This window comes from Aeromonas popoffii (assembly GCF_037818705.1).
Taxonomy (GTDB): Bacteria; Pseudomonadota; Gammaproteobacteria; order Enterobacterales; family Aeromonadaceae; genus Aeromonas; species Aeromonas popoffii.
In genome coordinates, this window is the sequence record NZ_CP149129.1 from 3,399,572 (window position 1) to 3,456,218 (window position 56,647).

The following is a 56,647-nucleotide window of genomic DNA, read 5'->3' on the forward strand; positions in this document are numbered from 1 at the left end:
CAGCACCAGACCCGCCTGGCAGCCCTGCTCCTTGATGAGGCCCAGGGTGCGATCCACGTGATCGGACGCTTCCGGGTGGAAGGTGATCAGATTGGCGCCCGCCTTGGCGAAGTCCGGGACGATGCGATCCACCGGCTTGACCATCAGGTGCACATCGATGAGCGCCTCGATGCCATAGTCGCGCAGGGCCTGACAGACCATGGGGCCTATGGTCAGGTTGGGGACATAGTGGTTGTCCATCACGTCGAAATGCACCACGTCGGCACCGGCGGTCAGCACTCTGGCAACATCATCGCCCAGACGGGCGAAATCGGCGGACAGGATCGAGGGGGCAATCAGAAAGTCTTTCATCAGCGTCATCCATTGGCTAGCGGGCAGAAAAAGCGGCGTAATTTTACCGCAAATATCCGATGAAAACGACCCGAACGCAGGAAGGTAAAAATGAGCCGCCAACGTTGCCGCACATGTCCGATGAAAACGACCCGAATGCGGGGAGAAGAGCAGCGAAACCTGGAAACAGCAGCGGCACCCGAGGGTGCCGCCAGAAGATCAGCCGAGTGAGACAAGCTCGGCATCGCTGGGGTAGTGACCCTGCTCCGGCTCGATACCGGGCGGGTAGAGCGCCAGCAGCTCGGCCACCTTGTTGCGGCTACCGCCGTTGCGGCTGATGGTGCGCTTGACCAGGATCTCGTCTAGTCGAGCGCCACGGTATAGCTCGCGAGTCAGCTCTATGTCGTGGTTGCTGATAAGCACCGGCACCCCCTTGTGGGCAGCCGTGTGACGGGCCAGCCGCGCCAGTATGGCCTGATCATCCAGCGTGAAACCGCCTGCGGAATAGGTGGTGAAGCTCGCCGTGGTGGAGAGCGGCGCATAGGGGGGATCGCAGTAGATCACCCAGTCCGGCTCGGCGCGCTTGATGGCATCGGCATAGCTTTCGCAGATGAAGGTCGCCTTCTGCGCCTTCTCGGCAAAAGCCCATAGCTCTTTCTCCGGGAAGTAGGGCTTCTTATAGGAACCAAACGGCACGTTAAAGCCGCCCTTCTTGTTATAGCGACACAAACCATTGAAACCGTGGCGGTTGAGAAACAGGAACAGCAGTGCCCGCTCAAAGGTGGTTTCGGTCTGATTGAACTGGGTACGCAGCCGATAGTAGGCCGCCTTGTGATTGTGCTCGGCCACAAACAACTTGCGCGCTTCGGCGATGAATCGGTCAGGCGTCAGCTTGAGATGGTTGTAAAGGCAGATCAGATCCGGATTGATGTCGTTGAGCACATAGGCATCGTAGTCGGTGTTGAGAAACACGGACCCGGCCCCGACGAAGGGCTCCAGCAACACACGCCCGGCCGGCAAGCGCTCGGCAATATCTTCAACCAGGGAGTATTTTCCCCCGGCCCATTTTAAAAAAGCGCGTGTTTTTTTCATGGAAATCCGGTGTTAAGAAGGCATCGACCAAAAAAGGGGGACGATTCTACCCCCTTACCGGGCGCAATGGCTATTGCTTCAACTCTTTTTGTACCTGAGCAAACGACTTGGGCCAGGGCTGCCCCTTGAGCAGGGCGGGTGAGAGCTTGCGAATGGCAGCCTTGGCTTGGGCGGAGTTGGCATAATCCCCTTGCAATACCACGTACCAGGGGCTGCCACGGAACTGGGTTTTGTAAACCCAGACATTGCCTGCCAGAGCGTGCTCGGCCACGAACTTGTCGACGGCCTTGGTGTTGCTCGCGCCCATCAGCTGGATGCTGTAATGACGCTTGGGCTTCTTGTTCAGGGTCGCAGCTGGTGTCAACGCCACCTTGGGTGACGGTGCCACCACGGGTTCAACCACGGCTTGCTTGGCGACCGGTTTGGTTGCAACTGGGGTGCTCTCGGCCTTAGGCGCAGTGGCCGGCTTGGCAAGCAGGCCCTGGGTCGATGTATTCTGAGCCTGGGCAACCTGAGTCGAAACGGCTTGGGAATCGGCACCGGTCAGCTCATCCACCACGACCATGGGCAAGGCACCGCTGACGTTGGGTTGGTTCATCAGTTTCTCGACCACTTCATCGGAGATCACCACCCGGCGCCCCTCGTAATTGGTCGATTCGGTGGTCATTGGCTCGCTCTCGACCACCTTGGGCAATACCTTGGCATCCGGCTGCCAATCGCGCACCACACCGCTCGGGTTATCACCACTGGCATTCGCACTGCCCTGACCACCGCTCCGGCCATCGCTACCGGTATCGGTGCCGCCTATGGTCAGGGGATCACCACCAGACACCGGAATGGGCAAAGCCGTGGTTTGCGCAGGTTCCAGCGCAGAACGCTTGCTCTCACCGTTAAACAGAGCTGGCAGCAGATAGCTCAGGGCCAGCAAGCCGGCGGCAACCACTGCCAGCACGGTCGCAATCTTCTTGACGGGCAACTCTGCCTGACGCTTCTTGGGCCTTCTGTCGGTCATGATATCCTCCAGTAACTGCATGATGATGGACGGATGTCCATTTGCCGCGTTCAGGATCTCTTCCACTTTCAACTTGGGCAAGAGGGCTGCCGGGATCTTGAGCTCTTTGGCTTTCTCATACAAGAAGATACGTTGCTCTGGCGCGCTCAGTGGCGCCACTTCCAGCTCCAATGCCGGCATTGCCCGCCCTTTCAGCAGGACTTTCTGGTTGCGACACCAGACGTCACTGCCGGAGAGTACGATGGCCAGTTGATGCGGCACGGAGAGGGTATCGTTGTGACGACAGAGGCTCCACAGCTCACCAACCAGCTCGGCGGGCAACTCGTCGGCACGTTCGATCAGCAGTAGCAAGGTGGCAGACTTGCCTTCCAGCATGCGAAAGAAGCTGTCGGCCAGCGCATCCTGTGGATTGAACAGCGGCCTTGCCACCACCTGCGGCAACAGCAACTGACGCACGTCCGCCATTTTCATGGCAGGACTGCCAATCAGGCTCACGACTCGCACTTTTTCGGGCAGGGCACCGAGCAGGGATTCACACAGGGTGCCGCGACCACTGCCTTGCTTGCCAGAGAGAAAAATAAAGGGGTGATTGAATTCAATCAGGTGCAGCAGCCGGTCAACCAGCTGCCGCTGGGAAGGAAGTTTAAGCAGTTTATTATTACTCACGACCAGACTCGATCACCGCCAACAATTCAGCATCGGAGACATCGGCCACCACCTGTGCATGGCCGATACCGACTGGCAATATCAGTCGCAGCTTGCCTTCCAGTACCTTCTTGTCACGCCGCATATGGCGAATGAAGGCATCGAAATCCATCTCGGCCGGCGCCTGGATGGGTAGATTGGCCGCCAGCAGCAGATCGCGGATACGGGCTACCTGCCGGTTATCCAGCTCGCCACGCACCTCGGCCGTGAATGCAGCCAGCATCATGCCTGCGGCAACGGCTTCGCCGTGCAGCCAGTTCCCATAGCCTTTTTCGGCCTCGATGGCGTGACCAAAGGTGTGGCCCAGGTTCAGCAGGGCACGCACACCGTGCTCTGTCTCGTCCTGCGCTACCACATCGGCCTTGATCTCGCAGCAGCGGCGAATGGCATACGCCAGGGCAGCCGGCTCCAGCGCCTGCAGACGGGACATGTTGGTTTCGAGCCAGGAGAAGAATTCGGCGTCCCAGATGATGCCGTACTTGATGACTTCGGCCATGCCGGCGGCAAATTCACGGGCAGGCAGGGTCTTGAGGCATTCGGTGTCGATAACCACATGTTTGGGCTGATAAAAGGCCCCAATCATGTTCTTGCCGAGGGGATGATTGACGGCGGTCTTGCCGCCGACGGAGGAATCAACCTGGGAGAGCAGTGTGGTAGGCACTTGAATAAAAGGAATGCCACGTTGGTAGCTTGCCGCAGCAAAGCCGACAACATCCCCAATCACACCGCCCCCCAGGGCGATCAGTGTAGTGTCCCGACCATGGTTGGTTTCCAGCAGAGCAGACATGATCCGCTCGAAGGTTGCCAGGGTCTTATAGGCCTCACCGTCCGGCAGGATCAGGTGTTCAACCTGAAAACCGGACAGCAACTGGATAATCCGCTCAAGATACAAGGGCGCAACAACGGTATTGGTCACTATCATGACCCGTTTACCCTTGATGGTTTGTATCAGCACCTCTGCATGCTGCAACAGACCCGCCGCTATCTCGATGGGATAACTGCGTTCACCCAGTTCGACCTTCAACCTTTCCATGGACGTCCTCTAGATTACATGCCAATCAACTTAACAATTTGATTAGCAACAATTTTAGCGCTCTGATCATCAGTCTGGATGACAAAGTCAGCCACTTCTTCATACAGCGCATTGCGCTCTTGTGCCAGACGCTCGAGTACTTCGCGCGGCGGCTCTTCGGTTTGCAGCAGTGGGCGACGCTTGTCTCTTTGTGTGCGTGCCAGCTGCTTCTCAATGGTTGTTTCGAGGTACACCACGATACCGCGAGCAGAGAGCTTGTTCCGTGTTTCACGGCTCTTGATGGCACCGCCACCCGTCGCCAGCACGATACCCTGCTGTTCTGAAAGGTCGCCTATGACCTTCTCTTCGCGGATCCGGAAACCCTCTTCGCCTTCAACATCGAACACCCAGCCGATATCGGCACCACTGCGGCGCTCAATCTCATGATCTGAGTCGAAAAACTCCATATGCAGTTGTTCTGCCAGATGTCTACCTATGGTGCTCTTGCCCGCACCCATGGGACCTATCAGGAAAATATTGCGTTTCTCAGCCATGTCTTTTCATTAGTAATTACAAACTGTACGACCCCGACAAACACTCGATCGGGGTACCTATGAACCTTGTCTTGCGATGGATCAGGAGGGGGATTATCTCAATAGAAATCGGGACTGGCAACCGCAGCCCTTACGCCCCAGCCTCATTGGGGCGTAAGGTTATATGTGTTTTACCCTCACATGTAAAGCATTCAGAAGGCGTCAGTGACTATCTTCGGCGTCACGAAAATTAGCAATTCCCGCTTTTTATTCTCGCTGGTTGTCTTGCGAAACAACAGGCCAAGACCCGGGATATCACCGAGTAGAGGCACTTTGCTGACATCGCTCTTGATGGTCTGTTGATAGATGCCGCCAAGCACCAAGGTCTCGCCATTGTTGACCAGCACCTGAGTGGTGATGGACTGGGCATTGATGGAGACCGCATCACCGGTACCGGTTGGTACCGTCTCACCCTTGGTGTCCTGGGTCACGGTCAGATCCAGAATAACCCGGTTGTCCGGCGTGATTTGCGGTGTGACCTTGAGGCTCAATACTGCCTTCTTGAAGGTGACGGAGGTGGCGCCACTGGAGGAGGACTCCACATAGGGGATCTCGGTCCCCTGCTCGATCAGCGCCGGTTTCTGGTTGGCAGTGGTGACACGGGGGCTGGCGATGATTTCAGCCTTGCTCTCTTTTTCCAGCGCTGACAGTTCGAGGTCCAGCAGGGTACCATTCGCCAGACGGGCCACCTGAAATGCCAGGGTGCCAGCGGCATTGGTGACCGGTAAATTGACGTTCAATCTGTCATCCACCCCGGGACGGGTGATGGTCGAACCGCCATTGTTATTGCCGGAGCCATCATTACCTTCGATGGAACCCGATGTGCTGTTGCCATGACCATCGTTTTTGGTCACGCCCCAACGCACCCCGAGCGCCTCGTCGAATCCATCATCTATGGTCACCATGCGCGCTTCGATCACCACCTGTTTGACCGGAATATCCAGAATATCCAGCATGCGCTTGATGTTGCTGATGACCTCTGCCGTATCCTTGACCACCAGCACGTTGGTCCGCTCATCGACACTCACGGCCCCCTTGGAAGAGAGCAATTTGGTACTCTTGGATGAAAGTAAATTCGCCACCTCGGATGCCTTGGCATAGTTGATCTGCAGGTACTCGGTATAGAGCGGCGCCAAATCGGCCACCTGATTGCGACTCTCCAGCTGCTGCTTCTCCCGAGCGGCGATCTCTTCTGCCGGTGCCACCAATAGAATGTTGTTATCCAGTCGTTTATCCAGCCCTTTCACCTTGAGGATAATGTCCAGCGCCTGCTCCCAGGGCACACCATCGAGCCGCAGTGTGATATTGCCTGACACTGAGTCCGTGGTGACCAGGTTGAGGTTGTTGAAATCAGCAATGAGCTGCAGCACGGTACGCACAGGAATATCCTGGAAGTTCAGCGAAATCGGTTTGCCCTGATACTGTTTCCCTGCGGTCACCGCGGTGCGCTTTTTCACCTCGACGATGAACATCTTGTCCGCCTGATCGTAGCGGTAATCAAACTGGCCATTGACGGAGAGCTCGAACAGGGTGTCATTGCCCTGGCGGAACACCTCTACCTGAGAGACAGGGGTGGCAAAGTCCTGCACATTGATCCGATTGAGCAGGTCGTCCGGTACGCGAGTACCATGGAACTTGGCCAGCACGGTCTGGCCACGGCTGCTGACATCCACAACCGCCGAGCTGTTGTCCAGCGTGACCAGAAACTCCCCATGCCCATCCTTGCCACGCCTGAAATCCACCCCCTTGACGGAGTTGAAATAGGCGTCGCTTGCCCCGGTCTGCGCCGCGGGCAAGACGGGTTTACTGGCTACCGGTACGGCCACCGGGGCAGATTGAGTCACAGGCGAAGGATTGACAAAGGCAGGGGAGGTCGTCGGTGCTGAGACCATGCCAGCTGACCGGGTCGACGCCGGAAGAGGCATGGTTGCCTTTTCTCCCAGAGCGACCAGCAGCTTGTTGCCCTGCTGATGCACCTGATAAGGGGTCAATTGATCGAGCGCTATCTTGATGTCGAGCCCGGCTCCCTTGCCCTCGACCTTGAGATTATCGACCCCCTGTTGCTTGATGGGCAGCGGATTGACATTGAGCGCCCCCACGGCTCCTGGCACATGCAGCAACAGCTGATTGGGCTCATAGGAGAGCCGGTCGGTAAAGCCGCTGACCGGTTCACTGAAGCTCAACTCCAGCAACAGCTGATCGGCCATCAGCGCATTCACTTTCACCTCTTGCAAAGTGGCCACTGCCCAGGCCTGGCTCCATGCCCCGGCGCAAAATAGCAGGGCAACTCTGGTTACAGTACCGATTGTTATTCTCATCGCAGTCATCCCTGATTATCGTTTTGCTTCAAGATTGGCCATGCCCAACTGGGTTTCTCTGGTGACCCAGCATCCTTTGCCATCCGGCATAGTCTCAATCAAATCCACGTAGGTATCAGTGATCCTGATCACTCGGCCCTGATCAAGTCCCATATGTTGGTTGAGGCCCACCCGCACAGACTGACCATCCGGCGTCCGGATCAAGGCCCACAACTGACCCTGCTTGCCGAGCGATCCCTGCATACTCAGGCTGGCCAGCGAGTAGCTCTCCAAGACTTCTTTCTCTCTGTTGACGACCATCTGGGCACAATCCGGTTTCATCTTGGCATCGACCTTGGCGCTGCTGGCCTCGGGCTGGGGGGCAATGAAAGGGCTGCGCTGATCGCTGAGATGATAAGCCATGGGCGAAAACGGTTTGATTTCAGGTAGCGGCTCGATAGGCACAGGCTGCCTGGCCTTGGTCTGAGCCACATAGTTATCCATCTCATCCTGCCCACCGCAGGCGGTCAACAGACACACGGGCAAGAGTACGCAGATCATCCTCATTTTTTCTGCTCCACTGTCTTGCCGTTGTACTTGTAGGTCTTGGCCAGCATCGACATGCTGATCATCTCGTCTGGCTCCTTGCTCTGCCCCAGGGTGAACGACTCCAGGATGACGATCCGCGGCAGCGCCGCCATATCAGCCGTGAACTTGCCAATCTCATGGTAGGTACCCACTACCTCGATCCGCATGGGCAGTTCAGTGGAAAACTCGTGTTTTATCTCGGACTCCCAGTTGATGCGATTTAATGTGAGGCCATTGTCGGTCGCAATGAAGCTGATATCGTCCAGCAAACCCGCCACCTCGTGAGTATTGGGTAACTGTTTGAGCTGGGTATCGACCAACTGCTCAAGTTGTACCATCTGTATCTTGTATGCCCCCAGATTGGCAGCAAGCATCGCCTTGCTCTCGAACTGCGCCTTCAGTTCAGCCTCCTTGTTGGTTTCCTGGGCCAGCAAGGCCAATGAATTCGCAATCACGTAGTAATAGATCGCGCCGCCCAGCAGCGCACAGAAAAACAGGATAAAAATGCCCTTGGCCAACTTGGGCCAGCTGGCAATGTTGTTGAGATCCAGTTCATTGAGCTGTTGTAGGTTCATTCTTGCCCCTTAACCACATCGACGGCGGTACCTTCCGCAGCGGCAACCTGGAAGGACATGGAAAACTGACTCAGTGAAACTGGCGCAACGTCGGTCGCAAAAATCGTGCTGAGCTGTGACTGCTCCAGCCAGCCGGAGCCATCAATGCGCCGCATCATGCTGGCAACGCGACCATAGGCTTCGGTCTTGCCGTTGACGTCGATCCGGTTGTCTTGCAAGGCAAGCGTGTTCAAATACACCCCGTTGGGTACCAGCGAGGGCAACTGGTTGAACAGCCGTACCGGAAGATTACGACGCATCTGCAGCTGTTCAATCAACTGCATGCGATCGATCAGCTCCTTGCGTCGCTCCTTGAGCAAGCGGATCTCGCCAAGTTGCGCATCGAGTATGGTCATCTCTTGCAGCAAACGTTGATTTCGCTGCTGTTGATAACTGATCTGCTGCTCCACCAGCCAGTCGGCGGCAAAGCCGAGGGCGGCGGTGATCGCCAGGAAAATTCCGAGCATGACACCGAACTGCTTCTTCTGCCGCAGGGCTCTGGCTTCACGCCAGGGGAGGAGGTTTATATTTGACATGGAGTGAAGCTCCTCATTGCCAGACCCAGCGCCGTCATGTATTTGGCACCATGAGCGAGTCCCCCCTCCCCTTTGGGTTTACCAAACAAAGCGAAAGGATCGGGATGCAATACTTCACAGTTGAGCTCATTGCGGACCTGAGCGACAAGCCCGGGTATCAGACTGCCACCGCCAGTCAGCACCAGCTTGGATAGCTCCCTGTGTCCGGAGGAGCTGCAAAACAGCTGAACGTTACGCCTGATTTGTTGCAACAAGGCATTGATATAGGGTAATAACACGTCCAGTTCATAGTCGGCAGGCAGAGTGTCCTTCATCTTGGCAAGCTCAGCCTCCTCCAGACTCATTTGATAGAAAGAGGACAATGCCTGGCTATATTGATCACCGCCAAAGTTCTGAATTCTTGAATACGTTGTCTGACCTTTGATTAACGCAACAAACGTCATTGCGCTGGCGCCAATATCGATAACACCGACCGGTTTTTCCCAGGTAAGCAAATCAGGCAGACAGGCGAGTACGGCACGGCCCAAAGCATGCGCTCCAACGTCCACCACCTTGGTGATCATCCCGGCTTCCGCCAAGGCGGTGACTCGACCACTCACGCTCTCGGTACGTGCCGCACTCAGCAGTACCTCCTGACGATCCTGATCATTGACCATGCCGATGATTTCAAAGTCCAGGCTCACTTCGTCGAGGGGAAAGGGAATTATCTGCTCTGCTTCCTGTTGGACCTGATTTTCCAACTCGTTTTCGCTGAGGCGCGTATCAACCTGAATGACCTTGGTGATCACATTGGAACCCGTGACGGCCGTTGCCGCATATTGGCTGTTGCCACTGATAAGACGCTTGAGGGTTTTGAGAGACTGGCTGACCCGTTCTATGTCCTGCAACTGATAATCGACCAGCGTCCCCTTGGGGGTCGCCACTTCGGCCACAGATTCGAACTGCAGCTTGCCAAGGCGCCCGGTGATAGTGACGGCCTTGATGGTCTGGCTCCCAAAATCAATGCCCGCCAAGGGCAACATGTAACCTTTACTGAATAGCCCAAACATATACACGTCCATGCGTTATTGGGTTTTAGAAGTGATTGCAAGACAGCCAATCAGCTGATGATGTCTTAACTCATCCTAAATACTATATCTATCAATATCATAAAGTTTACGCCAAAAAGTGATGCACTTCGCTTTCTTGTCGCGCCGGCCTCCTCTTGGTTATTGAGCCACAGAATGCTAACCTCCCGCCTCTTCTCGGGGAGCCTGACTGCTGACAGGAAAACCTCGAATTCCCTGAGGCAAAAGGGCTATACTCTGCGCCCGTTGGCTAATTTTAAGACGATTGGTAGTTCTTCCATGCTGAAATGGCTCGTACGCCTGTTTATTGTCATGATGCTGGGTGCTGTGCTGGGTGTTGCCAGCCTCATCGGTATCTACTTCTACATCAAGCCCCAGTTGCCCGATGTGACCGCGCTGCGCGACGTCAAGCTGGCCACCCCGATGAAGGTGTACAGCCGGGACGGGGAATTGATCTCCCAATTTGGCGAAATTCGTCGTATCCCGCTGCATTTGGATGAAATACCCCAGTCCATGATAGACGCAGTGCTCGCGACCGAGGATGCCCGCTTCTATGAGCACCCGGGCATAGATCCGATCGGTATCATTCGAGCGGCTACTGTCTGGGCCGTCTCCGGCCATGCCCGTCAGGGCGCCAGTACCATCACCCAGCAGGTCGCCCGTAACTTCTTCCTGAGCAATGAGAAGACCATAGTACGCAAGATCAAGGAGGTATTCCTGGCCTGGCGTATCGAGCAGAATCTTTCCAAGGACGAGATACTGCAGCTCTACCTCAACAAGATACCGCTCGGTTATCGCGCGTTTGGGGTAGGCGCAGCCGCTCAGGTCTACTTCGGCAAAGAGGTCAAAGACCTGACTCTGGACGAGATCGCCATCATAGCCGGCCTGCCAAAGGCACCGTCTATGTTGAACCCGATCCGCTCACCGGAGCGCGCCTTCGCCCGTCGCAACGTGGTGCTGGGTCGCATGCTGGAAACCGGCAAGATCACCAGGGCCCAATATGACGAGGCCTCCAAGATGCCGATCAAGGCCCGTTTTCACGGCGCCGAGATAACCCTCAATGCCCCTTATCTGGGGGAGATGGTGCGCCAAAAGATGGTGGAGCAGTTCGGTGAAGATGCCTACACCATGGGCCTTCACGTCTACACCACTGTCACTGCCAAGCGTCAGCGGGCCGCCCGCCAGGCCCTGCTGGATGGGGTGTTCGACTACGATACCCGTCATGGCTACCGTGGCACGACAGCCCAGCTCTGGAAAGCGGGAGAAGCCGACTGGGATTACGACCAGATCATGGCGCACCTGGCCAAGCAGCCCACTTACCAGCCCCTGATGGCCGCTGTGGTCACCCAAGTGGGTGACAAGAGTGCAACTCTGGTGCTGAAAAATGGCAAACAGGCAGAACTCGGCTGGAACGGCATCAAATGGGCTCGCGCCTTCATCACCGATGATCGCCAGGGCTTCGCCCCCCGCTCCGCCCACGATATGCTGAAAGTCGGCGCCCAAATCTGGGTACGGGAAAAGGGTGAAGAGCTGCTGCTCTCCCAGATCCCCGAAGTCAACGCCGCCTTGGTGGCCATGGACCCGCAGGATGGCGCCATCGAGGGGCTGGTTGGCGGCTTCAGCTTTGAGCTCTCCAAGTTCAACCGGGTCGATCAGGCACGCCGTCAGATAGGTTCCAACATCAAGCCCTTCCTCTATGCCACCGCGCTGGAACAGGGCTATACCCTGGCCTCCCTCATCAATGATGCGCCGATCAACCAGTGGGATCCCTCCAAGGGCCCCATGTGGCAGCCCAAGAACTCCCCGGCTATCTACGAAGGCCCCACCTCGCTGCGCCTCGGTCTTGCCAAGTCCAAGAACGTGATGTCAGTGCGGCTGATGCGCGCCATCGGTCTGGACACCTATATCGACGGCCTGACCCGCTTCGGGTTCGCGCGCGATACCATCTCCCGCAATGAATCCCTGGCGCTGGGTGCCGCCGAATTCACCCCGCTGGAAGTGGTGCGCGGTTATTCCGTCATGGCCAACGGTGGCTTCCAGGTCACCCCCTATTTCATCACAGACGTGATCGACAGCCTCGGACAACCCCTGTTCCAGGCCAACCCTGCCGCCGCCTGTCGTGATTGCGGCGTGCTGGCCGCGGCCGGTCTCGACAGTGCCGATGCCTATGCCAATACCAGCGGCGACTGGAAGGCCCAGTGCCCGATCGATCCTGTTGTGCCCAATAACCTGGCACCACAGACCGTCAGTGCCCAGAGCACTTTCCTGATCACGGATACCCTGACCAGCGCCATCTGGGGTGGCAACGGCTGGCGCGGAACTGGTTGGCGGGCGGCTCGTGACCTCAAGCGTCACGACATCTCCGGCAAGACGGGGACAACCAACGAATCCCGCGACGCCTGGTTCTCCGGTTACACACCGAACTTGGTCGCCACTTCCTGGATCGGTTTTGACAACCACCAGCGTGGTCTTGGCCGGGGCGAATTCGGCGGTGGCGCAGCCCAACCTATCTGGATCGACTTCATGAAGACGGCGCTCAAACAGGTGCCCGAACGCAAGATGCCGGTTCCCGAGGGGATCATCAGGGTACGGATCGATCGCGAAACAGGTCTGTTGACCAACCGCACCGATGACAGCAGCAAGGAGGAGTTCTTCAAGGAAGGAACTGAGCCGACCCGCTATGCGACCCACAGCTCGGACGGCAATCAAGTCTATGGCGGCGACGGCTCGCCCACTGACGGGCCCGTCTCTACCGACGATATCTTCTAAGCGAAAGCTCAAGATAAAAAAACCGGCGCCAGGCGCCGGTTTTTTTATGGCCACGGCTGCGTTGCCGCTAGCCGAGCTGGCTCTTCATCAGGCTGGAGATGCGGGCAGCCAGCTCGTTGAAGCAGGGCCTGCGTACCGAATAGTGGCGATAAAGCAACGAGATGGCACGACCCGGCACGGGGTTGATCACGGGGCGATAGCTGACGCCGCCTTCCTCCACATTGGCAGGCACAGCCAATTTGGGCACCAGCGTCATGCCGCTGCCCGCGGCGACCATGTTGCGCAGCGTCTCCAGGCTGGTGCCCTTGAAACGCTGATCCTCACCGATACCGGCGGCAAAGCAGAACCCCATCGCCTGATCCCTCAGACAGTGGCCATCGGCCAGCATCAGCAGCTTCTTGCCCTTGAGGTTACTGAGCGGCACCGACTTGGCCCTGGCTTCCGGGTGATGTTGCGGTACCGCCAGCCACATGGGCTCCTGATAGAGAGGAATAGCGCTAAACCCTTCCATGCCCTCAAGTTCGGCGAGGATGAGGCAATCCAGCGCCCCTTCTTCCAACCGCTTAAGCAGCACCTGGGTCTGCTCCTCATAGAGATAGAACTCCAGCTTGGGAAAATGCTCGCGCAGATCCTGGATGATGTGGGGCAGCAGATAGGGACCGACTGTGGGAATGAAACCGATATGGATCTCACCTGACATGGGCTCGGCAAAGTGCTGGCCTATGCTCTTGAGCTCCCGCACCTCTTTTAGCACCTTGCGGGCCTGATGGGCCATGGCGTCACCGGCCGGGGTAAACAGCACCTTGCGCGAGGTGCGCTCAATCAGGATCACCCCCAGTTCATCTTCCAGCTTGCGCAGCTGGCCGCTCAGGGTGGGTTGGCTGACGAAGCAACGCTCCGCTGCCTTGCGAAAATGCTTCTCCTCTTCCAAGGCAACCAAATACTCGAGATCGCGAAGGTTCATACATCCAGAATCCTGCCAACCAATTGGGCCATTAGCATGCCCAAGAAAGAGAGCAGGGACAAGATATGGCGACTGAATGGAAAAAGAGGGCTGGATGGAAAAACAAAGCGGGCCCGGATCCAGGATCCGGGCCCGCTCAAGCGGCGAGTATCAAACCATCATTACACCCGGAAGCGACGTACCATCTCCTGCAACTGAGTCGCCAGATGGTTGAGCTCGTTGCAGGCCTGTGCCATCTGGGTTGCCCCCGCCGCCACCTCTTCCGAGGCATGGCTGATGTTGACCACGTTGCGGTTGAGCTCTTCGCTCACCGCACCCTGCTCTTCGGTCGCGGTCGCGATCTGGATATTCATGTGGGAGATGCTCTCCACAGAGCCGCTGATCTCGGAAATGGACGCTCCCGCCTCCCGCGCCGTGCTCACGGTGGAGTTCATCATCTCCTGGCTCTGCTGCATTGTGGTGCCAGCCTGCTCGGCCCGCTGCTGCAGCTCGGCAATGATGGTGTTGATCTGGGAAGTGGAATCCTGAGTCCGCTTCGCCAGGGTACGTACCTCATCGGCCACCACGGCGAAACCACGGCCCTGTTCACCAGCCCGGGCAGCCTCGATGGCGGCGTTCAATGCCAGCAGGTTGGTCTGTTCGGCGATACCGCGGATGACCTCCAGTACCATACCGATGTTGCGGCTGTCATCACCGAGCTGACGGATAACCACAGCCGTGCTCTCAATAGCGCCGGCTACCTGCTCAATGCGCTTGATGGAGTCATTGACGGTGCGAGCTCCCAGCTCGGCCGTGCTGCTGGCCTGGGTCGCGGCACCGGCGGCATCACTGGTATTGCGAGACACCTCCTGCACGGTGGCCTGCATCTCGTTCATGGCGGTGGCCAGCTGATTCAGCTCATGCTGCTGATTGTTCATGTTGGTGGCGGATTGACGGGCCACGGCGCTGATCTGTTCGGCCGCCGAACTGAGCTGCACCACGGAACCGGACACCTCGCTGACCAGGTTGCGCAGACTGCCCTGCATCTCGCCAAAGCCCTTGGCCAGCTGGCCCAGCTCGTCGTTGTTGAACTGTTTCAAGTCGAGGTGAGCCGCCAGATCACCCGCCGATACCTTGCGAGTCTGCTCCAGCAGGGCCATGACGGGATTGCGGATCTGGCCGGTCAGCAACCAGGCCACGATGATGACAAACGCCAGCGTCACCACCCCTACCAGGATGCTCATGTTGCGCGAGTTGCTGTAAAGCTCGGCGACCGATTTGACCATGCCACTGGCAACCTCGTTGTTGATCTCGCGCATACGATAGGATTTGGAGCCCACCTCCTCCAGGGCAACACGGGTCTCGTTTTTACGCAACCCCTTGACCCGCTCGAGGTCCCCACTGGCAAAGGCCGCCATCAGCTCCTTATGCATAGAAAAATACTTGGCACCGGCAGCAATCAGCTGTTCATAGTTTTGTTTATCTTCATCTGATGCAAACGGCAGCGCGCCATAATGTTGTGCAGCCGAGTCAAACTCTTGCTTCGCCTGGTTAAAGGTGGCCGTGCGCTCACTCACTTCCTGCATGTCATTATTCAAACCACCAATCACTATTGCCAACTCAGAGCGACGGGCATCAAGAATGGCCACATGCATCTGGCTGGCATAACGGGTCGATGGCAACAAATTCTCTGAGATGGTGGCAGTATCTGCGTAGAGGCGGGACAACTGAGTGATGGAAAACCAGGCAAGCCCGACCACTAGCAGTGCCAATACGGCAAAGCCGGCACTCAACTTCTGAGCTATAGACATATTTTTGAACATGATTGATATCCTTGTCGGCTAGACGCAAACCCGTGGAGCCGAACTCCCGAGCTATCCCCGTAGAACGTAGCGTTATGATCGCAAGCGGATGATTTATAAACTCTCCGCTAGTCAATATATCGTCACGCCAGCAGATAACATGAGGAGCAAGAGGGGAGGAAACGTCGCCCCTCAGCCAGGGTTCACCTTTCATCCCGTTCGCCACTAGACGGGACACGGATTCAGCCTCCCATCACGGCCTGGATCTGACGGGCAAAGGCCGCCGGCTCCCCCAGGAAGGAAGAGGCGGACAGCGGCGTCACCTTGTCCCCTTGTACCAGACCCAGCGTGGGGTAGCCCTGCCCACCGAGGCGACGCATCCAGCGCTGGCTGTCTGCCAGATGACCAGCCAGATCCACGTTCTGATAAGCATCTGCAAATACCGCGGCATCAATACCCTGCTCTGCCGCCAGGCTGCTCAGGTGTTCGAGGGAACCGATCCAGATGCCATCACGATAGTGGGACTGCTGGATACGATGCAGCAGGGTCAAGCCCTTGCCGCCCAACGCCGGCATAGCCAGGATGGCGCGGATGGGTTGCTCCGAGTCGAGCAGCAAGCCATCGCGCAGCAGCAACTCGTTGAAATAGTGCTCGCCGAAGGGCTGGCCAGTCAGAGCCTGGATCCGCTCATCATGAGGGCGGACATAGTCACGCAGGGCCTGACCCATGGGCTGACGACGCTCGCCTAGCCAGAGGCCGCCAGCATGCAATTCGATGTGAAGACCAGAAATCCCGGCCGCCGCTTGCAGCAAGGGGGCTGCGCCATAGCACCAGCCACAGAGGGGGTCATAGACGTAATGCAGGCTTGTCTCGTTCATGTGATTCATTCTCGATTGTTTGGCTAAAAAAACCGGGCCCAAGGGCCCGGTAAAAAACACAGGGAAGCAGGCGTCAGGCAATTACCACTTCATTTCGCCGGTGTTGACCTTGGCTCCGATGGCCAGACCATCGTCGACCGGCAAGGACGGGAAGGCTTTCTTCAAGCCTTCAATCAGCTCACCAGAGTTTTTGGACTTGGCCAGCTCCTGCTCGAAGCGCTGGACATAGTCACGGGTAAAGGTCACGGCTTCAGTGCCCTTGGGCTCAGCACCCAGGAAGTGGCCAGGTACGACACGATCGGGTTTCATGGCCAGCAATTCGTTGAGGGTCTTCACCCAATGAGCGCGGGCTTCCTTGGTCTGGCTATCAGCCATCCAGACGTGGACGCCGTGATAAACCGGCACACCGCCCAATGCTGTCTTGATGGACGGCGCCCACAGGTAAGCAGTCGGCGTGTTCATCTCCTTGATCTCGATCTTCTCGCCTTCGAGGGTCAGATAAGAGGCAGTCATCACTTCCGGTACTATCAGGGTCTTGGGTGAGCCTGCGCCCAGGATAGGTCCCCAATAGGTCAGCTTGTCATCCTTGGTCTTGTTGATGTGGTCGACCACATGCTGGTCAGCCAGCACTTTGACATGCGGAAACGCCGCCATGATGGGCTCCAGACCGAAGTAGAAGTCAGGATCACCCGCGCTGATATAGACGGTGGTCAGCTGCTTGCCACTTTGCTTGATCATATCGACCAACGCCTGGCCATTTTTCACATCAAACTGGGCATCGATCAGAATGGCCTCTTTGTCACCGGCCACCAGGGAAGAGGAGACGGGGAAGATGGCCTTCTCGCCCGGGTTGTAGACAGTCACGCTCAGGGGGGCGGCCATGGCGGCACCACTCAGCAGGGTAGTGGCCAGGGTCAGGTTGCGGATCAGGGTGTTGTTCATCGGGTATTCCTCATCAAGTCATCAGGGGTTCATCAGATGGACACAGTTTATTGGATCATTAACGGTACAAATACAGCATAATAAGCGCATCACTGTTGCATTAATCGAGCATATAGAGGGCCTGCATATGGATCGACTGACCGCATTACGGGTCTTTGTCAGCGTAGTCGAGCAAGGTAGCCTGAGCGGCGCCGGGGAGAAGCTGGAGATGTCACGCGCCATGGTGACGCGCTACCTCGCAGAACTGGAGCAGTGGATGGGAGCCCGTCTGCTGCATCGCACCACGCGACGCCTGAGTCTGACCGGCCCGGGGGAAGAGGCATTGAACCGCGCCAGGGCCATGCTGGCATTGGGGGAAGAGATGGAGCAGATCGCCATTCGCGGCGATGAGGCGCCCAAGGGGCAACTGCGCATCACCAGCAGTTACTCTCTCTCCGAGGCCCTGCTGGTGGGGGCCGCCAACGACTATCTGGCCCAGTATGCCGGTACCGCTATCGATATCCTGCTGCTGGACCGCACCGTCAACCTGGTGGAGGAGCGGATCGATCTGGCCATTCGCATCACCAATGATCTGGATCCAAACCTGGTGGCCCGCCGGCTCGGCACCTGCCACTCCGTGGTCTGTGCCAGCCCGGCCTATCTGGCCAGACACCCGACCCCGCACAAGGTGCAGGATCTCGCCCTGCACAACTGCCTCACCTACACCTATTTCGGCAAGAGCCTGTGGGAGTTTCAGGGGCCCGCCGGGCCTGAATCCGTGCCGGTCAGCGGCAATCTCAGTGCCAACATTTCCAACCTGCTGCTGGAGGCGACCCTGGGTGGTGCCGGCATAAGTATGCAGCCCCGCTACTCGGTGCAATCCCACCTGGAGAGTGGCGCCCTGGTACCGCTGCTCGACGCGTGGCAACCCAAGCGACTCGGGGTCTACGGGGTCTATGGCACCCGCAAGCAGATGTCCCCCCTCTTGCGCAGCTTTCTCGATTTCCTGGTAGTGCGCATGGCGGCCGATCCCATGTGGCAGGAGTAACATCACCATGCACAAGGGGCCCGCAGGCCCCTTTTTAATCATGACATCCCGGTCACTTGCATCCGGATCAGGCTTCGAAGCCGGTGAGCGGCACCTCGGTGTGTACCTCCTGCGACACATCCAGATAGATATCCCGATACGCCACATAGATGGAGTAGTTGAGTGCCGGTATCACCACCAGCAGGCCGATCAACATCAGGGCGGCACCCAACAGCATCAGCCCGGCGCCGATCAGCCCCCACCAGAAGAAGGGCCACATGTTGATCAGACAGCCTTTGAAGCTGAGCCTGGCGGCCTGCAATATGCCGACATCATGGAAATAGATGAGGGCCGGTGCGAAGGTGATGGCCATCAGTACGGGGATCAGCAGTGCCAACCCCAGCAACAGGCAGAGCAGCAGCCCCTGCACCTGCGCCACGCTCGCCACCATGGATGCGGGATCCTGGGTCAGCAGGGGGGTCAACCCCCACATGGAGAGCAAGGCCAGGCAGATGAGTCCGATCAGGGTAAACAGAACCAGCACCAGCAGGCCACCCAGCATCAGCGGAGTCAGCTTGTTGCGAAACCCGGCGAAGAAGTCGGCAAACTTGAGCTGATTACCCTCGTAGCCGCGCTGGGCTACCACCATCCAGCCCGCGCCCCACACCATGTAGAGCAACTGAGAGATGAGGCCACCCGCCGGCAGGCGTTCCAGCAACAGACCGACCGCGAACCAGATCAGGACCATGGCGACACTGACGCCCATGCCCTTGTTGAAGACATCGAAGCCAGATCGCACCCAGACCCAGCCACGCCCGATGGGGTGACGGGCCGGCTCGGCGCGCAGGGGGGACAATCCATTCATAACGTTTCCTCAGATGATGACGGGCTGGCTGCTGATTCTAGAGCCATGGGACGGCTGACTCAATGGCGGACGATCATGGGTTGGCGCTTCGCACATCAAGGCTGCTTGTATCAGGCGTTACGGTTATCATAAGAGACCCCCGCACAAGGGGCATTTACTTATTCAAGAGAATCCAAGATGCGTACACTTCATCTGGCACCGATCCTGCTTGCTTCCCTGCTGCTCAACCTCTGGCAATGGCAGGCTCAACCCGCCACCAGAGCGTCTCACCCGCAACCCGACTCCGCTGAAAACGCCGCAGTGGCCCAGTGCGACACAGCGGCCAGCCAGAGCGCCAGTCAGAACCTGATGGCCAAGCTACCCGGCAAAGGCACGCAGGGGGAATCCGCCCCCGCGCAGGAGGCCATGGCCCCCAATCCGGAGCTGGAGGCCGCCATCAGCCAGTGGAGCCAGTCCAGCGATGGCTCTGTGCTGATAGAGCGGCTCTACGATGCCGAGCAGGGCAGCCAGCTCACTACCGTTTTCGATCGGCTGGACGTGGTGGAGGACGTGCGCGGTCAGGTGCAGGAGCAGTTGCGCGAACTCTATCGCCTTGGCTTCGATCACCCCGATGCCTACGAGCAGGAGAGCCAACGCATCTGGAGCAACATCAGCAACCTGCTGGGTGACGACACGCGTACCCGGTTGGAACAGGAGCTCTACTCGGGTGACATCAACCGCCTGCTGGAGATCCAGGGCCGACTGGCGGAGCGCGGCGAGCTGCTGGCCCCGACCCAGCGCCAATCCCTGACGCGTCTGCTGAGCGATGCCAACCAGCAACTGGCCCAGCAGGAGAGTGGCGATGCCGGCACCTATCTGGAGAACCAGAAGGCCTATACCCAGCGTGTGCTGGAGAGCAGCCGCGCCTTCCTCAACCCGAGCCAACTGAAAGTCGTGCAAGAGATGCTGGAGCTGGAGCTGGTTCGCCAGGAGGTATCGGTCCAGATGGAGGCCATCTATCAGCGCTTCCAGCCAGCCTCCTGATGCCCTTACCCTTGTTTGTTTGACCCAGCCCATAGCGTGGAACCGTCATGAGAGTTGTTTGTTGTATTTTGTTGCTGCTGGCCAGCCAATCTGCCCTCGCCGAGGGATTTATCAACCGTCTGCTCAACCATCCAGTGCCGGGCGGCGTTGCCGTGGTGCCGCTTGGCAATGCAGAGCAGGCCCCAGCCGCCCGTTATCAGGACAAGCCCGTGCTGGTGGTGCGGGAAGAGGATCGCCGCTGGATCGCCATCGTCGGCATTCCCCTCAACAGCCAGCCGGGGGCTCATACGCTGATGGTGAATGATGGCCGCACCCTCAGTTTCACAGTCGGCAGCAAGCACTACCGCGAGCAGCACATCAAGCTGAAGAACGGCCGCCAGGTCAATCCGCTGGCTGAGGATATGGTGCGCATCAACCGCGAACTGGCGGAGCAAACCCGTGCCTACCAAACCTTCAGCCCTACCCAGCCCAGCAACTTGCTGTTCGACAAGCCGGTACAGGGCCCGCTCTCCAGCCCGTTCGGCCTGCGCCGTTTCTTCAACGGTGAAGAGCGCAACCCCCACTCAGGCCTCGACTTCGCGGTCGGTTCCGGTACCCCGATCAAGGCCCCGGCCGCCGGCAAGGTGATCCTGATCGGCAACTACTTTTTCAATGGCAACACCGTCTTTGTCGACCACGGCCAGGGGCTGATCAGCATGTTCTGCCACATGTCGAAGATCGATGTGACCCTGGGACAGAGCCTGCCCCGTGGCGGCATCGTCGGCCGGGTTGGCGCCACAGGTCGCGCCACTGGCCCCCACATGCACTGGAACGTCAGTCTCAACGATGCCCGCGTCGATCCCGCCATCTTTATCGGGGCCTTCAAACCCTGACGCGACATAGCCAATCCAGGCCATCTGCAGTGATGAGCAGGCCGGATAAAACGAAAAAGGCAGCCTGGGCTGCCTTTTTCATGGAGGGATGGCGGTGTATCAGGTGGCGGCGGCGTGCAGGCGGGCCTCCTTGCGCATGGCCCGCCACATCACCAGCACCAGCACAGTGCTGCAAGTCGGCAACGCCAGCCAGACCCCGGCCACACCCCACAGGGAAGAGAAGCCCCACAGGAAGCCGCCAATCAGTACCAGCTTGCCGCCGGTGAGCAGGGAGGCGATGCGGGGCCGGTTGATGGCCTGGAAGTAGGTGGCCCCTACCAGCAATAGCCCTTCCATCGGCAGGCCCCAGAAGTAGAGCCAGATGCCGAGGCTCGCCACCGGCAAGAGGGCCGCGTTGTCGCCGACAAACAGATAGACAACCCCTTCCGGCCAGAGATAGAGCGGGATGATACCGCACAGCGCCACCAGCAGGGTGACTCCCAGCGCCAGGTTGCGCACCCGCAGTACCCGTTGCCAGTTGCCCGCACCGGCGTTGAAGCTGGCGATGGGCTGTATGCCCATGGCGATCCCCTCGAAGATGAGATAAAAGAAGGCCTCGCTGTAGCTGATGACGCCATAGGCGGCCACGTGCAGCGAGGTGCCCACCACCAGCAGCGCCTTGTTGTGCAGCGCCAGCACCACCGACAGGTAGAGGTACATCAGAAAGCTCGATACCCCGAGCCGCAGTGTCTCCCGCATAAGTCGCCAATCCGGCATGAGCGTATCCCAGCCAATACGCAACTGGCTGCGCGGAGTGAAGAAGTGCCACAGACAGAGGCCGCCGGTCACCGCCTGGGAGAGCATGGTGGCGATGGCCGCTCCTGCGAGGCCCCAGGGGAGGACAGCCATCAGCAGATAGTCGAGCAGCACGTTGAGCACGCCGCCGCCGACCAGGATCCAGGTGGCGAGACCGGGTCGTCCGTCATTGCGCAGCAGGGCAGTGAACGCCATGGAGAGTACGGCAAACACCCCGAGCCAGGCGTACCACTGCAGATAAGCGAGGCCGGCATCGAAAATTTCCCCCTCGGCCCCCATCCAGGCCAGCATGGACTCGCCATAACGGATGCCGATGAAGGCGAGCACGGCCGAAGCGATCAGCACCATCACCAGCGCATTGCCGACTATGTGACGCGCCTTCGCCTGCTCCCCCTTGCCGAGGTAGAAGGAGGCGAGGGACGAGGAGCCCATACCGATGAGCGCCCCCACCGCATAGAGCACGGCGCAGATGGGATACGCCAGCATCATGCCAGCCAGCCCGTTCTGGCCCAGAATATGGCCGACAAAGATGCCATCTATGGTGACATAGATGCCGGTGACCAGCATGGCGGCCACGGTCGGTGTGACGTAGCGCCAAAGCAGGCGGGAAAGGGGGGCTGTGCCCAGATCGACTGCAGACATGAGATACTCGAAGGAGGGAAAAACGGCCGAAATAATAGCCAAACATGGTCCGGATCGCCCGTTATTTATGTTACAAATCATTAATATGGAAAACTTTACCCGCCTCAGCCCCTGCTTTAGGCTAGGGCGACCTCTCATGAACGGAAACGTGCGCCATGTTGCAACGCCTGCTCTCCCTGCTGCTGATCTCCCTCTGCCTCTTCCCCGTATTCGCTCAGGCCAATGACGCTATCACCGAGGTGGAGGAGCTGCTGCAGAGCGTGCCCAAAACAGACACCCCGGAAAACCAGAAGCTGCGGGAAAGTTATCAGCAGGCGCTGCAATTTGCCCGGGAAGCCCAGCGCTATCGCGAGCAGGGCAAGGCCTATCAGCAGATCCTCATCGACTACCCCAAGGAGTCGGCCCGCCTCAAGGAGCGCCTGCACAACTATCAGCCCCTGCCCCGCCCGCAGCTCTCCTCCCTGAAGGAGGAGGCGCTGCGCCAGGCCATCGGCCTGAGCAGCAACCGCCAGCTCAACCTGCGCAAGGAGCGCCAGGCTGTGATGGACAGCCTCAACCAGCTGGAGAGCACGGGCCAGGAGTATCACCTGCGGGTCGACGAGCTGCGCAAACAGTTGCAGCAGACTCGCACCCTGCTCGATCGGCTCAGCTTCAGCAGTGAATCGGACCGCCAGCAGGAGGCCAAGCAGCTGGTCACCCACCTCAAGGAGCAGAGCCTGTCAGACCGGATCCAGATGCTGGAGCTGGAGCAGCTCTCTGCCCAGCAACGCAACGATCTCGGCAAGCTGAAGTTGCAGGATCTCAACCTCGCCATCACGGACGAGGACGAGTGGCAGACCAGCCTGCTCAACCAGCAAAACCAGCTGCGGCGCGAGAAAACGGAGCAGGCGCTGGCGGAGAGCGAGCGGATGCGCAAGCAGCTCACCTCCGACATGCCGCTGCTGCTGGAACAGCAACAGCAGAACCAGGCGCTCTCCATCCAGCTCGGCGCGCTGGAAGATCAGATAGAGCGGGTACAGGACGATCAAAGGGCCATCGACAAGAACCTCTCGGCCCTGAACGATCTGGCCAACTCGGTGCGCGAGCAGATGGAGTGGCTGCAGATCAGCAATGCCTACGGCGAGAACCTGCGCAGCAAGCTCTCCGATCTGCCGGCCTACTTCCCGCTCGACAAGCTGGAATCCGCCATCGTCAACGCGCGCATGGCCAAGTACCAGTACGAGACAGAGCAGGACGCACTCAAGGATCCGCGCCAGATGCGCGAGCAACTGATGGCCACCGGTGACATGGCCCTCGACCGATCCCAGCAGGCCGTGCTCGACAACCTGCTCAAGGCCAGGCGGCAGTTACTGACCCGCCTCAACGACGCCTCCGACAGCCTGATCCAGGAGCTGACCCGACTCAAGCTGCTCTACAGCCGCCAGAACAGCAAGATCGACGAGATCCGCGATCTCAGCGCCAGCCACCTGTTCTGGATGCCGGATGTGCGCCCGCTCACCCCGGCCGTGCTGCTCGGGGTACCGGCGGCCCTCGGCCTCGCCCTCAACCCGGTCAACTGGTTGCAACTGCCCCAGGCCATTGCCGATAACCACCCCATCACCCTCACCTTCGCCGGTATCGGTATCCTGGTGCTGGCATGGTGCTGGTTCAAGCTGGCCCGCCATCTGACCCAATTCAGCCAGCACATAGCGCCACGCATCGGCAAGGTGACCCAGGACAAGTTCAGCCTGACCAGCCGGCTGCTGATGCGCTCCCTGCTTGCCTCCCTGCCCCTGCCCGCTATGGTGCTGATGGTGCGCGGCCTGCTCGACGACGCCTGGCAATATCCGTTCGCAGTGGCGGTGGCCCGCGGCCTCGGCGAGATCTGGTTCCTGCTGCTGGCACTCTTGATGGCACGTCACCTGACGCTTGAGAAGGGGATCCTGATCCTGCATTTTCGCTGGCAAAAAGAGCGAGTACAGAAGGTGTGGGGCCAGTTTCGCACCCTGCTGCTGGTGATCATCCCAAGCTTCTTCGTGCAGGGGATGGCCAACAGCTATCAGGATCACGCCTTCTACGACTCCCTCGGCCGGATGGCCTTCATCCTCGGCGCACTCTGGCTGCTGCTGTTCTTCGCCCGTCTCAACCGGGAGCGGCTACCGCTAACCTGGGGCCAAGCCGACATGAGCAAGCCCCACCTGCTGCACCATTTCATCTGGAACAGCCTGATGATGGCCCCGCTGCTGGCGGTGATAGGCTCCCTGCTCGGCTATTTCTACACCTCGCGCATCCTGCTGCGCCAGCTGGAGCTGAGCCTGCTGATGGGGCTGGGCTGCCTGCTCATCTACTATCTGGCGCACCGCTGGATGTTGATCCAGCGCCGCCGTCTCGCTTTCGAACGGGCCAAGATCAAGCGCGCAGAGATAGTGGCCCAGCGTGGCCGGGAAGAGGGCCACGACGATCTCAGCTCGGAGATCCCTGACGTGGTGGAAGATACCGAGCTGGATCTCGAGACCATCAGTGCCCAGTCGCTGGGGCTGGTGCGCACCCTGCTGATGCTGGGCTTCACCATGCTGGTGGTGGTGCAGTGGTCCGAACTCAACTCGGCGTTCAGCTTCCTGCGCAGCATCGAGGTGTGGCAGGTCACCAACAAGATTGGCGGCATAGAACAACTTTCCGCCATCACCTTGCAGGATCTGATGCTGACCGCATTTACCTTCATCCTGACCGTGGTCACGGCCCGCAATCTGCCGGGCCTGATGGAGCTGACCCTGCTCCAGCACCTGAGCCTCTCCCCCGGCACCGGCTTTGCCATCACCACTGTCACCAAATACATAGTGTTGGTGGTGGGGGCGCTGAGCGGCTTCTCCATCCTCGGCATCGACTGGTCCAAGGCGCAGTGGATGGTAGCGGCACTCTCTCTTGGCCTCGGTTTCGGCCTGCAGGAGATCTTCGCCAACTTCGTCTCTGGTCTCATCATTCTGTTCGAGAAACCGATCCGGCTCGGCGATACCGTCACCATCCGCGAGCTGACCGGCACAGTGACCAAGATCAAGACCCGCGCCACCACCATAGTGGATTGGGATCGCAAGGAGATCATCGTCCCCAACAAGGCGTTCATCACGGAGCAGTTCATCAACTGGTCCCTGTCCGATGCCATCACCCGGGTACGGCTGCGCATCCGCATCGGCCTGACCCAGGAGCCAAGGCGAATACAGACCATTCTGGAAGAGTCGATCCGGGCCTCCACCCTGGTGCTGGAGACCCCCTCCCCCGAGGTATTTCTGATCGAATTTACCGACTCGGCGCTGATCTACGAGATCCGGATCTATGTGAACAGCATGGATCACCGCATGCCCATCACTCACGAGGTGCACTCGCTGGTGCTGGAGAAGCTGCAACAACAGGGGCTGGGGCTGCCGCACCAGCAGATCGACATTCGACTGAGCCGCGCCTGAGCAGGGTGCAACAGGAGCCATATCATGCAGATCATCGCCCATCGCGGAGCCAGCGGGCTGGCGCCGGAAAATACCCTCAAGGCCATTCGGCTGGCACTGGCTCTGGGAGCCCAGGCCATAGAGATAGACGTACAGCAGGCTGACGGCGAGCTGTGGGTATTTCACGACCGGCGACTGGAGCGTTGCACGAACGGCGGCGGCGTGCTGACGGCACAATCCCGTGCCTATCTGGCAGGCCTTGATGCAGGGGAAGGAGAGCCTATCCCTACTCTGTGGCAGGTGATGGAAGCCATTGCCGGTCGCGCCGAGCTGCATATCGAGCTGAAAGGGGTGCAAACAGCCGACGAGGTGGCCGTGCTGACCCGCCGCGCCGAGGCACAGCTGGGCTTCACGCCAGCGCACTGGGTCGTCTCCTCCTTCCACCACCCGGAACTGGCTCGTTTTGCCGCCTTGCGACCCGAGATCCGGCTTGGGGCACTGACCGCCACGATTCCGTTCACCCTGGCCGAGTTTGCTGCCGAGCTCGGAGCCTGGTCGATCAACTGCGACGTGGACTTTGTCGACGCAGCACTGGTCATGGATGCCCATCGACGGGGATTAAAGGTACTGGTCTATACGGTCGATCATACTGCCGATCTTGCTGCACTGGTCGCCATGGGGGTGGACGGGATATTTACCAACCGGCCAGATCGCTTCCTTCCGCCAGCCTGATCGGACGCCTTATTTCAGCAGGTGACCGATAAAGGCTGACTTAGGCTATACATTTATCGCACGTACCGGGATACAAAAAGTTCTACTTTGGCCGATAACAGTTGGCTCATAACAATAAAACCACACATCGCAGACTGACGCTCACAAGGATGTAAATATGAACTTATCCATCAAGAACAAGCTTGTCCTCGCCATCGGGGTCATTATCCTGGTCATCACAGGCCTGCAGGTCTGGTACAACACCACCCAACTGAGAAACGAAACCCAACGACTGATCTGGAGTTTTATCAACGACAGCTCGGCTGCCAATGTGAAAGGCATCTCCCGCTGGCTGGACGCCCGGATGAGCATAGTCACCGCCACCAAGGATGCCTTCACCAAGGAAGATGAACCTGTCAGCCATCTGGCCCAGGCTATGAACGCCGGCAATTTCAATCTCATCTATGTGGGCACGAAAGATGGCAAGATGATCCAGAGCAGGCCGACCAATTTGCCGGCCGGCTATGACCCCCGTCAACGTCCCTGGTACAGGGATGCCATCGCGGCAGGCAAGATGGTGGTGACAACCCCCTATGCTGACATCACCACGGGTCAACTCATCATCACCATCGCCGAGCCCTTCACCCGCGGCAATACCCAGGGGGTGATCGCCGGTGACGTCTCCATCGATGCGCTGATACGCGATGTACTGGCCATCAGCTCGGAGGGCACCTACGCCCTCCTGATGGACAGTAATGGCACCATCATTGCTCACCCGGACAAGGGGCTGACCCTCAAACAGGCCACCTCCCTCTCCCCTCTTCTGACTGCCGCCAAGGTCAACGAGCTGGCCCATGACAACACCATCTCCGAGATGGAGATCAGCGGTAAGCCAAGCGTGTTCGACCTGACCGAGATCCCTAATACCAACTGGTATTTCGGCATAGTGGTGGATGAGGCGGTTGCTTATCAGTCCGTGTCACGCATGGTCACCTCCGCCCTGCTGCAAGGCCTGCTGACCATTCTCATCGTGGCCGGCTTCTCCTATGTGGCCATCAACAGCTCCCTGGCCCCGCTGAAAACCCTGGGGGAGGCCATCGCCGACCTCTCTCGCGGCAACGGTGACCTGACTCGTCGTGTCAAGATCGAGCGTGAAGATGAGGTGGGGATTGTAGCCAAGCACCTCAACACCTTCATCGATCGCATCCACGTGATGGTGCAAGATATCTCCAACTCTTCCAGCCAGCTGAACCAGCAGGCCAACTCCTCCCACAACATGGCGGAGAAATCCAGCCAGGGTCTGGCACGTCAACAGAACGAGATCTCCCAGATCGCCACCGCAGTGCACGAGATGTCCGCCACCGCAGTGGAAGTGGCCAGCAACGCAGAGCAGACCGCAGATGCGGCCCGCAGCTCCGCCGGCAGCTGTGATCATGGCAAGCAGGTCATCGCCCGCAACCAGCGTTCCATCACGGATCTCGCCACCCAGGTCAAACAGGCTTCCGGCATCATTCAGGAACTGGAGAAGAACGCGCAGGAGATCAACACCATACTCTCCACCATTCAAGGCATAGCCGAGCAGACCAACCTGCTGGCGCTGAACGCCGCCATCGAGGCGGCGCGGGCCGGTGAACAGGGCCGTGGCTTTGCCGTGGTGGCCGACGAGGTGCGGGTGCTGTCACAGCGTACCCACAGCTCCACCGTCGAGATCCGCAGCATGATAGAGACACTGCAACGCAACACCCAGGGCGCGGTCAGCACCATGCACGAAGGCCAGCTGCTGGCCCAAAACAGCGTAGAAGATGCGAACGATGCGACTCAGGCGCTGGAGCAGATCACCGCCTCCATCAACCAGATCTCCGACATGGCCACCCAGATCTCCAGTGCCGCCGAGGAGCAACGCGCCGTGACCGACGAGGTCAGCCGCAACATCCAGGCAGTCAAGGATGTCTCGGACGAACTGGCGGTAGACGCCGACAGCTCTCGCCATCTGTCTGAGCAACTGAAAAATATTTCAGGTGAACTGAGCAATCAGGTCGGCATGTTCCGCATCTGATCAGCGCAAAGCAAAGGGGCCACACAGGCCCCTTTTTTATGAAAAAATGCTTTTATTTCAATAGTTATTACCACATCAACGATCAGGGTTATGGAAATGGAAATTCCCATACGATGCGGAAACTCGTCATAAAGCAACGCATCACCACCAACTTTATGATTAGTTTTTCTAACCATTTCGCGCCATTAGCCAATCAGTGAATAATTCTTATTAAATATTTTTGATAAAAAACTTAAAAACTTTATGGGTAATACCTAAAAAGAGAGGCATTTCTCATTTTTTTGAAAGAAAACTACATATAATCCTGAGCTTAAAATAACCATAGCAATAACAGCGGCTGATACCGATAACTGAAGGATGGCGATAATTACGGCGTTTTCATCCAGGGAATGGGGTGATTTTGATAAAAGTCACCATTGCCAAGCACTAAAACAAACCAGTTTGACTTGCATCAAGCCTGAATTTTTTTTATAGCGCAAAATCGTGCCCAGCAAATCTATCCCTTAAGGAGGCAGATGTGGATATTATCAAGACCGATGTTGCTATCATCGGTGCCGGTGGTACTGGCCTGCGTGCCGCTATCGCCATTGCAGAAGCCCATCCGGAACTCGAAATCGCCCTGATTTCCAAAGTCTATCCGATGCGTAGCCACACAGTGGCTGCGGAAGGCGGTGCGGCAGGCGTAGTACGCGATGACGACTCCCTCGAAAACCATTTCAATGACACCGTTTCCGGTGGTGACTGGTTGTGCGAGCAAGACGTGGTCGACTACTTCGTCAACAACGCCACCAAAGAGATGGTCCAACTTGAGCACTGGGGTTGCCCCTGGAGCCGTAAGCCGGATGGCAAAGCCAACGTGCGTCCTTTTGGTGGAATGAAGATCCCCCGCACCTGGTTTGCAGCAGACAAGTCCGGTTTCCACATTCTGCATACCCTGTTCCAGACCTCTATCAAATACCCGACCATCAAGCGCTTCGATGAGCATTTCTGTCTCGATTTGATCGTGGATGATGGCCGTGTACAAGGTGTTCTGACCTTTGACATCCAGAACGGCATTACCCGTTTCATCCAGGCCAAATCCGTGATTATGGCTACCGGTGGTGCGGGTCGTGTTTACCGCTACAACACCAACGGTGGCATCGTCACCGGTGACGGCATGGCACTGGCTTATCGTCACGGCGTACCGCTGCGTGATATGGAGTTCGTCCAGTATCACCCGACCGGCCTGCCTGGTACCGGTATCCTGATGACCGAAGGTTGCCGTGGTGAGGGTGGTGTTCTGCTGAACAAAGATGGCTACCGTTACCTGCAAGACTACGGCTTGGGCCCGGAAACGCCGATTGGCCAGTCAAAAAACAAACACATGGAGCTGGGTCCGCGTGACCGTCTCTCTCAGGCATTCTGGCAAGAGCAGCAAAAAGGCCGCGTGATCCAGGGCCCGATGGGCGATGTGGTTCACCTTGACCTGCGCCACCTGGGTGAGAAGTACCTGAAAGAGCGTCTGCCTTTCATCTGCGAACTGGCCAAAGCCTACGTGGGTGTGGATCCGGCCAAAGAGCCGATCCCGGTACGTCCGACTGCCCACTACACCATGGGTGGTATCGAGACTGACAACAAGTGCGCAACCCGCATGCCAGGCCTCTACGCCGCAGGCGAGTGTGCTTCTGTGGGTCTGCACGGTGCCAACCGTCTGGGTTCCAACTCCCTGTCCGAGATCGTGGTATTCGGCAAGCTGGCGGGTGAACAGGCTGCCGAGTTCGCAGCGACTCAGCAGCACGGCAATACCGAAGCACTGCTCGCCAAAGCCGAAGCGCTGATCAAACAGCACCTCTCGCTGATGGACATCGACGGCACCGAAAATCCGGCGGATATCCGCAACGAATTGGGCCTGTCCATGGAAGCCGGTGTCGGTATCTACCGTACCGAAGAGCTGATGCAGGGCACCATCGACAAGATCAACGAGCTGAAAGCCCGTTACAAGAAGGTCAAGATCAACGACAAGTCCTCTGTCTTCAACACGGATCTGCTGTACGCCATCGAACTGGGCTACATGCTGGACGTGGCCGAAGCCATGGCTCACTCCGCCATCAACCGTAAAGAGTCTCGTGGTTCCCACCAGCGTCTGGACGGTTATGAGGAGCGCGATGACGTGAATTTCCTCAAGCACTCTCTCTCCTTCTACGCACCGGAAGGCGCCCCGACCATCGATTATTCCGATGTGAAGATCACTAAATCCCAACCGGCCAAGCGCGTGTACGGTTCCGAGGGTGAGAAACAAGACGAGGCTAAGAAGAATGGCTGAGATGATTGAAATTGAAATCCTGCGCTACCGCCCAGAGCAGGACAATGAACCCTGGATGCAAACCTTCCAGGTACCGTACCTCAGAGAGATGTCTCTGCTGGATGCCCTGCAATACATCAAGGATCACCTGGACTCGACCCTGAGCTTCCGCTGGTCCTGCCGGATGGCGATCTGCGGCTCCTGCGGCATGATGGTCAACGGTGTACCCAAGCTGGGTTGCAAAGCGTTCCTGCGCGACTATCTGCCAGGCAAGATGACTATCGAGCCGCTCAACAACTTCCCGATTGAGCGCGATCTGGTGGTCGACATGTCCGATTTCATCGAGAAGCTGGAGAGCATCAAGCCCTACATCATCCCGAGCGAACCGCGCAGCCTGTGTGATGGCGAATACAAGCAGACTCCTGCTGAAATGGCCCAGTATCACCAGTTCTCCCAGTGCATCAACTGTGGTCTGTGCTACGCCGCCTGCCCGCAATATGGCATCAACAAGAAGTTCACCGGTCCGGCGGCACTGGCGTTGGCCTATCGCTACAACGCCGACAACCGCGACAGCGCGTCCAAAGAGCGGATGAAGATCATCAGCCAGGATGAAGGCGTCTGGGGTTGTACCTTCGTTGGCTACTGCTCGGTAGTCTGCCCGAAAGGTGTGGATCCGGCCGCAGCCATCCAGCTTGGCAAGGTCGAGAGCGCCAAGGACTACATGATCGCCATGTTCAAGCCAGATTGAGATCAGGAATGAGACCATGAACAACACCAATAGCAAACGTAAGCCTTACGTCCGCGAAATGAAGAAAGACTGGTGGCTGAAGAATGCCTTCTACACCGGTTACATGATCCGCGAAGGCACCAGCATCTTCGTCTCCATCTATGCCGTCGTGCTGATGTGGGGTCTGCTGCGTCTGGTCCAGGGTCAGGAAGCATTTAACGGCTGGCTGGAATCCCTGCAAAGCCCGGTGGCCATCCTGTTCCACGTGATCGCACTGGCAGCCTGCCTGTTCCACGCCAAGACCTGGTTCGCCCTGGCGCCCAAGGCCATGCGCATCTTCCGTGGTGAAGACCTGGTGCCGGAGAAGCCTATCGTTATCGCCCAGTATGTGGCGCTGGCAGTGGTATCCCTGCTGATCCTGATCATCGTGGCTTGAGGAGAAAATAATGAGACGTTCTGACGAACCCATTTACTGGGGTCTGTTTGGTGCCGGTGGCATGGTGGTTGCCATGCTGCTGCCGGTGATTGTCCTCATCACAGGTCTGCTGGTGCCCATGGGCATCATGGACGTGGAGACCATGAGCTACGAACGTGTACTCGAGTTCGCCAGCTCTTGGTGGGGTGCCTGCATCCTGCTGGTGATCATAGCCCTGCCCATCTGGCACGGCATGCACCGTATCTACCACGGCCTGCACGATCTCGGGATCCACACCACCAAGCTTCACCACTATGTGTTCTATGGCTTCGCTTTCCTGGTGTCTGCCATTACCGTCGGTCTGCTGATGGTGCTGGTATTCCAGTAAGCGCATCCTGACTGAATGACCAACCGGGCCAAGTGCCCGGTTTTTTTATGACGTTCACTTCACCGGCGGCAAGAATCTGCGCATCACCTCGTCGCTGTCATCACTGTCCTGAATGTCGATGAGCACCTGATTGAGACGGATCACCAGCTCATAGACACGTGGCCAGCCCTTACGACTGGGCTGGGTGAGGGTGAGCAGACCGCTCTCGCTCATCAGCAGCTCGATGTCACTTGGCAAACCGTCGCAACGACGCCCCCAATCCTATCAACAGCCGCATGGCTCGGTTCATCTTGTCCTCCTTGACAACCCTTTGCCGCTTAGTTCCGAGGGCAGTATCGATCACATCCATCAGGTGCCGTCGAGATCGCGCCACAGGGCCAGCAGGGGGCGGGAATGGCGCCGTATTGCAGGCGCGGGGTCAGCAGCCCCTGGGCCGCCAGTTGCAGATGACGGGCGTCCATCAGCGAGAGATGGGGGATCGACATGAAAAACCACTCCTTGGTTTCAGGGAGCCGCGCTCGCCGCGCCAGTGCGATGATAAACGGGGAAGCAACGTCCTGCGGTCAGGTCATCAGCATGCCCAACTCGGCGGTAAATGAAAACGCCCCGCTCAGGGTTTGGTGATGACGGCCACATCGGCATGGGGAAAGAGAACATCGGCCTGCCAGCGGGCCGCCAGGGCGCGAAACGAGGCTTCGGCAAAGAAGACAATGTGGGTCGGGTCGTGGCGGTAGCGCCAGCTCCTGAAACGCTCGTCGCTGAGTACCCGCTGGGTCTGCAACACCAGGATGCCGCCTGGCTTGAGGCAGCCCCAGAGCCCGTCCAGCACGGCGCGCGGCTCGGCGATATGTTCGATCACCTCGGTGCTGGTGATGAAGTCATACTGCCGCGTCAGCAACTCAGGGAAGTCGGCATAGAACTTGTCGTAACCCGCCATCTCGTAGCCCGCCTCTGTGCCCATGGCCACCAGCGCCGGCCCCGGGCCGCAACCGAAATCGAGACCGCTGGCAGGCCGCGGCACCCGACTCAACACCTCGCCAAAGGCCCGCATCAAAAAAGCGCGATAACGGGGATCATCCACCTGATTATCGTGACCGTCATAAACCGCTTTCTCCGCCGCTGGCGCCAGATGACCGCTGGCATCCAGCCAGACCAGCTCACAGGCCTGGCAGCGATGGTACTGCTTGCTGGCCACCGGCAGCACATAGGAGTCGACTGCACCGCACAGCGGGCAAGGGGACGGGCACATGGGGTTTCCTCACGAGAGTGGCTGGCCCAATCCGGGATGGGCTCGAAATGGGCGCCAGCTTGCCTGCCCTGACCGCCGCTGACAAGGGGTTTGTCCCCGGGGATCATGGCCTGCCATTTGGCTGACAACCCCGTTTTTCATCACCTACCGGTACAAATCGACACTTATTTTCCCCTCTTAAGGGTTTCTTAAGTTTGCCCATTTAGTCTGACAGCAACAGACCAGAAGGAGCCATCCATGACCACAGACATTCAAGCACCCTACCGTTTGGTGCTGGCCGATACCCAAGAGCAGGTCATGGCGTTGCAGGCCTACATACAGGCGGCCTACAGCCACGAGTTCGACGCCCGCATTCCCCATTTTCTGCCCTGCCTGCTCGGTCTCTATCGGGCAGATGGCATCCTGGTGGGAGCCTGTGGCCTCAAGTTGGCCAGCACCGAGCATCTCTATCTGGAACAGTATCTGGACCACCCCATAGAGGCCGCCATCGAAACCCGATTGGGGGTACGCGCACGGCGGGATCGCATCGTCGAGGTGGGCAATCTGGCCTGCAGCGAACCAGGCAACGCCCGCCTGATGTTTGCCGCGCTGTGCCGCCTGCTGTGTGACAACGACCTCGATTACGTTGTGTTCACCGGCACCGCCAAGCTGCGCAACAGCTTCCATCGCCTGCACCTCACCCCGGTCGAGCTGGCTCCCGCCCAAGCCGACAAGGTGGGTGACGATGCCAGCGCCTGGGGCGCCTATTACCACTGCCAGCCCAAGGTGATGGTCGGGGATCTCGGCCAGGGACGTCAGGCGCTGACCCAGGGCAGCCTGTTGCTTTCCCTGCTGGCGCCCATGCCATTCCTGTTCAACTGCCCGCACCGGAGCGCCTTATGATGCTGTTTGACCAGATAGCCCACTTCGCCCGCCATGCGCCCCACAGCCCGGCCCTGAGCGGCAGCGAGCATCGCATCAGCTACGCACAGTTGTGGTTGCAGATCTCCGCCCTGGCCGAACGCCTGCAACAGGCTGGTATTGCCCGGCTGGCGCTGCAACTGGACAACGGCCTGCCCTGGGCACTGATCGATTTGGCCTGTGCCAAGGCTGGCATAGTGGTGATCCCGGTCCCCCACTTTTTCAGCAAGGAGCAACAGGAGTGGCTGCTGGAGAGCAGCGGGGCCGACGCCCTGATCGGCCCCCATCACCCGGGCTGGCAAGCAAGCGAACCGCTGCACCTCTCGATCGGTGAGCTGCCGCTGTGGCGCAAAGAGCCGCCCCACATAACTCCCCTACCTGCTGGCACGGCCAAGATCACCTACACCTCCGGCAGCACGGGGCAACCCAAGGGGGTCTGCCTCTCCCTTGCACATATGATGGCGGTCTGCGAGTCGCTGGCGCAGCGGGTCGCCCCGGCCGGGGTCGAAAAGCACCTGACTCTGCTGCCATTGACCACACTGCTGGAGAACCTGACCGGCCTCTACGTGCCGCTGCTCACCGGCGCCAACAGCCATATTCCCTCGCTGGGGGAGCTGGGTTTTTCCGGCTCCAGCAAACTGGCCCCCGCCACCCTGGCCCAGGCCCTGCTGCGCTGGCCCACCCACAGTCTGGTGCTGGTGCCCGAATTGCTGCGCCTGCTGCTGGCCCTGTGCAGCGCCAATCCGGCGCTGGCCAAACAGCTGGCGGCGCTGCGTTTCGTCGCCGTGGGCGGGGGCAAGGTCTCGCCCGAGCTCATCAGTCGCGCTCGCAAGCTGGGGCTGCCGGTCTATGAAGGTTATGGCTTGTCGGAGTGCGGCTCAGTCGTGGCACTCAATGGCCCGGATGGACACAGCCTTGGCAGCGTCGGCCAACCGCTGCCCCACTGCCGGGTATCGATCGCCGCCGACGGTGAAATTCTGGTGGAAGGCGCCGCTATGCTCGGCTATCTGGGGGCTGAGGAGCCACAACGGCTCCAGCTTGCCGTCCCCCAGCAGATTGCCACCGGCGATCTGGGCCACCTGGATGATGAGGGCTATCTGCACATCACGGGCCGCAAGAAGAACGTGCAGATCACCGCCTTCGGTCGCAACTTCTCCCCCGAGTGGATCGAGGCGGAAGCCCAGCTCTGCCCGGCCATCGCCCGCATCGTGATCTTCGGCGACGGCCAGCCCGCCAACGTGGCCCTTATCCAGCCGCTGCCCGGTGCCGACGCCCAACTGGCCCAACAGATAGCGCAGCTCAACCACCGCCTGCCCGATTACGCCCGTATCCATCACTGGCTACCGGTGGCACTGGATCAGCATCCCGACCTGCTGACCGCCAACGGTCGCCCCCGCCGCGAGCGGATCTATCACCACTTTTCCCGGCAAATCAGCCAATGCCTTACAGGAGAAACCTCATGAGCTTCTATCACCTGCTGCAACAAGCCACAGCCCCGGATCGGGAGCATCTGTTCAAAGCCCCCATCATAGAGGCGTGTCGCAAGGGCGAGATCTCCCGTGACACCTATCTGCGCTTCCTCTCCCAGGCCTTCTATCACGTGCGCCACACTGTGCCGCTGTTGATGGCCACCGGCGGCAAGCTGGGTCAGGAGTATGAGTGGGTACGCGGTGCCATTGCCGAATATATCGATGAGGAGTATGGCCACCAAGAATGGATCTTAAACGATATCCGCGCCTGTGGCGGCGATGCCGAGGCAGTGCGGCACGGCCAGCCCGGGCTGCCCATCGAGCTGATGGTGGCCTTTCTCTATGACCAGATACAGCGCGGCAACCCCATGGGCTTCTTTGGCATGGTGCAGGTGCTGGAAGGCACCAGCGTCGCCATCGCCCTCACCGTGGCAGACCAGCTGAAAAAGGGCCTAGGTCTGCCCCCTCAGGCGATGAGCTACCTGAGTTCCCACGGCGCACTGGATCAGGAGCACCTCAAGTTCTTCGAATCCCTGATGGATCGGGTCGAAAACCCGGCGGATCAAGCCGCCATCATTCACTCGGCCAAGGTGGTTTACCGCCTCTACGCCGACATGCTCTATCAACTCACGGAAACACAAGCATCATGAAGCTTGAAGGGAAAAAGGTGTTGCTCACGGGCGCGAGCGGCGGGATCGGTGAAGCGCTGGCCCAAGCGCTGGCGGCCCAGGGGGCGCACCTGCTGCTGCATGGACGCAGAGCCAGCGTGCTGGAGCGCCTCTGCAAAGAGCTGCCGTACCCGGAGCGCCATCAGATAGTGATCGCCGATCTGGGATCTCCTCAGGAGCGGGCCCGGCTGTTGCAACATCCCGCGCTGGAGGAGGGGCTGGACGTGCTGATCAACAACGCTGGCTGCAACCAGTTTGCCTGGCTGGAAGATCAGAGTGTGGAGCAGGTAGAACGCCAACTGCTGCTTAATATCGAGGCGCCGATCCAGCTGACCCGCGCCCTGCTGCCCAGGCTGCGCAAACCCGCCGTGGTGATGAACATAGGCTCCAGCTTCGGCGCCATCGGCTATGCGGGTTACAGCGTCTACTGCGCCAGCAAGTTCGCCCTGCGCGGCTTTAGCGAGGCGCTGGGCCGCGAGCTGGAAGGCACCGGCATCAAGGTGCTGCACTTCGCCCCCCGCGCCACCCGTACCCGCCTCAATTCGGAGGCGGCCTACGAGATGAACGCCGAGCTTGGCACCCAGACTGACAGCCCGCAGGACGTGGCCGAAGCTGCCGTCATCGCCCTGTGCAACGAGAGTCGCCGCAGTTGGCTCGGCTGGCCGGAGAAGCTGTTCGTGCGACTCAACGCCCTGCTACCCGGCCTCGTTGACCGGGCACTGGCCAAACAAAAACCCATCATAGAGCGCTACGCTCGCCACTCGCCGCCCCCACCCGCTGTGGGCAAAGGCAACCCCACCGCCGTCATGACAGAGAAGGAACGTTAACATGAAGCACGCCACTCTCCGCCCCCGTTTGGGTCATAGCGCTATCCTGCTCCTCGCGCTGGGCTCTGGCCTGGCTCAGGCCGCCGACGCCCTGCACGTCATCCAGCAACAGTGGGCCGTCTGCCAGTATCAGCAGACCGGCAAGGCCAAGGAGAGCTGCCTGGAGCAATTGAGCAGCCAGGCCGATGAGGCCAGCGCCAAGGAAGCCTTTCGTACCGACCTGTTGATCTGGTCGGCCATCGTCAAGAGCAGCTGGGCCGGCGCCAAAGGCGGGCTGGGGGCGCTGGGTCTGGTCAAGGAGGCCAAGGCCAAGCTGGAGATAGCCCTCAAGCAGGATCCCAAGATGCTGGACGGCTCCGCCTACACCAGCCTGGGTTCGCTCTATTATCAGGTGCCGGGTTGGCCGGTGGGATTTGGCGATAACGAGAAGGCCGAACAGCTGCTCAAGCAGGCGCTGGCCATCAACCCGACCGGCATAGATCCCAACTTCTTCTACGGCGACTTCCTGCTCGATCAGGGCCGCAAGGACGAAGCCAAAACCTATCTGGACAAGGCACTGGCGGCGCCGGACCGCCCCGGCCGCGAGGTGGCGGATCAGGGTCGTCGCATCGAGATCCGGGACCGCCTTGCCAGGCTATAAAATCAAGCTGGATCAAACAGCTATTTAAACTCTGCCCGCCCGCTTGCATACTGGTGGGCAGCGTCGTTTAAGGGGGAGTGACTATGCGGATCCTGTTGGTCGAAGATGATGTGATGCTGGGCGATGGCATGGTGGATGCCCTGCGCAGTAGTGGCTATACGGTGGACTGGTTGCAGCAGGGGCTGCCCGCCCTGCCGGTGCTCAAGAGCGAAGAGTTTACGGCCCTCATTCTGGATCTCAACCTGCCGGATATCGACGGCATCAGCCTGCTGCGCAAGTTGCGACGGGAAGGCCAGACACTGCCCGTGCTGATCCTCACCGCCCGCGACGCCCTGGACGACAGGGTACTGGGGCTCGATGCTGGCTCCGATGACTACATGGTCAAACCCTTCGCCCTGCAGGAGCTCAACGCCCGTCTGCGCGCTCTGGTGCGGCGCAGCAAGGGGCAGGCTCAGGCAATACTGGAATATGGCGAACTGCTGCTCAATCCCGAGTCACAGCAGGTCACCTATCGGGGCGAACCGGTCAAACTGACCCCTCATGAATACAAGCTGCTGCAGGAGCTCATCACCCAGAGCGGCCGGGTGCTGAGCAAGGATCAGCTGCAACAGAGCCTCTACGGCTGGGACGAAGGCGCCGAAAGCAACGCGGTGGAGGTCCATATCCACCACCTGCGCAAGAAGTTCTACAGCGACCTCATTCGCAATATTCGCGGGGTCGGCTACATCATTCCGCAGCTTGAACTACCACAGCACAGAGACAACCGGGCATGAATCGTCCCCGCTCCATCCGCCATTTTCTGCTCTCAGGCATACTGGCGCTGGTCAGTGCCAGCCTGGCTATCAGCGCCCTCATCGGCTATCTCGAGGCCAGCCATGAGATGGAGGAGCTGTTCGATGCCCGCCTCGCCCAATCTGCCCGCATCACCAACCAGTTGCTCAGCCGCTATCTGGAGCAAAATGGCGATCTGCCCGCCAACGGCACCGTCTACGAAGATTGGGAGCAGCACAACCCGGATCAGTGGCAGAAGGACACCAGCCTCAATCTGCGCGGCGAAGACAGGGAGCTGACCCCCTTCGGCCACGAGTTCGAGCGCAACCTCTACTTCCAACTGCTGAACGAGCAGGGCAGCATACTGCTGCGCTCCCCCAGCGCCCCAAGCCAGCCGCTGGTCGAACTGGCACCCGGTTTCAACACGGTCGAAAAAGACCAGCATCAGTGGCGCACCTTCACCCTCTACAACCAGGACGAACATACCTGGCTGGTGGTGGCAGAGCGGGACGACGAGCGCAGCGAACTGGCCAGCAAGATGGCCACCCTGGCCATGTTGCCGCTGCTCATCACCTTGCCCTTCCTGCTCGGCCTGCTGTGGTGGCTCATCTCCCGTGGTCTGGCGCCGCTGCGGCTGCTGGCCCAGGCCATAGGCGAACGCCACCCCGCCAATCTGAGCCCGCTCAACCTGAAGATCCGCGCCCAGGAGCTGACCCCGCTCACCAACGAGATCAACCGCCTGATGCACGCTCTGGCCGACACCATAGAGCGGGAGAAACAGTTCACTAACGAGGCGGCGCACGAGCTGCGCACCCCGCTGGCGGTGCTGCGCATACACAGTGAAAATGCGCTTGCCGCCGAAGATAACGCCAGCCGCGAGCAGGCATTGCAAAAGATGCTGCTGGCGCTCGATCGCAGCGATCGCCTGCTGCGCCAGCTGCTGACTCAGGCCCGCATCGACAGCCAGCAGGGAGTGACGCTGACCGAGCTCAACCTGAACCAGCTGCTGCAAGGCACGCTGGCGACCCTGGCCCCCATCGCCCTGAAAAAGGATCAGCAGCTGTCGCTGGAGGGGGCGGAGCAGCTGACCGTGATGGGCCAGGCCACCCTGCTGGATCTGATGTTCAGCAACCTTATCGACAATGCGCTGCGCTACACCCCTGCCCGGGGCGAGATTGCGGTCGAGGTGCGGCACGAAGGTAACAGGGTCAGGGTCGATATCCGCGACACTGGCCCCGGTATCCCCACCGCCGCCCTGCCACGCCTGTGCGAACGCTTCTTTCGGGTCAATCCCCAGCAGGGAGACGGCGTCGGCCTCGGCATGGCCATCGTCTCGCGCATCGCCCAGCTGCACGGCGCGGATCTGGATATCCACAACCGGCCAGAGGGAGGGCTGGAGGTGAGCGTGCTGCTGCCCATTCCGCCGCGGCCTTCCTCATAAAACCGAGTCGGCGCACATAGCACACGGGGGCCTGAGCCCCCGTTTCTGTTGTTTACAGCGCATCGGTGCGACACCACTCAGCGGCAGCCGGGCTGCACCGTGAAGGTACGGCTCGCATCCACGGCCCCCAGATCCGCCAGCAGACGACGACCGAGCAGCACCGGATAGATCATCTTGCTGCGATCCCGCAGGGTGAACCACTCCTCATACACCTTGTCACCCAGGCAGATAGCCATGGTGACAGTGGGTCTCTGCTCCATGCCGCCAGCGCCGCGCACCGTCACCATGTGCTCCACCGGCAGCTCCAGGGTCTGGCGCACCTGCTGGGCGGTGTTGGCATCCGTCAGCTGCAAGGTAAAGCGCACCCAGGGTTTGCCATCGCGCTTGAAGTGGTGCAGATCCCGTGCATCCATCGAGGAGGTGAGTGCCCCGGTATCCAGCTTCATCTTCACCGCCACGCCGCTTGGCATTAGGAGCCCCTTCTCGATCCAGCCATACACGGCGGGAGCAGAGACGGCACGGGCCGCCCCCGGCAGGGAGAGGCAGGCCAGCAGCAACAGCGGCATCATTCGCGATCCAAACATGTCAGTTCCTCGTCCAGACTGGGCCCAGGCTGGCCCGAGAGGCCAAGAATGAGGATGCAAACGGCGGCTGTCAACTGGCGAAACCCGGCGGCTGGCGGGCTTGTTCTGCCAGGGTCGGAGGCGCCACATGGGTGGGTAAAAAGACGTGATTGAGGGCTATGTTCGCAGGGAGGTTCAAGCCGAAAGGTGGTGTTGGATGACACCCAGCGCCGCACTCAGGTTGTGACGCCAAAGGCTAACACAATGATGAGCGAATTATCAGTCTTGTTCTGGCGGGATTTGTGCCTACACTGTTGTAAACCGGAGGCCCTGAAAACCACCGGTTTTTTTGCGCCTGCCGAAAATTGACCACTGCAAACGTGACTTTCAACAAGGCTCAATAAGGAATTCGTCATGCGTATCGAAGAAGACTTGAAGCTCGGTTTCAAGGATGTTCTGTTTCGCCCCAAGCGCTCTACTCTCAAGAGCCGTTCCCAAGTTAGTCTGACCCGTCAGTTCACCTTCAAGCACACCCAGACTCAATGGCAGGGCGTCCCCGTCATCGCCGCCAACATGGATACCGTCGGCAGCTTCGCCATGGCCAGAACCCTGGCCGGTTTCGAGATGATGACGGCGGTACACAAGCACTACAGCCTTGCGCAGTGGCAAACGTTCGTGAGCGAGACAGACCCGACCCTGCTCGGTCATGTGATGGTATCGACCGGCACCTCCGAAGAGGACTTCATCAAGACCCGCCAGATCCTGGCCATGTCAACAGCCCTGCGCTTCATCTGCGTGGACGTGGCCAACGGCTACTCCCAGCATTTCGTCGAGTTCCTGCGCAAAATACGTGAAGCCTGCCCGAACCACGTCATCCTGGCCGGCAACGTGGTCACCGGCGAGATGGTGGAAGAGCTGATCCTCTCCGGCGCCGACATCGTCAAGGTCGGCATAGGCCCGGGCTCGGTCTGCACCACCAGGGTCAAGACAGGTGTCGGCTACCCCCAGCTCTCTGCCATCATAGAGTGCGCCGATGCGGCCCACGGCCTCGGTGGCCAGATCGTCGGTGACGGCGGCTGTACCTGCCCGGGGGACGTGGCCAAGGCGTTCGGCGGCGGCGCCGACTTCGTGATGCTGGGCGGCATGCTGGCAGCCCACGAGGAGTGCGGTGGTGAAGTGGTTGACGTGGATGGCGCCCCTTTTATGAAGTTCTACGGCATGAGCTCATCGAGTGCCATGGACAAGCACGCTGGCGGCGTCGCCGACTATCGCGCATCCGAGGGCAAAACCGTGCTGCTGCCCTATCGCGGCCCGGTCGAGAACACGGTGCGCGACATCCTGGGTGGCGTGCGATCCACCTGCACCTACGTCGGCGCCAGCCAACTCAAAGAGCTGACCAAACGCACCACCTTCATCCGGGTGCGTGAACAAGAGAACAACGTCTACGGCAAGGAGTAAACCGGCCCCTGCTAGCCACGAGCGCAAAAAGCTGAGGCAAGCAGAGTGACGACGCCCCCCCCCTGCCAGGGGGAGCAGGGAGAGGGTCAATGCCCCCTTAGAAGCCAATCCACCGGTGTGCTACCCTGCACACCGGTTTTTTTGTATCTCTCATTTCCATCGGACCCCTGACATGACGACCTCTTCGCCACGCAATCTGCCGCCATTCGACTGGGATATCTTCTGCTGCGTCGTGGACAACTTCGGTGACATAGGCGTCACCTGGCGGCTCGCCCGCCAGCTGGAGCAGGAGGGGCATGGTAAGGTGCGGCTCTGGGTGGACGATCTGGCCAGCTTCGCCCGCATCTGCCCGGGACTCGATCCCGCGCAGGATGGCCAGTGGGTAGCCGGCATCTATATCCAGCTCTGGCACGACGCCCTGCCGGCGGATGTTCTCCCGGCAAAGGTGGTCATAGAAGCGTTCGCCTGCGAACTGCCCGCCCCCTTTATCGATCGCATGGCCAGGCTCACACCATCCCCCTGCTGGGTCAATCTGGAGTACCTCTCGGCCGAATCCTGGGTCGAGGATTGCCACGGCCTCGCCTCGCCCCAGCGGGTCGGCAACCTGAGCCTCAACAAATACTTCTTCTTCCCGGGCTTCACGGCTAAAACCGGTGGTCTGCTCTGCGAGCGGGGGCTCATCGCCGAACGCGAGCAGTGGCAACAGGATAAGGCGGGCCTTGCCGCTTACTGGGCCAGCCTCGGTTTGCCAACGCAACAAGAGCACGAGCTGCGGGTCAGCCTCTTTACCTACGAGAGCGACGCGCTGGTGAGCCTGGTTGCAAGCTGGTGCCAAAGCCCAACCCCTGTCACCTTGCTGCTGCCGCTCGGTCGCTCGCTACAGGATGTGCTGCGCGGCGCTGGCCTTGAACAAGCTATCGCCACCGCCAAGGCGGGTGACCTGCTGCACTCGGGCAACCTCACCATCAAGCTGCTGCCCATGACGGATCAGGCTGGCTACGACCGGCTGCTGTGGAGCTGCGATCTCAATCTGGTGCGCGGCGAGGACTCCTTCGTGCGGGCCCAGTGGGCCAGCCGTCCCTTCCTGTGGCACATCTACCCGCAGGAAGAGCAGGCCCACATGGTCAAGCTGGACGGTTTTCTCGATCACTACCTGGCAGACTTGCCCCCGGACACAGCCCAGTGGCTGCGCGCCTTCAGCCACGCCCTCAATCAGGGGGAGCAGACCTGCGAACTTTGGGCCCAATGGCCCCGATATAACGCCAGTTGGCAGCAACATGGGCGAAGCTGGTCACAGAAGCTACTCACGGACGGGGATCTCGTCACGCGATTGGTGAAATTTTTAGAAAGCCGTATATAATCTGGCAGTTTTTATCCGTCCGTTTCACGAACAGGAATTTTTTACATGAAAACCGCACAGGAAATCCGCGCTGGTAACGTAGTCATGATCGGCACCGAGCCGATGGTGGTCCAGAAGGCTGAGTTCAACAAATCCGGCCGTAACTCCGCCGTGGTCAAGATGAAACTGAAGGGTCTGCTCAACGGTAGCGCGACCGAGACCGTATTCAAGGCCGACGACAAGCTGGACGTGGTTCAGCTGGAGCGTAAAGAGTGCACCTACTCTTACTTCTCCGACCCGCTGTATGTCTTCATGGACACCGAGTACAACCAGTACGACGTCGAGAAAGACAACCTGGGTGACGTGCTGAACTACCTGGTAGACGGCATGGAAGACATCTGCGAAGTGACTTTCTACAACGAGAAAGCCATCTCCGTAGAACTGCCGACCACCATAGTGCGCGAAGTTGAGTACACCGAGCCGGCCGCCCGTGGCGACACCTCCGGTAAAGTGACCAAGCCTGCCCGCCTGAAGGGCACTGCCTACGAGCTGGCTGTTGCCGCCTTCGTAGAGATCGGTGACAAGATCGAAATCGACAGCCGCACCGGCGAATTCAAGCGTCGCATCTCCTGATCGACACCTTGAGTTGAATGCAAAAAAGCGAGCCAATGGCTCGCTTTTTTATTGATGCCATAGCCGCGCTTCAGAAAACCGGCCCAGTGCCGCTAACCCAGTTAACCGGGGAGCGCACTATGGCCAGATTATCCTTATCACTGCTGTTACTGACCCTGCTGGCAAGTCACGCTTCGCAGGCCAGCGACGTCGCGCCCCCCATCGCCAAGCCACAACCCATCGACTACTGGCAAAATAGCGACTGGCAGGGGCTGCCCAACAGTATCCAGATAGACAAGCAGACGGTGCTGTTTGCCAAGCACGACAGCGACAGCTATGTCGGGCTGGCGATCCTGCTGCCGGACTGGCAGCGCAGCGGCCAGCTGTGGCAGCTGACCCGCGCCCTCGGCCAGCTTGGCTTCGATACCCTGCTGCTGCTCCCCTCCCCCCAACAGATTGAGCTGGATCCCGCTGCCGAGAAGAAACAGCAGGCCATTGATGACTTTCGCAAGCAGTTTGCCACCCGCATCAGCACGCTGGGGGACGCCAAGCTGCAGGAGGGGGGCTTCAAGCTGATACTGGCGCAGGGCACCAGCGCCGCCTGGGCCGTCAACCTCATCGCCAGCGAGCAACTGCCCGCCCCCGATGCCCTGGTGCTGCTGGACGGCTTCTTCCCCAATCAGCAGAGCAATCAGACCCTGGCCAAGCAGATAGCCCAGGCCACCATGCCGACCCTGGATCTCTATCAGGAAGAGGGCGGCCGCTGGCCCCTGCTGGCCGCCGAGGCCCGCCAGAGCGAGAGCCGCCGCAGCCACAAGCTCAACTACCGTCCCTACGCCCTGATGGATCTGGATGAGACGTCAACCCGCATTCAGGGCTGGCTCACCCACCTCGGTTGGCTCTGAGCCCTGCCGCCGCGCCAAAATGCTGCCTGCCTCACATCCGTCGCGATCAGATCGCCGCTGAGCCCGTTCGGACTGGCTCCCGGACGCCCATATTTGGCATCATGACGGCTCCAATGGCAGGAGGCGTCATGCAGCAGATAGTTTTTCTCGATAGCGATACCCTGGATGCGGGTGTCACCCTGCACCATCCCGGCTTCCCCCACCACTGGCAAAGCCATGCGAGCACGGCTCCCGAACAGGTGGTGGAGCGGCTCCGATGCGCCAGCATCGCCATCATCAACAAGGTGCGCATCGGTGCCGCCGAACTGGCCCAGTTGCCGGACCTGAAACTCATCGCCCTGGCCGCCACCGGCAGCGACAACGTGGATCTGGAGGCATGCCGCGCCGCTGGCGTCGGGGTGTGCAACATCCGCAACTACTCGGGCCCCTCGGTGCCGGAGCACGCCATGGCGCTGATGCTGGCCCTGTCGCGCAATGTGTTCGCCTGGCGCCAATCTCTGCAGGAGGGGCGCTGGCAGCAGAGCGGCCAGTTTTGCTTCTTCGATCACCCCATCATGGATCTGCACGGCAAGCGGCTCGGCATCATCGGCAAGGGCACCCTGGGCCAGGCGCTCGGCGAGCGGGCCAAGGGGATCGGCATGGAGGTGCGCTACGCCCAGAGTCAGGTGGGTGCCAGTCACGATGAAGATCGGCTGCCACTGGACGCGCTGCTGCAAAGCTCGGATGTGATCAGCCTGCACTGCCCGCTCACCCCCTACACCCGTCACCTGATTGGCGAGCGGGAGCTGGCGCTGATGAAACCGGGCGCGCTGCTGATCAACGTGGGCCGGGGCGGTCTGGTGGATGAAGAGGCCTTGCTGCGGGCGCTGGCCAACGGCCGGCTCGGTGGTGCCGGCTTCGACGTGGCGAGCGTCGAGCCGCCGCCCCCCGATCATCCGCTGATGCAGGCCCTGCAATACCCCAACTTTATCCTGACCCCACACGTGGCCTGGGCCAGCGAGGAGTCGATGCAGCGTCTCGCGGATCAGCTGATCGACAACATCAACGCCTTCGCCGAGGGACGGCGCCAGCACCGGCTGGTCTGAACCACAGCATGCGAAAAGGGGCCGGTTGGCCCCTTTTGCTTATGGCTCATCACTATGGTGCGCCAGCCAGCACGGCTGACATCAGTCATCGTGGTGCCATCTGTGTTTCTTGTGCTTCTTGTGTTTCTTGTGATGCCTGTGCCTATCGTCGTAGTAGCGGTCGTTGTTGCTCTTGTGACCATCTCCCGTCTTGGCACCTATGGCCGACCCACTGGCACCGCCGATGCCGGCACCGATCAGCTGGCCCGTGCTGCCTCCCACGCTCTTGCCGATGGCTGCCCCGCCCAGCGCACCGACGGCGCCCCCCAGGGCCGCTTCATTCTTGTTGCCCTTGTTGGCAGTGGCGGCGCCACCGGCCGCGCCACCGACGGCCGCTCCCACCAGGGCGCCGGTATCGCCTCCCAGCTCTTTGCCGATCATGGTGCCCGCCACGCCACCGGCACCGCCGCCGAGTATGGTGTTGAGGGTTTCCGAGGCCTGCACTGCGCCGCTCACCAGCAACAGGGAGCCCAACAGGGCCAGGGCGCTCATGCCGTGCTTTTTCATCTCCATGGGGTACTCCTGTCAAACCTGATTAATTTCCCCTGCACTATACAAATCGCCGCTCACTCCGCCAGTGGCCCCCGCGGCCTGACACCTCATACAAAAGAATCCGAGCCAGAAAAAAGCGCTCAAGATGAAAGACTAATCATTTGAAAATAAAGATAAAAATATGCAAAGCAGCACAAGGTGAGCGGTATATCACCCCGGCCCGAACTGTCGCAGCCCGCTACGCTCACGCCGGGATAAGACAGATATTGTCAGCGAAGGGGAGCCAGACTCACCGCCACTCTCCGGTGACGAAGAGGGATGCCAGCGATCCCGCGCCAGCCACTTGCGCTGATAGAGACAGTCGTCGCACGCTCGAACAGAAAAGAGGGCGAGCAGCCGGAGTGACAGTATCTGATGGTGAAAATACCGGATTACTCATTGATTTAAATACGCTGAACGCGGGCTGATTGATAAAAAAGATAACAATATGAGCGCACTCATTCAGGCTGCGCATATGTATATCCACAAAAAGTAAAAACAGTGACCACTGTGCGTTGACGGTTAAGCGGGAAGGCGGTGTTATAGTCTATAGCTTGCACAATCGGAGCCGGATGGTCTTCTCTCTGGCCACCGAATGCGATTATCTGTCAAACCAAGGAGATGTTATGAGCAGTCCGTTTATCGAACAGATCAAAGCACGTCGTACCATCTATGCCCTGGGCGACCAGGTCTCTCACACGCCGGAGCAGCTGACGGCCCTCATCCAGGATGCCATCAAGCACAGCCCCTCCTCTTTCAACTCCCAGAGCTCCCGCGCCGTCATTCTGTTTGGCGCCCAGCACCACACGCTGTGGGACATCGTCAAGGCGGAGCTGAAGAAGATAGTACCGCCGCAGGCCTATGCCCAAAGTGAAGCCAAGGTGGATGGCAGCTTCCGGGCCGGCTTCGGTACCGTGCTCTTCTTCGAAGACACCGACGTCATCAAAGATCTGCAACAGAAATTCGCGCTGTATGCCGACAACTTCCCCATCTGGTCCGAACATGCCACCGGCATCGCCCAGTTTGCGGTCTGGACGACCCTGGCTCAGGAGAAGATCGGCGCCTCCCTGCAGCACTACAATCCGCTGATCGATGAAGCGGTGCGCAAGGAGTGGAACCTGCCCGCCAGCTGGCTGTTGCGCGCCCAGATGCCCTTTGGCAGCATCAAGCAACCGGCCGGTGACAAGACCTTCATGGATGACGCCGCGCGTTTTCGCGTCTTCAAGTAACTCTTTAGATAGCAAAGCGCCCCCGTAGTTCGGGGGCGTTTTTATTGTGGCAGGCAGTGCTGATGGCGATAGCTCATACCGCAATATGCGGCCGTAACGCGCTCTCCGGCGCTAAGGTGGGCAGCGTCACCAGCAGGGACTCGCTTTCCCCAAGCGTCACCTTTACCTCGCGCCAATCGCGGATCACGGCCACCACGGCAGGATCGAGCCGCCGGTTGCCACCGACCTGCACCACTGTGCTGCCGGCCCGCAGGGCACTCTCGATACCGGCTGGCGCATCCTCGAACACCAGACAGCGAGCGGGCGGTACGCCAAGTCGCGCGGCGCCCAGCAGATAGGGTTCCGGATCGGGTTTGCCATTGCTCACAGCTTCGGCCCCCACCAGCACGTCGGGCAGCGGCAAACCGGCACAATTCAGGCGATGGTGGGCAACCCGCTCACTGGCGGAGGTCACGATGGCCCAGCGCCGGGGCGGCAAGCAGCGCAGCAACTCGCCAGCCCCTGCGATGGTATCACCGCCGGTATGTTCCATCTCCAGCTCGTCGAGCCGCGCGGCCTCCCGCTCCACATCCAGTTGCGGGGCCAGCGCCCGGATCACCTCCCACGAGCGCATGCCGTGGCACATCGCCAGCACCGGCTCGGGGGCAAGCTGATGATGCTGGCACCAGAGCCGCCACACCTTCTCCACATCACCGGTCGAGCAGACCAGGGTGCCATCCATATCGAGCAGCAGGGCGGATACCGACATGGTGATGTTACTCATGTCGGCGCTCATGCTGGCACCTCTGTCAGCTCGGGCGCAGCGCCAGAGATCGCATCGGCAAAGGCCTGCTGCTGGGCGGCACGCTCATAACAGGCCAGCGCCTGCTCGGCACTACCAGCCCACACCGGCAAGGGGCCGACCACAAACCCCTGTTGCAACAGGCTGGCGAGCAGCTCCCCCGTCTCAGGTGCTGCCAATGGCTGGGCCAGCACCAGCGTGCCCTTGATCAAAAAAAGATAACGTTGAGTCGACATGATATGGCTCCTTGTTTCAGGTCGGAGGGAGCCGCGACTCCCTTTACCGGACCATTAGAACAAGTCGATTAGATAATTTATAATCAATAAATCACCACTTTAGATAACCATATGGAATGAAATTCGACCTGAGGCAATTGCAGGCATTCGTGATGCTGGCCGAGACCGCCAACTACCGGGAGGCCGCCAGCCGGCTGTTCATCACCCAACCGGCCCTGACCAAGCAGATCCAGGGGCTGGAGCAGGCCCTTGGCAGCACCCTGTTCAATCGCGGTCGCCACGGCGCCGGATTAACGGCCATCGGCGCCCAGCTGCTCACCCAGGCGAGCGCACTGGTCGAACACAGCAGGGAGTTTGAAAGCCACGCGCTGGCGGTGGCGAGTGGCGTAGCCGGGCGGCTCAAGATTGGTTTCGGCCTGTCGAGCTTTGCACTGGCCCCTGCGCTGGTGGCCCGCTTCAAACAGCAGGTCACGGACGTGATGGTCCATCTGCAGGATATGCCCTCCGCCATCCAGCAGGAGCAGCTGCTCTCCGGCCAGTTGCAGCTTGGCTTTATGCGCAGGCCCCAGATACCACAGCTGCGGGAACACAGGCTGCTGATCGATCGGCTGGTGCTGGCAGTACCGACCCGGATGACAGCGCCCGATCCGGCCGCATTCGATGTCCAGCACGCCTTGGCCAGCCAGCCACTGCTGCAGATGGTGGGCCGCCGCTGTCCCGGTCTCAGCCAGCAGATCGCCGGTTTTCTCGGCGCCAACCGGCTGACGGGCATGATCCAGGAAGCCGAAGATATCCAGACCCTGGTGGCACTGGTGGCCGCTGGCATCGGCAACGCCATACTGCCGCGCAGCGTCAGCTTTATCGCAGGCCCCGATGTCACTCTCTACCCCCTCTTTGGCCCCGGCTCCGAGTGGGAAGTCAGCATGGTATGGAACCCTGATGTTGCCGACCCCATCCGGGATCACTTCGTCAGGCAGGTGATCGCCAGCCACCCCACGCCGGTATCGGCCACTCCCGAGCGCTGATACCTACGCTCACGGGCGCTGACTTGAATATTACCCGCTACCAGGCTGCCGAGATCGTTGCAAGCTTGGCGGATCCCCTCTGCCGCCATCAGTACCTGTGGCTCGACCAGGCTGTCGAACATCTTCAGGTAGTTGACCCCCGGCCCGTTAGCTGTGTAAGCCCACCATGACCGTCATCCTGACATGAAAACACCAAGCAAAGATGAGAGACCGATGAGTCATTATCCGAAGTAAAGCGACCCTTGTTCACTTCGCCAAATGCCGTCACTGACTACTGGGGAACAAGAGGCATAACCCCTTATCCCTGACCGTGATGACCATTCAGGATTAAAGAGCCGTTGATTATCAATCAATGAGTCGTAGTGGCGATTGAACAGTCCGGCCTCAGTGGCCACACAATTGATCCTCACAGGGAATGCCATCCCCCTCCCCGTCCATCTTCATATTCGGGCAGTGTTGCAGAAACCAGGTTGCCTCGTCGCAGGAGGTCATCTGGGAACAATACTCACGACCATCACACTCATAGCGACGAGCCGGCATCTGCGAGGCGCTGGAGGCACGGCTTTCGCCCCCGACGGAGGAAACCGGCAAGGGGGCCATCGACTCGCCAGAGAAGCGGGAATAGATGGAAAATAGGCCTGCGAGCACCAGCAGGGGGATGAGTTTGCCGCACCAGCTGCTCTTGCGGCGATAGGAGTGGCCAGGGCGGGACCGAGATGAAACGGATTGCGGTGTCCCCATGGCTGCCGGTCGGCGGACCACGTCGTTGCCGGACAAGGGGGGTGGCACAACAGCGTCAGCCAGCGACCAGGGCCGGTCGGGAAAAAACACCTGCACGGCCCTGAGCTTGTCATCCTTGCCCCTGCCTATCTGGTAGGTGACCCGCTCCCCCACCTCGGGCAGCCGGCCATCGGATTGCAGCGCCGAGATGTGCACGAACAGCTCGCCCCCTTGCTGCTCTCCCTCCTCCTGCCCCGGCGTGATAAAACCGAAGCCTCGCGCCTCGTTCCAGCTCGCGATCCGTCCCTGATAACGCATGCCCTCATCCTTGTGGCCATCAATGCTGACACCATGTTGCCCTAAAACGACGCAGGCTCAACAGGGGCATGGGGACAAAATGTCAAAATAGTGAGCGAAAACAACCTTAACCGGCGGGATCATGCCAGCTGGGCCACCGTGATGATCTCGGCGATGCGGCCGAGCATCCGCAATGAACCGTGATGCTCACTGGCGTCGGCAGCGGCGCAGGCATCCTCCAGTATGGTGATGGCGTAGTCCCGATCCGCAGCCTGAATGGCCCAGCTGGTGCTGACCCCGCACAGATAGAGGTGATCGATGCGATTAGCCCGCAGCGCTGGCTCCAGCTCGGGGTGAAAGTCGGTGCCACTGTCGGCCAACGAAAGCGCACCAAACTGATTGGCCCGACCAAACATGGGGGAACCCTTGGGTTGCAGCAGATAGCCGCCGTCAAAGCCGACCTTGATCAGGATCACCAGCCAGCCGTGGGCACGGGCATGGGCCAGCGCCTGATTCGCATGGGTGATGGCACCCTGCTCCTGTACATGGGCTGCCGAGGTGGCAATGCGCCCGTCCGGGTGAGCTATATCCTGGATAAAATCGATCGCCAGCCGTGCCTTGTTTATTAACTCAGATCCCTCGTGATGGCGCCCGGCGTCTTATACCAGCCCCAGCGCATAGCGCAGCGCCATCTCCTTGACCGGGCCGGCCTTGTCCGCCAGATTGAGGGCCAGATTGCGGGCCAACTTGAGGGGACCTATCTCGTTGCTGAACACCCCGTAGAAGAGATCCATCCCCGATTGCATCAGCAGGTTATCGGGGCGACGGCGACGCTCGTAACGCTCCGCCAGGGCCAGCTGATGCCAGTCGGCACCGGCCTTTTCCAGTAACCCGGCCCAGCAGGCCACGTCCTTGAAGCCGAGGTTGACCCCCTGCCCCGCCAGCGGGTTGATGGTGTGGGCGGCATCGCCGAGCAGCACTACCCGACCGGCGTGATAGTCGTTGGCGTGGCGTCGTACCAGCGGGAAACTCCCCTTGGCCGTAACGGTGAACCCGCCGAGCCGGGCCGGAAAGTGGCGGCGCACCTCCTCCCCCAGCCTTTCGTTGCTCATGGCCGACAGGGCGCGAATGCGGGCCGGGCTGTCATACCACACCAGGGAGCCATGCTGGCCGGGCAGCGGCAGGAAGGCACGCGGGCCGCTCGGGGTAAATTGCTGCCAGGTGATGTCTTCCTGTGCAAACGCTGTGTCGATATTGATCAGCATACAGTGCTGGCGATACTCGAAGCGCGACACGCCTATGCCCGCCAGCCGGCGCATCTGGGATTCGGCGCCATCGCAGGCCAACACCCAGTGGGCGGCGAGTTCAGTGCCATCGTCCAGGGTCAGCACCGCCTCGTTCCCCCCCTGCTGCAGGCGAGTGACCGCCGCCGGTGTGTGGGTCTGGATGTTGGGAAAATCCTCCATCCGCTTGAGCAGGGCCAGCTGCACCAGCCGGTTTTCGATGATGTAGCCAAGCAGGGGCAGGCCCAGATCGGCCGCATTGAAACGGGTGGCAAAACCATCCAGCTCCCAGGTCTCCAGCCGGCGGTAGGGACAGAGTCGCATCTGCTGCAGGTGCGACCAGGCGCCAGCCTGAGCCAGCAACGCCACCGAGGCCTGGCTGATAGCGGAAACCCGCAGATCCAGCGGCTGCGAGCAGGCGTATTGCTCGGGCAATTGGGTCTCTATCACCCGAATGGAGAGGCCCTGCGCCGCCAGCAGACAGGCGGTAGCGGCACCGACCATCCCAGCGCCGACAATAGCGATATCACACTGTTCCATAACTTGATTCCTGAAAGGGGACGCCCCGGACAAGGGTAGACGGGGCCAAACCGAATGGAGACATGATACCGCAAGGGACCGGCAGAAACAGTGAGACAATTTGCGAATTGCCACGCAAAATCAAGGAGAAAGCCCGAGCAAATAGCGGCAGGCCAAGAGGGAGAGAGCCCCATGACGGGCTGGATATTAGCTAGGCAGTATCCAGATTGCGGAGTAAAATGCCCGGTCCTTTGACCATGCCGATTTCAACACAAGTCAAGAGAAGCAATGAGCAAGAAACTTCACATTAAAACCTGGGGTTGCCAGATGAACGAGTACGACTCGTCCAAGATGGCCGACCTGTTGGATGCCAGCAATGGCTATGAACTGACCGAGGAGCCCGAAGAGGCAGATGTCTTGCTGCTGAATACCTGCTCCATCCGCGAAAAAGCACAGGAGAAGGTGTTCCATCAGCTGGGGCGCTGGAAAAAACTCAAGGCCAACAAGCCCGGTCTGGTGATCGGTGTGGGTGGCTGTGTCGCCTCTCAGGAGGGTGACAACATTCGCACTCGCGCCCCCTATGTGGATATCGTCTTCGGTCCCCAGACCCTGCATCGTCTGCCCGCCATGATCAAGCAGGTGCAGGAAGGCCGGGGTGCCCAGGTGGACATCGCCTTCCCCGAGATCGAAAAATTCGACAACATGCCGGAACCCCGTGCCGAAGGGGCCACCGCGTTCGTCTCCATCATGGAAGGCTGCTCCAAATACTGCTCCTTCTGCGTGGTGCCCTACACCCGTGGCGAGGAGGTGAGCCGGCCGATGGACGACGTGCTCTACGAAATCGCCCAGCTCGCCGAACAGGGCGTGCGCGAGGTGAACCTGCTGGGCCAGAACGTCAACGCCTACCGGGGCCCGACCTTTGATGGCAGCATCTGTTCCTTCGCCGAGCTGCTGCGACTGGTCGCTGCCATCGATGGCATAGACCGTATTCGCTACACCACCAGTCACCCGATCGAGTTCACCGACGACATCATCGAGGTCTACAAGGACACGCCGGAATTGGTCAGCTTCCTGCACCTGCCGGTGCAAAGCGGTTCGGATCGCATCCTGACCATGATGAAGCGCCCGCATACCGTGCTGGAGTACAAGTCCAAGATCCGTCGCCTGCGCGCCGCCCGTCCCGACATCACCATCAGTTCCGACTTCATCGTCGGCTTCCCGAACGAGACGGACGAGGATTTCGAGGCCACCATGAAGCTTATCGAAGAGATCAACTTCGACATGAGCTTCAGCTTCATCTATAGCCCGCGCCCCGGCACGCCGGCCGCCGACATGCCCGACGACGTCGACATGGAAGTGAAAAAGGCCCGGTTGGCCCGGCTGCAGCATGTCATCAACAACCAGTCGATGCAGATTGGCCGTGCCATGCTGGGCTCCACCCAGCGCATCCTGGTGGAAGGCCCCTCCCGGCTCGACCCCATGCAGCTGTGTGGCCGCACCGAGAACAACCGGGTGGTCAACTTCGAAGGCCTGCACACCCTGATCGGCGGCTTTGCCGACGTGGAGATCACCGAGGTACGCCCCAACTCCCTGCGCGGTCGTTTTATCCGCGGCGAGGATGAGATGAACCTGCGCATTGCCACGGCGCCACGCGAGATCCTGGCACGCCGTCCAGACAACGTGCCGGACGAGCTGGGCGTAGCCGCCTTCACTCCCCACTAATTTCTTCGTGCCCATCTGGCCTGGCCTGATGGGCACTGCATCAAGACGAGGATATTTTGAGCCGACATATCTCGACCCTGAACCTGCATCTGGAGCCCGCCGACAATCAGCGCCTCGCCAGCCTGTGCGGTCCCTTCGATGACAACATCAAGCAGCTGGAACGCCGCCTCGGCGTCGAGATCAGCTACCGTGACAGCCACTTCCAGTTGGTGGGCAAACCGGCCCAGCTGGATGCCGCAGCCGTCATCCTCAAGCACCTCTATGTGGAAACCCAGCCCCTCAAGGGCGGCAAGGTGACCGACATAGTGCCAGAGATGGTGCACCTGGCCATTCAGGAGTCGCGGGTGCTGGAGCAAGATGACGAACCGGCCGCCAGCGTCCCACATGGCAAGGAGGTGACGGTCAAGACCAAGCGCGGCCTCATCAAACCACGCAGCCCCAATCAGGCGCAGTACATCGCCAACATAGTCCAGCACGACATCAGCTTCGGCATAGGCCCGGCCGGTACCGGCAAGACCTATCTGGCGGTGGCCGCCGCCGTGGACGCGCTGGAGCGTCAGGAGATACGCCGCATCCTGCTGACCCGCCCGGCGGTGGAAGCGGGCGAGAAGCTCGGTTTTCTGCCCGGCGATCTCTCCCAGAAGGTTGACCCTTACCTGCGCCCGCTCTACGACGCCCTGTTCGAAATGCTGGGGTTCGAGCGGGTCGAGAAGCTGATGGAGCGCAACATCATCGAAGTGGCGCCGCTCGCCTATATGCGCGGTCGCACCCTCAACGATGCCTTTATCATCCTGGATGAGGCCCAGAACACCACCACGGAGCAGATGAAGATGTTCCTAACCCGCATCGGCTTCAACTCCAAGGCGGTGGTCACCGGCGACATCACCCAGGTGGATCTGCCGCGCAGCACCAAGTCCGGCCTGCGCCACGCCCTGGAAGTGCTGCAAGGGGTCGACGGCCTGTCGTTCAACTTCTTTGAATCCAAAGACGTGGTACGCCATCCGGTGGTCGCCCGTATCGTGCAGGCCTACGAGGCGTTCGACGCCAAACAGGCCGAATCCATCCCTGCCAAAGCCCATAAAGAGAGTGCCCAATGAGTGTGACCCTGGATCTGCAACTGGCCTGCGCTCAGGCGGAAGATCTGCCGAGCGAAGCCAGGCTGCAAGGCTGGCTTGATGGCACCATACTCGGCTTTCAGCAAGAGGCAGAGGTGACGGTGCGCATCGTTGACGAGGCGGAGAGCCGCGAGCTCAACCTCACCTATCGCGGCAAGGACAAGCCCACCAATGTGCTCTCCTTCCCGTTCGAGGCGCCACCCGGCATGGAACTGCCGCTGCTCGGCGATCTCGTCATCTGCCGCCAGGTGGTGGAACAGGAAGCTGTCGAGCAGAACAAACCGCTGGAGGCCCACTGGGCCCACATGGTTGTGCACGGCAGTCTGCATCTGCTAGGTTATGACCATATCGAGGATGAGGAAGCCGAAGAGATGGAAGCGCTTGAGCGCGACATCATGCAGGAACTCGGTTTTGCCGACCCTTATCTGAACGACGAAGAGTAAACGCGTAAAGGACGGGACAGTCATCGCCTTGAAACAGCCGATGGCCATCCTTATATCACCAAGACAATTCCAAATGTGTTCAAGCGAGTAACCAAGAGAAAAAATGACCGACGATCACCCTAGTACCGGCTCGCCGAAGAAAACCTGGCTCGACAAACTCAGCCAACTCTTCCAGGGCGAGCCAAAAGACCGCAACGATTTGGTGGATGTGATAGCCGATGCCGAGGAGCGCGATCTTATCGATCAGGACACCAAAGACATGATTGAAGGCGTGCTCGAAATTGCCGAGCTGCGCGTTCGCGACATCATGATCCCCCGCTCCCAGATGGTCACCATAGAGAAGTCCCAGCCGGTGGACGACATCTTGCCGGTGATCATCGAATCCGGTCACTCCCGCTTCCCG

54 protein-coding genes and 1 pseudogene (2 of these 55 cut by a window edge) are annotated in these 56,647 nt (G+C 59.7%); 29 read left to right on the forward strand and 26 right to left on the reverse strand.

The genetic code is table 11. The features are described from left to right. The 10 genes from rpe to tapM form a co-directional block, all read right to left on the reverse strand. On the reverse strand, window positions 1-351 hold the 5' portion of the coding sequence (rpe, locus tag WJM78_RS15465) for a ribulose-phosphate 3-epimerase (RefSeq protein WP_108536660.1). The gene continues 324 nt to the left of window position 1, outside the view; 351 of the gene's 675 nt are visible here — the first part of the coding sequence; it begins with the start codon at window positions 349-351; its stop codon lies off the left edge, out of view. Window positions 352-549: 198 nt separating this feature from the next. Then, window positions 550-1,422, reverse strand: a complete 873-nt coding sequence (locus WJM78_RS15470) for a Dam family site-specific DNA-(adenine-N6)-methyltransferase (RefSeq protein ID WP_339010304.1) — start codon at window positions 1,420-1,422, stop codon at window positions 550-552. Between the two features lie 70 nt (window positions 1,423-1,492). Further along, window positions 1,493-3,100 carry an SPOR domain-containing protein gene (locus tag WJM78_RS15475; RefSeq protein ID WP_339010307.1) on the reverse strand — a complete coding sequence of 536 codons (1,608 nt, stop codon included), beginning with the start codon at window positions 3,098-3,100 and terminating at the stop codon, window positions 1,493-1,495. Next, window positions 3,093-4,172, reverse strand: coding sequence for a 3-dehydroquinate synthase (gene aroB, locus WJM78_RS15480; protein WP_339010310.1), 1,080 nt, complete (start codon window positions 4,170-4,172; stop codon window positions 3,093-3,095). Before aroB ends, WJM78_RS15475 begins: the two co-directional genes overlap by 8 nt. A gap of 14 nt (window positions 4,173-4,186) precedes the next feature. After that, window positions 4,187-4,705 carry a shikimate kinase AroK gene (gene aroK, locus WJM78_RS15485; RefSeq protein ID WP_005317117.1) on the reverse strand — a complete coding sequence of 173 codons (519 nt, stop codon included), beginning with the start codon at window positions 4,703-4,705 and terminating at the stop codon, window positions 4,187-4,189. A 191-nt stretch (window positions 4,706-4,896) separates the two neighbouring features. Then, on the reverse strand, window positions 4,897-7,062 hold the full coding sequence (locus tag WJM78_RS15490; RefSeq protein WP_339010313.1) for a type IV pilus secretin PilQ family protein: 2,166 nt from the start codon (window positions 7,060-7,062) through the stop codon (window positions 4,897-4,899). A gap of 15 nt (window positions 7,063-7,077) precedes the next feature. After that, on the reverse strand, window positions 7,078-7,608 hold the full coding sequence (locus WJM78_RS15495) for a pilus assembly protein PilP (protein WP_042033838.1): 531 nt from the start codon (window positions 7,606-7,608) through the stop codon (window positions 7,078-7,080). Beyond that, on the reverse strand, window positions 7,605-8,204 hold the full coding sequence (gene tapO, locus WJM78_RS15500; RefSeq protein ID WP_339010316.1) for a PilO family type IV pilus biogenesis protein TapO: 600 nt from the start codon (window positions 8,202-8,204) through the stop codon (window positions 7,605-7,607). Before tapO ends, WJM78_RS15495 begins: the two co-directional genes overlap by 4 nt. Continuing rightward, window positions 8,201-8,779 (reverse strand): PilN family type IV pilus biogenesis protein TapN, encoded by a 579-nt coding sequence (tapN, locus tag WJM78_RS15505; RefSeq protein ID WP_339010318.1) that lies wholly within the window; start codon window positions 8,777-8,779, stop codon window positions 8,201-8,203. The genes tapO and tapN overlap by 4 nt, the downstream gene beginning before the upstream one ends. Next, a complete protein-coding gene (tapM, locus tag WJM78_RS15510) occupies window positions 8,767-9,840 on the reverse strand; it encodes a PilM family type IVa pilus assembly protein TapM (protein WP_339010320.1) in 1,074 nt (357 codons plus the stop codon). The genes tapN and tapM overlap by 13 nt, the downstream gene beginning before the upstream one ends. Window positions 9,841-10,125: 285 nt before the next feature. Here tapM and WJM78_RS15515 point away from each other — a divergent pair, with 285 nt between their 5' ends. Further along, the gene (locus tag WJM78_RS15515) at window positions 10,126-12,615 is read left to right on the forward strand and encodes a penicillin-binding protein 1A (RefSeq protein WP_287146018.1); all 2,490 of its coding nucleotides are present in this window, start codon (window positions 10,126-10,128) and stop codon (window positions 12,613-12,615) included. A 67-nt stretch (window positions 12,616-12,682) separates the two neighbouring features. On the opposite strand, the gene oxyR is transcribed toward WJM78_RS15515, so the two are convergent. From oxyR to WJM78_RS15535, 4 genes are all read right to left on the reverse strand, one after another. Beyond that, window positions 12,683-13,579: a DNA-binding transcriptional regulator OxyR gene (gene oxyR / locus WJM78_RS15520; RefSeq protein WP_339010324.1), complete on the reverse strand. Its 897-nt coding sequence runs from the start codon at window positions 13,577-13,579 to the stop codon at window positions 12,683-12,685. Window positions 13,580-13,740: 161 nt separating this feature from the next. Further along, on the reverse strand, window positions 13,741-15,381 hold the full coding sequence (locus tag WJM78_RS15525) for a methyl-accepting chemotaxis protein (RefSeq protein WP_108535751.1): 1,641 nt from the start codon (window positions 15,379-15,381) through the stop codon (window positions 13,741-13,743). A gap of 221 nt (window positions 15,382-15,602) precedes the next feature. Beyond that, window positions 15,603-16,238 (reverse strand): DsbA family protein, encoded by a 636-nt coding sequence (locus WJM78_RS15530; protein WP_339010328.1) that lies wholly within the window; start codon window positions 16,236-16,238, stop codon window positions 15,603-15,605. 81 nt (window positions 16,239-16,319) lie between these two features. Continuing rightward, on the reverse strand, window positions 16,320-17,180 hold the full coding sequence (locus WJM78_RS15535) for a Vmh family MBL fold metallo-hydrolase (protein ID WP_108535753.1): 861 nt from the start codon (window positions 17,178-17,180) through the stop codon (window positions 16,320-16,322). A 127-nt stretch (window positions 17,181-17,307) separates the two neighbouring features. On the opposite strand from WJM78_RS15535, the gene WJM78_RS15540 reads away from it, so the two are divergent. Next, on the forward strand, window positions 17,308-18,207 hold the full coding sequence (locus WJM78_RS15540; protein ID WP_212512982.1) for a LysR family transcriptional regulator: 900 nt from the start codon (window positions 17,308-17,310) through the stop codon (window positions 18,205-18,207). Between the two features lie 67 nt (window positions 18,208-18,274). Here the strand turns inward: WJM78_RS15540 and WJM78_RS15545 are convergent, their stop codons facing one another. Further along, window positions 18,275-19,051, reverse strand: a complete 777-nt coding sequence (locus WJM78_RS15545) for a BPSS1780 family membrane protein (RefSeq protein WP_339010333.1) — start codon at window positions 19,049-19,051, stop codon at window positions 18,275-18,277. 177 nt (window positions 19,052-19,228) lie between these two features. Here WJM78_RS15545 and WJM78_RS15550 point away from each other — a divergent pair, with 177 nt between their 5' ends. Together WJM78_RS15550 and WJM78_RS15555 are read left to right on the forward strand one after the other, a co-directional pair. Further along, on the forward strand, window positions 19,229-20,074 hold the full coding sequence (locus WJM78_RS15550) for a hypothetical protein (RefSeq protein WP_108535755.1): 846 nt from the start codon (window positions 19,229-19,231) through the stop codon (window positions 20,072-20,074). A 47-nt stretch (window positions 20,075-20,121) separates the two neighbouring features. Beyond that, window positions 20,122-20,946, forward strand: a complete 825-nt coding sequence (locus WJM78_RS15555; protein WP_339010337.1) for a M23 family metallopeptidase — start codon at window positions 20,122-20,124, stop codon at window positions 20,944-20,946. 99 nt (window positions 20,947-21,045) lie between these two features. Here the strand turns inward: WJM78_RS15555 and WJM78_RS15560 are convergent, their stop codons facing one another. After that, complete coding sequence (locus WJM78_RS15560) at window positions 21,046-22,383, reverse strand: MATE family efflux transporter (protein ID WP_339010339.1); 1,338 nt, start codon at window positions 22,381-22,383, stop codon at window positions 21,046-21,048. Between the two features lie 155 nt (window positions 22,384-22,538). Between WJM78_RS15560 and mscM the strand changes: the two genes are divergently transcribed. From mscM to frdD, 7 genes are all read left to right on the forward strand, one after another. Further along, complete coding sequence (gene mscM, locus WJM78_RS15565; protein ID WP_339010343.1) at window positions 22,539-25,820, forward strand: miniconductance mechanosensitive channel MscM; 3,282 nt, start codon at window positions 22,539-22,541, stop codon at window positions 25,818-25,820. 24 nt (window positions 25,821-25,844) lie between these two features. Continuing rightward, entirely contained in the window at window positions 25,845-26,531 is a 687-nt protein-coding gene (locus tag WJM78_RS15570) for a glycerophosphodiester phosphodiesterase (RefSeq protein ID WP_339010345.1), read from the forward strand. Between the two features lie 157 nt (window positions 26,532-26,688). Then, a complete protein-coding gene (locus WJM78_RS15575; protein WP_287146937.1) occupies window positions 26,689-28,566 on the forward strand; it encodes a methyl-accepting chemotaxis protein in 1,878 nt (625 codons plus the stop codon). Window positions 28,567-29,083: 517 nt separating this feature from the next. Beyond that, entirely contained in the window at window positions 29,084-30,868 is a 1,785-nt protein-coding gene (frdA, locus tag WJM78_RS15580) for a fumarate reductase (quinol) flavoprotein subunit (protein ID WP_042020383.1), read from the forward strand. After that, window positions 30,861-31,595: a succinate dehydrogenase/fumarate reductase iron-sulfur subunit gene (locus WJM78_RS15585; RefSeq protein WP_339010350.1), complete on the forward strand. Its 735-nt coding sequence runs from the start codon at window positions 30,861-30,863 to the stop codon at window positions 31,593-31,595. The genes frdA and WJM78_RS15585 overlap by 8 nt, the downstream gene beginning before the upstream one ends. A gap of 16 nt (window positions 31,596-31,611) precedes the next feature. Then, window positions 31,612-32,010, forward strand: coding sequence for a fumarate reductase (locus WJM78_RS15590; RefSeq protein WP_042034676.1), 399 nt, complete (start codon window positions 31,612-31,614; stop codon window positions 32,008-32,010). A 10-nt stretch (window positions 32,011-32,020) separates the two neighbouring features. Beyond that, window positions 32,021-32,377 carry a fumarate reductase subunit FrdD gene (frdD, locus tag WJM78_RS15595; RefSeq protein ID WP_042034677.1) on the forward strand — a complete coding sequence of 119 codons (357 nt, stop codon included), beginning with the start codon at window positions 32,021-32,023 and terminating at the stop codon, window positions 32,375-32,377. 54 nt (window positions 32,378-32,431) lie between these two features. Here the strand turns inward: frdD and WJM78_RS15600 are convergent. The 3 genes and pseudogenes from WJM78_RS15600 to WJM78_RS15610 form a co-directional block, all read right to left on the reverse strand. Then, window positions 32,432-32,626, reverse strand: a pseudogene (locus WJM78_RS15600) (hypothetical protein); the annotation flags it as partial. A 68-nt stretch (window positions 32,627-32,694) separates the two neighbouring features. After that, window positions 32,695-32,862 (reverse strand): hypothetical protein, encoded by a 168-nt coding sequence (locus WJM78_RS15605; protein ID WP_339015995.1) that lies wholly within the window; start codon window positions 32,860-32,862, stop codon window positions 32,695-32,697. A gap of 125 nt (window positions 32,863-32,987) precedes the next feature. After that, the gene (locus WJM78_RS15610) at window positions 32,988-33,626 is read right to left on the reverse strand and encodes a class I SAM-dependent methyltransferase (RefSeq protein WP_339010353.1); all 639 of its coding nucleotides are present in this window, start codon (window positions 33,624-33,626) and stop codon (window positions 32,988-32,990) included. A 237-nt stretch (window positions 33,627-33,863) separates the two neighbouring features. Between WJM78_RS15610 and WJM78_RS15615 the strand changes: the two genes are divergently transcribed. The 7 genes from WJM78_RS15615 to WJM78_RS15645 all read left to right on the forward strand — a co-directional run bounded on the left by WJM78_RS15615 (window position 33,864) and on the right by WJM78_RS15645 (window position 40,342). Next, window positions 33,864-34,508: a thermostable hemolysin gene (locus tag WJM78_RS15615; protein ID WP_042034681.1), complete on the forward strand. Its 645-nt coding sequence runs from the start codon at window positions 33,864-33,866 to the stop codon at window positions 34,506-34,508. Next, window positions 34,505-35,989, forward strand: a complete 1,485-nt coding sequence (locus WJM78_RS15620; RefSeq protein ID WP_339010356.1) for an AMP-dependent synthetase/ligase — start codon at window positions 34,505-34,507, stop codon at window positions 35,987-35,989. The genes WJM78_RS15615 and WJM78_RS15620 overlap by 4 nt, the downstream gene beginning before the upstream one ends. Then, window positions 35,986-36,645 (forward strand): TenA family transcriptional regulator, encoded by a 660-nt coding sequence (locus WJM78_RS15625; RefSeq protein ID WP_042034683.1) that lies wholly within the window; start codon window positions 35,986-35,988, stop codon window positions 36,643-36,645. Before WJM78_RS15620 ends, WJM78_RS15625 begins: the two co-directional genes overlap by 4 nt. Continuing rightward, window positions 36,642-37,490, forward strand: a complete 849-nt coding sequence (locus WJM78_RS15630) for an SDR family oxidoreductase (RefSeq protein ID WP_339010358.1) — start codon at window positions 36,642-36,644, stop codon at window positions 37,488-37,490. The genes WJM78_RS15625 and WJM78_RS15630 overlap by 4 nt, the downstream gene beginning before the upstream one ends. Before the next feature lies 1 nt (window position 37,491). After that, window positions 37,492-38,130: a tetratricopeptide repeat protein gene (locus WJM78_RS15635; RefSeq protein WP_339010360.1), complete on the forward strand. Its 639-nt coding sequence runs from the start codon at window positions 37,492-37,494 to the stop codon at window positions 38,128-38,130. An 83-nt stretch (window positions 38,131-38,213) separates the two neighbouring features. Continuing rightward, a complete protein-coding gene (locus WJM78_RS15640) occupies window positions 38,214-38,903 on the forward strand; it encodes a response regulator (protein WP_108536609.1) in 690 nt (229 codons plus the stop codon). After that, the gene (locus WJM78_RS15645) at window positions 38,900-40,342 is read left to right on the forward strand and encodes an ATP-binding protein (protein WP_339010361.1); all 1,443 of its coding nucleotides are present in this window, start codon (window positions 38,900-38,902) and stop codon (window positions 40,340-40,342) included. The genes WJM78_RS15640 and WJM78_RS15645 overlap by 4 nt, the downstream gene beginning before the upstream one ends. A gap of 77 nt (window positions 40,343-40,419) precedes the next feature. Here the strand turns inward: WJM78_RS15645 and WJM78_RS15650 are convergent, their stop codons facing one another. Then, entirely contained in the window at window positions 40,420-40,926 is a 507-nt protein-coding gene (locus WJM78_RS15650; protein WP_339010362.1) for an ATP-dependent zinc protease, read from the reverse strand. Window positions 40,927-41,319: 393 nt separating this feature from the next. Between WJM78_RS15650 and WJM78_RS15655 the strand changes: the two genes are divergently transcribed. From WJM78_RS15655 to WJM78_RS15675, 5 genes are all read left to right on the forward strand, one after another. Beyond that, window positions 41,320-42,363, forward strand: coding sequence for a GMP reductase (locus tag WJM78_RS15655; protein WP_339010363.1), 1,044 nt, complete (start codon window positions 41,320-41,322; stop codon window positions 42,361-42,363). Window positions 42,364-42,535: 172 nt separating this feature from the next. Further along, entirely contained in the window at window positions 42,536-43,723 is a 1,188-nt protein-coding gene (earP, locus tag WJM78_RS15660) for an elongation factor P maturation arginine rhamnosyltransferase EarP (protein WP_339010365.1), read from the forward strand. Between the two features lie 45 nt (window positions 43,724-43,768). After that, complete coding sequence (gene efp / locus WJM78_RS15665) at window positions 43,769-44,335, forward strand: elongation factor P (RefSeq protein WP_042034694.1); 567 nt, start codon at window positions 43,769-43,771, stop codon at window positions 44,333-44,335. Window positions 44,336-44,454: 119 nt separating this feature from the next. Next, on the forward strand, window positions 44,455-45,219 hold the full coding sequence (locus tag WJM78_RS15670) for a DUF3530 family protein (RefSeq protein ID WP_339010367.1): 765 nt from the start codon (window positions 44,455-44,457) through the stop codon (window positions 45,217-45,219). A gap of 128 nt (window positions 45,220-45,347) precedes the next feature. Beyond that, window positions 45,348-46,304, forward strand: a complete 957-nt coding sequence (locus tag WJM78_RS15675; RefSeq protein ID WP_042034697.1) for a D-2-hydroxyacid dehydrogenase — start codon at window positions 45,348-45,350, stop codon at window positions 46,302-46,304. Window positions 46,305-46,385: 81 nt separating this feature from the next. Here WJM78_RS15675 and WJM78_RS15680 read toward each other — a convergent pair whose 3' ends face one another. Beyond that, window positions 46,386-46,856 carry a YMGG-like glycine zipper-containing protein gene (locus tag WJM78_RS15680; RefSeq protein WP_042034698.1) on the reverse strand — a complete coding sequence of 157 codons (471 nt, stop codon included), beginning with the start codon at window positions 46,854-46,856 and terminating at the stop codon, window positions 46,386-46,388. A gap of 644 nt (window positions 46,857-47,500) precedes the next feature. Between WJM78_RS15680 and WJM78_RS15685 the strand changes: the two genes are divergently transcribed. After that, window positions 47,501-48,103 carry a nitroreductase family protein gene (locus WJM78_RS15685; protein ID WP_339010371.1) on the forward strand — a complete coding sequence of 201 codons (603 nt, stop codon included), beginning with the start codon at window positions 47,501-47,503 and terminating at the stop codon, window positions 48,101-48,103. A gap of 73 nt (window positions 48,104-48,176) precedes the next feature. On the opposite strand, the gene WJM78_RS15690 is transcribed toward WJM78_RS15685, so the two are convergent. Both WJM78_RS15690 and WJM78_RS15695 read right to left on the reverse strand, forming a co-directional pair. Further along, a complete protein-coding gene (locus WJM78_RS15690) occupies window positions 48,177-48,866 on the reverse strand; it encodes an HAD-IA family hydrolase (protein WP_339010373.1) in 690 nt (229 codons plus the stop codon). 8 nt (window positions 48,867-48,874) lie between these two features. Then, on the reverse strand, window positions 48,875-49,120 hold the full coding sequence (locus tag WJM78_RS15695; RefSeq protein WP_339010375.1) for a hypothetical protein: 246 nt from the start codon (window positions 49,118-49,120) through the stop codon (window positions 48,875-48,877). A gap of 116 nt (window positions 49,121-49,236) precedes the next feature. On the opposite strand from WJM78_RS15695, the gene WJM78_RS15700 reads away from it, so the two are divergent. Beyond that, complete coding sequence (locus WJM78_RS15700; RefSeq protein WP_339010377.1) at window positions 49,237-50,145, forward strand: LysR family transcriptional regulator; 909 nt, start codon at window positions 49,237-49,239, stop codon at window positions 50,143-50,145. Between the two features lie 384 nt (window positions 50,146-50,529). Here WJM78_RS15700 and WJM78_RS15705 read toward each other — a convergent pair whose 3' ends face one another. From WJM78_RS15705 to WJM78_RS15715, 3 genes are all read right to left on the reverse strand, one after another. Then, window positions 50,530-51,183, reverse strand: coding sequence for a cold shock domain-containing protein (locus tag WJM78_RS15705; protein WP_339010380.1), 654 nt, complete (start codon window positions 51,181-51,183; stop codon window positions 50,530-50,532). Window positions 51,184-51,302: 119 nt separating this feature from the next. Then, window positions 51,303-51,788, reverse strand: coding sequence for an isochorismatase family cysteine hydrolase (locus WJM78_RS15710; RefSeq protein WP_339015888.1), 486 nt, complete (start codon window positions 51,786-51,788; stop codon window positions 51,303-51,305). Window positions 51,789-51,821: 33 nt separating this feature from the next. Continuing rightward, on the reverse strand, window positions 51,822-52,985 hold the full coding sequence (locus tag WJM78_RS15715; protein ID WP_339010382.1) for an FAD-dependent monooxygenase: 1,164 nt from the start codon (window positions 52,983-52,985) through the stop codon (window positions 51,822-51,824). Between the two features lie 267 nt (window positions 52,986-53,252). On the opposite strand from WJM78_RS15715, the gene miaB reads away from it, so the two are divergent. The 4 genes from miaB to corC form a co-directional block, all read left to right on the forward strand. Further along, window positions 53,253-54,686 carry a tRNA (N6-isopentenyl adenosine(37)-C2)-methylthiotransferase MiaB gene (gene miaB / locus WJM78_RS15720; protein WP_042034708.1) on the forward strand — a complete coding sequence of 478 codons (1,434 nt, stop codon included), beginning with the start codon at window positions 53,253-53,255 and terminating at the stop codon, window positions 54,684-54,686. 56 nt (window positions 54,687-54,742) lie between these two features. Further along, entirely contained in the window at window positions 54,743-55,783 is a 1,041-nt protein-coding gene (locus tag WJM78_RS15725) for a PhoH family protein (RefSeq protein ID WP_275929989.1), read from the forward strand. Then, window positions 55,780-56,244, forward strand: a complete 465-nt coding sequence (ybeY, locus tag WJM78_RS15730; RefSeq protein WP_108535393.1) for an rRNA maturation RNase YbeY — start codon at window positions 55,780-55,782, stop codon at window positions 56,242-56,244. The genes WJM78_RS15725 and ybeY overlap by 4 nt, the downstream gene beginning before the upstream one ends. A 103-nt stretch (window positions 56,245-56,347) precedes the next feature. Further along, window positions 56,348-56,647: the 5' end (the start) of a CNNM family magnesium/cobalt transport protein CorC gene (gene corC, locus WJM78_RS15735; protein ID WP_042034712.1), read on the forward strand. It continues 585 nt past the right edge of the window; only the first 300 of its 885 coding nucleotides appear in the window; the start codon lies at window positions 56,348-56,350; its stop codon lies beyond the right edge, outside the window.

Excerpts from the sequence above, each read along its gene's own strand:
- WJM78_RS15470 (WP_339010304.1), bottom strand. The coding sequence starts at position 1,422 with ATGAAAAAAACACGCGCTTTTTTAAAATGGGCCGGGGGAAAATACTCC.
- aroB (WP_339010310.1), bottom strand. The coding sequence starts at position 4,172 with ATGGAAAGGTTGAAGGTCGAACTGGGTGAACGCAGTTATCCCATCGAG.
- aroK (WP_005317117.1), bottom strand. The coding sequence starts at position 4,705 with ATGGCTGAGAAACGCAATATTTTCCTGATAGGTCCCATGGGTGCGGGC.
- WJM78_RS15490 (WP_339010313.1), bottom strand. The coding sequence starts at position 7,062 with ATGAGAATAACAATCGGTACTGTAACCAGAGTTGCCCTGCTATTTTGC.
- WJM78_RS15495 (WP_042033838.1), bottom strand. The coding sequence starts at position 7,608 with ATGAGGATGATCTGCGTACTCTTGCCCGTGTGTCTGTTGACCGCCTGC.
- tapO (WP_339010316.1), bottom strand. The coding sequence starts at position 8,204 with ATGAACCTACAACAGCTCAATGAACTGGATCTCAACAACATTGCCAGC.
- tapN (WP_339010318.1), bottom strand. The coding sequence starts at position 8,779 with ATGTCAAATATAAACCTCCTCCCCTGGCGTGAAGCCAGAGCCCTGCGG.
- tapM (WP_339010320.1), bottom strand. The coding sequence starts at position 9,840 with ATGGACGTGTATATGTTTGGGCTATTCAGTAAAGGTTACATGTTGCCC.
- WJM78_RS15515 (WP_287146018.1), top strand. The coding sequence starts at position 10,126 with ATGCTGAAATGGCTCGTACGCCTGTTTATTGTCATGATGCTGGGTGCT.
- oxyR (WP_339010324.1), bottom strand. The coding sequence starts at position 13,579 with ATGAACCTTCGCGATCTCGAGTATTTGGTTGCCTTGGAAGAGGAGAAG.
- WJM78_RS15525 (WP_108535751.1), bottom strand. The coding sequence starts at position 15,381 with ATGTTCAAAAATATGTCTATAGCTCAGAAGTTGAGTGCCGGCTTTGCC.
- WJM78_RS15530 (WP_339010328.1), bottom strand. The coding sequence starts at position 16,238 with ATGAACGAGACAAGCCTGCATTACGTCTATGACCCCCTCTGTGGCTGG.
- WJM78_RS15535 (WP_108535753.1), bottom strand. The coding sequence starts at position 17,180 with ATGAACAACACCCTGATCCGCAACCTGACCCTGGCCACTACCCTGCTG.
- WJM78_RS15540 (WP_212512982.1), top strand. The coding sequence starts at position 17,308 with ATGGATCGACTGACCGCATTACGGGTCTTTGTCAGCGTAGTCGAGCAA.
- WJM78_RS15545 (WP_339010333.1), bottom strand. The coding sequence starts at position 19,051 with ATGAATGGATTGTCCCCCCTGCGCGCCGAGCCGGCCCGTCACCCCATC.
- WJM78_RS15550 (WP_108535755.1), top strand. The coding sequence starts at position 19,229 with ATGCGTACACTTCATCTGGCACCGATCCTGCTTGCTTCCCTGCTGCTC.
- WJM78_RS15555 (WP_339010337.1), top strand. The coding sequence starts at position 20,122 with ATGAGAGTTGTTTGTTGTATTTTGTTGCTGCTGGCCAGCCAATCTGCC.
- WJM78_RS15560 (WP_339010339.1), bottom strand. The coding sequence starts at position 22,383 with ATGTCTGCAGTCGATCTGGGCACAGCCCCCCTTTCCCGCCTGCTTTGG.
- mscM (WP_339010343.1), top strand. The coding sequence starts at position 22,539 with ATGTTGCAACGCCTGCTCTCCCTGCTGCTGATCTCCCTCTGCCTCTTC.
- WJM78_RS15570 (WP_339010345.1), top strand. The coding sequence starts at position 25,845 with ATGCAGATCATCGCCCATCGCGGAGCCAGCGGGCTGGCGCCGGAAAAT.
- WJM78_RS15575 (WP_287146937.1), top strand. The coding sequence starts at position 26,689 with ATGAACTTATCCATCAAGAACAAGCTTGTCCTCGCCATCGGGGTCATT.
- WJM78_RS15585 (WP_339010350.1), top strand. The coding sequence starts at position 30,861 with ATGGCTGAGATGATTGAAATTGAAATCCTGCGCTACCGCCCAGAGCAG.
- WJM78_RS15590 (WP_042034676.1), top strand. The coding sequence starts at position 31,612 with ATGAACAACACCAATAGCAAACGTAAGCCTTACGTCCGCGAAATGAAG.
- frdD (WP_042034677.1), top strand. The coding sequence starts at position 32,021 with ATGAGACGTTCTGACGAACCCATTTACTGGGGTCTGTTTGGTGCCGGT.
- WJM78_RS15605 (WP_339015995.1), bottom strand. The coding sequence starts at position 32,862 with ATGTCGATCCCCCATCTCTCGCTGATGGACGCCCGTCATCTGCAACTG.
- WJM78_RS15610 (WP_339010353.1), bottom strand. The coding sequence starts at position 33,626 with ATGTGCCCGTCCCCTTGCCCGCTGTGCGGTGCAGTCGACTCCTATGTG.
- WJM78_RS15615 (WP_042034681.1), top strand. The coding sequence starts at position 33,864 with ATGACCACAGACATTCAAGCACCCTACCGTTTGGTGCTGGCCGATACC.
- WJM78_RS15620 (WP_339010356.1), top strand. The coding sequence starts at position 34,505 with ATGATGCTGTTTGACCAGATAGCCCACTTCGCCCGCCATGCGCCCCAC.
- WJM78_RS15625 (WP_042034683.1), top strand. The coding sequence starts at position 35,986 with ATGAGCTTCTATCACCTGCTGCAACAAGCCACAGCCCCGGATCGGGAG.
- WJM78_RS15630 (WP_339010358.1), top strand. The coding sequence starts at position 36,642 with ATGAAGCTTGAAGGGAAAAAGGTGTTGCTCACGGGCGCGAGCGGCGGG.
- WJM78_RS15635 (WP_339010360.1), top strand. The coding sequence starts at position 37,492 with ATGAAGCACGCCACTCTCCGCCCCCGTTTGGGTCATAGCGCTATCCTG.
- WJM78_RS15640 (WP_108536609.1), top strand. The coding sequence starts at position 38,214 with ATGCGGATCCTGTTGGTCGAAGATGATGTGATGCTGGGCGATGGCATG.
- WJM78_RS15645 (WP_339010361.1), top strand. The coding sequence starts at position 38,900 with ATGAATCGTCCCCGCTCCATCCGCCATTTTCTGCTCTCAGGCATACTG.
- WJM78_RS15650 (WP_339010362.1), bottom strand. The coding sequence starts at position 40,926 with ATGTTTGGATCGCGAATGATGCCGCTGTTGCTGCTGGCCTGCCTCTCC.
- WJM78_RS15655 (WP_339010363.1), top strand. The coding sequence starts at position 41,320 with ATGCGTATCGAAGAAGACTTGAAGCTCGGTTTCAAGGATGTTCTGTTT.
- earP (WP_339010365.1), top strand. The coding sequence starts at position 42,536 with ATGACGACCTCTTCGCCACGCAATCTGCCGCCATTCGACTGGGATATC.
- efp (WP_042034694.1), top strand. The coding sequence starts at position 43,769 with ATGAAAACCGCACAGGAAATCCGCGCTGGTAACGTAGTCATGATCGGC.
- WJM78_RS15670 (WP_339010367.1), top strand. The coding sequence starts at position 44,455 with ATGGCCAGATTATCCTTATCACTGCTGTTACTGACCCTGCTGGCAAGT.
- WJM78_RS15675 (WP_042034697.1), top strand. The coding sequence starts at position 45,348 with ATGCAGCAGATAGTTTTTCTCGATAGCGATACCCTGGATGCGGGTGTC.
- WJM78_RS15680 (WP_042034698.1), bottom strand. The coding sequence starts at position 46,856 with ATGGAGATGAAAAAGCACGGCATGAGCGCCCTGGCCCTGTTGGGCTCC.
- WJM78_RS15685 (WP_339010371.1), top strand. The coding sequence starts at position 47,501 with ATGAGCAGTCCGTTTATCGAACAGATCAAAGCACGTCGTACCATCTAT.
- WJM78_RS15690 (WP_339010373.1), bottom strand. The coding sequence starts at position 48,866 with ATGAGTAACATCACCATGTCGGTATCCGCCCTGCTGCTCGATATGGAT.
- WJM78_RS15695 (WP_339010375.1), bottom strand. The coding sequence starts at position 49,120 with ATGTCGACTCAACGTTATCTTTTTTTGATCAAGGGCACGCTGGTGCTG.
- WJM78_RS15700 (WP_339010377.1), top strand. The coding sequence starts at position 49,237 with ATGAAATTCGACCTGAGGCAATTGCAGGCATTCGTGATGCTGGCCGAG.
- WJM78_RS15705 (WP_339010380.1), bottom strand. The coding sequence starts at position 51,183 with ATGCGTTATCAGGGACGGATCGCGAGCTGGAACGAGGCGCGAGGCTTC.
- WJM78_RS15715 (WP_339010382.1), bottom strand. The coding sequence starts at position 52,985 with ATGGAACAGTGTGATATCGCTATTGTCGGCGCTGGGATGGTCGGTGCC.
- miaB (WP_042034708.1), top strand. The coding sequence starts at position 53,253 with ATGAGCAAGAAACTTCACATTAAAACCTGGGGTTGCCAGATGAACGAG.
- ybeY (WP_108535393.1), top strand. The coding sequence starts at position 55,780 with ATGAGTGTGACCCTGGATCTGCAACTGGCCTGCGCTCAGGCGGAAGAT.